This is a genomic window from Pedobacter foliorum (assembly GCF_013266735.1).
In the GTDB taxonomy this organism is placed as follows: Bacteria; Bacteroidota; Bacteroidia; order Sphingobacteriales; family Sphingobacteriaceae; genus Pedobacter; species Pedobacter foliorum.
Map to the genome: position 1 here is coordinate 57672 of NZ_JABSNU010000011.1, position 57671 is coordinate 115342.

A 57671-nucleotide genomic window follows, 5' to 3' on the forward strand; every position below is an offset into this window, starting at 1 on the left:
CCAAAAAGGAAATTTATGGTCTCGCCACTATAGGTTTGTTTTTAATCTTGACAGCCTGTATTAATTTTATTAATCTTTCTACTGCCCAGTCAGTTATGAGATCTAAGGAAGTTGGAGTACGTAAGGTGATGGGTAGTGAACGCAAACAATTAATTCTTCAGTTTTTAACTGAAACTTTTGTTGTTACCATTTTGGCCATGCTTATTGCCTGTGTATTAACCGAACTTGCACTTCCAGGTATGCAAAATCTCTTTAAGGAACATATTTCCTTCAGTTTGTTCGGACATCCTGTAATCTTTGTGTTTATGGGTGTACTGGTCATCCTGGTTAGTTTTTTAGCAGGCTTTTATCCTGCTATGGTGATGTCTGGTTTTAGTCCGGCATTGGCGATAAAAAACAAAGTTACCGCAAATGTTGGAGGATTGAATTTACGTAAGGCTTTGGTTGTATTACAATTTTCCATAACTATTATCTTGATTATAGGTACGCTAGTTATTATGCGACAAATGGAATATTTACGACAAAAGCCATTGGGATTTAATACTGATGCTGTAACTATGGTAAATATACCAGGGGGTAATCAGGACCAAAAAAAGTATAATACATTTAAAGAAAGGGCTCTACAGATTCCGGGAGTACGAATGCTTAGTTTTTGTCAAAACGCCCCACTGTCGGACGATATAACTACCTCTAGCTTTAATTATAATGATCGAAAAAACAATGATTTCGAAATCAGGATATCCAAAGCAGATGAAAACTATTTTAACCTGTTTGACTTAAAGTTTATTGCAGGTAAGGCTTTTTTAAAGAGTGATACAATTAATGGTTGGGTTGTTAATGAGACTTTTCTTAAAAAAATGAATATCTCGAATCCCCAGGATGTTTTAGGTAAAATGTTAAATGCAATAAATGGAAATGGTTCTAACATACCTATCGTAGGAGTTGTTAAAGATTTCAATGATAAATCGCTTAGGGAAGATATTTCACCATTAGCTATTTATGCCGAAAAGAGCGAATATTATAAAGCTGCTATTAAGATAGATAGGAAACATTTGATACCTGCAATGAAAAATTTGGAGCGTTTGTGGAACAACACCTTTCCTGATAATGTTTACAATGCCAGTTTTTTAAGTGATGATATTAGTAACTATTATCAGGATGAACATGTAATGAGCATATTATTCCGTGTATTTACTGGTGTAATTATCTTTATTTCTTTTATAGGTCTATTTGGTCTGATCTCATTTGTAGCTACCCAGCGTACAAAGGAAATTGCTATTAGAAAAGTACTTGGGGCTTCAACTATGGAACTGGTAAAAATGCTTAATGGATCATTTTTGTTGATGGTTTTTTTCGCCAATCTGGTAGCATGTCCATTGGCTTATATATTTGTTTCAAAATGGCTATCGGGCTTTGCCTACCGTATGGAACTTAATATTTGGCCATTTATATCGGCCATGTTAATATCTATGTTGATTACTTTAATTACAGTAAGCGTACGTTCCTATAAATCGGCAATTGCCAATATGATCGATGCATTGAAATATGAGTAATTAACATTGTTCGTTATTGTACGAATCCTGTCCGATAATGAACATATAACACTTTGTTTTTGTTAGTAATCGTTTGATTTTTAGTTGTATGTGGTGTTTTTTTAATTTGGCATACGATTAGCAATCTGAAACAAAATCACGGTGCAATGTTCAAACTGAATTTAAAAATCATCTTAAGAAGCATTTGGAAGAACAAGATATCTTCTTTTATAAATGTTATTGGATTAGCTATTGGCCTTGCAGCATGTTTAATGCTGTTGATTTACGTGATGTACGAATGGAATTTTGATAAACAGTCGAAAGATTCTGCGAATGTACATGTGGTAATGACTAACGTTCTTGACGACAAAGGGAAGGTTTTTGTAACATTTAATGGGTCGACAACTGCTTTTGCTCCACTAATTAAGCGAGAGATTCCGGAAGTGCAATACATAAGTCGAATGGACTACGGTAATATGGGTTTAATTGCAAACGGAATTAATGGTTTCAAAAAGAAGTCCAAATTTGCTGAACCTGATATTCTGAAAATGTACGATTACCATTTCATATCGGGCGATCCTAAAACTGCTTTAACAGACCCAAGGTCAGTAATCCTGACTGAAAGCACTGCTAAAACCCTATTCGGAACAACAGATGTTTTAAATAAAACTGTTAAATATCAGGAGAAGGAGAATCTGAAGATTACAGGAGTTATACAAGATCTTCCTGAGAACAGCTCTAATAGATTTGATTATTTAATGCCATGGTCTTTTTATGAAATAGTAGATGAAGGTGCAAGAGATTTAAACTGGAGTAATTATAGTTTCGTAACGTTAGTTTCTTTAAGGTCGGATGCAAATCTTGACCTGGTTAATAAGAAAATTGATGAGTTGGTTAAAAGAAATAATAAACAAGTTTCACAACCTAACTTTCTGTTCCCATTAAACAAAATGCACCTGTATGGAAAGTTTGAAGAGGGTAAAAGTGTAGGTGGTGATATTGAACAAATATGGCTTTTTACAGCATTAGCTATAGGCATACTATTGATTGCATGTATCAACTTTATGAATATGGCAACTGCAAAGTCAGAAAAACGTGCAAAGGAGGTGGGTATAAAGAAAACGATAGGGGCAAACAGGAGATCATTGATTGTGCAGTTCCTGGCCGAATCAATGATGCTTACATTAATTAGCGTAATCATTGCGATTGTATTGATAGAATCGTTCATCCCGGTTTTCAATAACCTGTTGAATATTAAAATGAGTATTCCTTATTTTAATTCTTACATCTGGTTAGGGCTTTTGTCTGTTGTGTTACTTACAGGCCTAATTGCAGGTAGTTATCCGGCATTTTATTTGTCGTCATTTAACCCTACCCAATCACTCAAAAGAAATGTAGAAGGTAAGGGCTTTTTTTCTTTTAGTTTAAGAAAGGTGTTAGTAATTGGGCAGTTTTGTTTTACGATTATTCTGATCATTTCTACTCTGGTTATATATAAACAAATTCAGTTTATAAAAAACAAACCTGTAGGGTTTGATGTAAATGCGTTGGTTGAAATGCCACAAGACGGGCAGCTTGTAGAGAAATTTGAGCTACTTAAAACCAGGCTGTTAAAATCCGGTGCTGTTACAAGTATGTATCAATCATCTGTTAACTTGTCACATCATGGTTCTAATTTTACCGGATTAGAATGGCAGGGGATGCCACAGCCTGAGAATAAGGTGATGTTCAATAGAGTTGGAACTACGTATGACTATATCAGTACAAATGGAATTAAACTGACCAGTGGTAGAGATTTTAATAAAAAGTATGCCTCCGATTCTTCCGCAGTTCTGGTTAGTGCCTCAGCTGTTAAGGTAATGGGACTAAAAAAGCCTGTTGGAGAGGTTATTAAAATGTTTGATACTAATTTTACCATCATTGGGGTTTTTGATGATTACATATGGGATTCACCATATCAATCAAACAGTCCGATGGTTGTTTATTTTAACAAAGTAGGGACTGGTGCAATTACAATGCGTTTAAATGCGAGCAATAACCTTCAGCAAAATATTGAAACCATTACAAATATTACCAAAGAGATAAATCCTTCATATCCTGTAGAAATCAAGTTTATGAATTCTATATATGCCGAAAAACTTACCAAAGAAAAGACCTTGGGAACCTTATCTAATCTGTTTGGAGGTTTAGCTATTTTTATATCTTGCTTAGGCTTATTTGGGTTAATATCTTACAGTGCTGAGCAACGTACTAAAGAGTTTGGAATAAGAAAAGTATTGGGTGCTTCGGTAGCAAGTTTAATGCAGTTATTGTCGCTGTCTTTTATAAAGATGATTCTTATAGCAACTATACTAGCGGCTCCAATAGCCTATTATATCATGATTAAATGGCTGGATAATTTCGAATTCCATACTACAATACCTTGGTGGATAATTGCCTTGGCTGCCTTTGGTACTATTGCAATATCGTTGCTTACGGTTAGTTATAAGGCTTATAGAACTGCTAAGTCGAACCCAATTAATGCACTTAAATACGAATAACCAAACGACAAATAAGAATTGAGATGTTTAAACTGAATTTAAAAATCGCCTTGCGAAATCTTTGGAAACATAAGGCTTATACATTTATAAACATTACCGGACTTGCAATTGGTATGGCTAGTTGTATTCTGATATTTATTTTTATAAGATACCAGCTTAGCTTTGATGATCAATTTGTAAATAAGGATCGTATATATCGCGTGGTAAGTAATTGGGAAAGCAAAGGAAGTGTAGATGCATCTCAGGGTGTACCTGTTCCGCTTTCAAAGGCCGTACGTAATGATATGCCTCAGTTTGAAAAGGTTGCTGCAATTCAAAGTACGGGAGGGGTAGTTTTGGTTCGTGATGAAGCAGGTAGAACTACCTTTAAGGAAGACACACGAATTTTTTATACACAACCGGAATTCTTTGATATTTTCGACTTAACATGGCTAGCTGGAACATCAAGCATAGCCCTAACACAACCTAATAGTGTTGTGCTGTCTCAAGATAAAGCGACAAAATACTTTGGCGACTGGCGAAAAGCAATGGGTAAAACCATCCGCTTTAGAAACCAAATGGATTTAAAAGTAACAGGGATATTTAAAGAGATGCCAGAAAATAGTACGCTCGCCTTAAATATTCTTGTCAGCTATGCTAACTATCCTTATAAAGATAGTGACAATTGGGGATCGGTAGGTTCAAGTTCAGAATGCTATGTGTTATTAAAAAAGGGCGTAGATATAGGCTCGCTAGATGGGGCCTTAGCTCAGTTTAATAAAAAATATTATAAGAACGATACAGATGGAAATCGTCAGTTCCATGCCTTTCAACCTTTAAAGGATATTCATCAAAATGCCCGTTATGGAAACTTCTCCGGGAAAAGAATGGAGAAGAAAGAAATTTATAGTTTGTCAATTATTGGTGCATTTTTACTCCTTACAGCTTGTATTAATTTTATAAATCTGGCAACTGCACAAGCGGTAAGCAGATCAAAAGAAGTAGGCATCAGAAAGGTAATGGGTAGTCGACGCAAGCAGTTGGTGATGCAGTTTTTAGGAGAAACGCTAACCATCAGCATCATCTCAGTATTAATTGCCTGTGTACTTACGGAATTTGCCTTGCCTTATATGCAGAATCTTTTCGATGAGCAGATCTCGTTTAGCATGTTAGAACATCCGGTAATCTTTGTTTTTCTAATTGTATTGGTGCTTGTTGTTAGTTTTCTTGCCGGCCTTTATCCATCATTAATTATGTCGGGCTTTAGCCCTGCACTTGCCATCAAGAATAAAATGACGGCAAGTAATGCCGGAGGTTTAGGTTTACGCAAAATATTGGTGGTAGTTCAGTTTACCATTACCATAATCCTCATCATTTCTACCCTGGTGGTATTAAAACAAATGAACTATATGCGCCAACAGCCACTAGGATTTAATCCTGATGCAGTAGCTGTGGTAGGTATGCCGGCTGATAGCTTAAGTCAGCTTAAGTACAGTAGTTTAAAAGAACGGTTGCTCAAAGTTCCAGGCATTAGTAATCTAACTTTTTGCGATGTACCTCCATCATCAAATAATATAGCAGAAAGTAGCTTTTCGCTTAATGGCATCAAAGTCAAAGATTTTCAAGTTAGAAAGATGTATGGGGATATTGACTACTTCAAGACTTTTGATTTAAAATTAATTGCCGGTAAACTACCCTATAAAAGTGATACGACTAATGGCTATATCGTAAATCAAACGTTTTTAAAAATGTCGAATATTAAAACTCCTGAACAGGCTTTGGGTAAACTGCTGGAGGTTAATGGCAAAAAGTTTCCAATAGTTGGCATTGTTAAGGATTTTAATGATAAATCACTTCGTCAGGCAATTTCACCAATTCTGATTTCATCTCAAAAGAATGAGTATTACAATATGGCCATCAAAATGGATAGTAAACAAATGATGACTGCGATGAAACAGGTAGATAAGATTTGGAATGAACTTTTCCCTAATGATGTTTATGGTTCTGCATTTTTAAATGATGATTTAAACAGTTATTACAATACCGAACGTGTTATGGGTGTATTGTTTAGGGTGTTTTCTGGTGTCATCATCTTCATTTCATTCATAGGTCTTTTTGGTCTGATTTCATTTGTAGCGTCTCAACGTACCAGGGAAGTGGCCATCCGAAAGGTATTGGGCGCCTCTAATTACGAATTGGTAAGGATGCTGAATGGTTCCTTTTTGTTAATGGTTTTTTTAGCCAATCTGGTAGCATGGCCTTTAGCTTATATATTTGTTAGTAAATGGTTGAGTGAGTTTGCTTACAGAATACCCCTTAGCATTTGGCCATTTGCAATAGCTATGGCTATTTCAATGACAATAACATTTATTACGGTGAGTTTGCGCTCTTACAAGGCTGCTCAAACCAATCCAATTGATGCCTTAAAATACGAGTAGAATTAAATATTTAAAAACATAATCTCATGATAGAATTAAAAAATATAGAGAAATATTACGCTAACAAAGGTGTAAAAAGTTATATCCTTCGTCACGTAACCACCAGCATAAAACAAGGTGAATTTGTTTCCATTATGGGCCCGTCTGGTGCCGGTAAATCTACTTTGCTAAATATACTTGGGATGCTGGAAGAGCCAACCTACGGACAGTATGAGTTTATGGGCGAAGATGTAGTTTCATTAAACGAACGTAAGCGCATAGAATTGTATCGCAACCATATTGGCTTTGTGTTTCAGGCTTATCATTTAATTGATGAAATGACGGTAGCTGAAAACATTGAGGCTCCATTACTCTATAAAAAGGTTCCGGGCCCTGAGCGTAGAAGTCGTATTGCTGATATGTTGGACAGGTTTAATATGGTAGCTAAAAGTGATCTTTTCCCTAATCAATTGTCAGGTGGTCAACAGCAATTGGTAGGTATTGCGCGTGCTTTGGTAGCACAGCCATCTATCATTTTAGCCGATGAGCCTACAGGAAACCTACAATCTGCACAGGCATTGCAAATTATGGATCTGTTTAAAAAACTAAACGAAGAAGAGGGGATTACTATAGTTCAGGTTACCCACTCTGAAGTTAATGCTGCCTATGGTAGTCGTATCCTGCATTTATTGGATGGGGTTATTAAGGAGGATGTAACCGTTCAGCAAACTGTTTAAATAATCTCTGATAACATATGTTCAAACTCAATCTTAAAATAGCCTTTCGTAATCTGGTTAAAAATAGGGTTTATACTGCAATTAATATTGGAGGATTGGCACTTGGACTTACCGGTTTTGTACTCTTGTTGTTATTTATTAACCATGAAAATAGTTATGACAAATGGGATCCGAAACTAGAAAATGTTTACCAGATCAGAGAATTTTACAATCTTTCCACTCCTGATAATAGGCCGCATTGGCAGGAACTTAATAATTCCCGAAATGCAGCAATGCTCAAAAAAAGCATCCCTCAGTTTAAATATGTTACTAAGATTGATAATGATTGGGGGGATGTTGTTTCCATAAAAACCGGGCTTGCCGACCCTTTAGTATTAAAGGGATTTGTTAATGCCGATTCTCTATTCTTTAAGGTATTCCCTTATCAGTTTCTGCAGGGCAACAAAAATAATGCATTGCAATCCCCTAATTCAGTAGTTCTGAAGCGTAGCACTGCAAAGTTGTTGTTTGGTACTAATGAGGCTTTAGGAAAAACCATTAAGATATTTGTTGGGAAGGGCGATGCTGGCTCAACCTATACTGTAACAGGTGTGGTTGAAGATCCCTCGGCTCCAGAAAGCCTTAAGTTTAATGCAATACTGCATGATGGAGAAAGAGAAAAAGACCCTGAGAATTTGAATGTCACGACTCCTTGTAAAATATACGGTTTAGTAAATGCAGCAATAGATACAAATGCGCTAAATAAAACAATTAACAGCGGTCATTTTGAATATAAAAGTAAACTCTATGGTGAAACACAAAATAAGGCTGGTTCTAAAAGTACACGCGTTCCGAGTTTAAAAATTATCCCTTTAAAAGATGTCCATGCTAATCCTCCTTTTGCAAAAAACTGGATTGATAAAATTAAGCCTGTAGTGGCACTATCTATATTTTTACTGTTGATATCAGTCATCAATTTTATTAATCTTGCCACAGCTCAATCTGTACAAAGAGCTAAAGAAGTTGGTGTTAAAAAGGTATTGGGGACAAGTAAGAAACAGCTTATGTGGCAGTTTCTTTTAGAGGCGGCTATTCAAAGTATGCTGGCCTTATTAGTTAGTATTGCACTTGTTGAACTGTTACTGCCCGCCTTTAGTAGTAATTTTGATGCACAGCTTAACTTTTGGCACAATACAAAACTAGTAGTTATATTGTTCCAGCTATTAGCTGTCTTTATTGTAGTTACCTTATTGGCTGGTTTGTACCCTGCAGCTGTACTGTCTAACTATAATCCCATTGCTGTATTAAAAGGAAATTATGAGCATAGTTTTAAAGGCATTGCTTTAAGAAACGGATTAGTTATTGTTCAGTTTGCAATTGCGGCAACATTTATAATCTCAATTGGTGTAATGCAATCACAAACAAATTTCTTAGTGAATAAGGATCTTGGTTTTGATCGTTCTCATCTCATCAATATATCAACCAATTATGATGACCGGTTTGCTGAAAGGATAAAAAAAATACCCGGAGTTGAATACGTAGCCACTACAACTCAGGTAATGGGTAATTCATTTAACGTTTCTGAAAAAGTAGTGTATAAAAGTAACACCTTTGATTTCAATACTGTAACAGTTACCATGGAAACATTGCCAGCTTTGGGTGTACGACTGGTTAGTGGTAGGCTGTTCTCTAAAGAGTATAAACAGGATACAATAAATACGGTCGTTTTAAATGAAGCAGCTGCAAAATTACTTGGTGGAAATATCGTTGGACAGGATTATGATGTGCCAGATGAAAAGAAAAAATATACTTTTCGCATCATCGGAGTGATCAAAGATTATAATAATGAAGGTTTTGATAAGACCGTTTTGCCTACAGTTTATAAGGTTACTCATTTGGGGGGCATGTCTAGTACCAATAATCTTTTAGTCCGTTTCAATACTGATAATTACCAACATATGCTCGAATCAGTAAGGTTGGAGTGGATGAAAATTTCCCCTGAATTTCCAATGATATATACCTCTGGAGAGGATGCTTTTCAAGCGCAGATACTTTCAGACAAACGTTTCATGAAAATGATTACAATTTTTAGTGTCTTTTCAATATTACTTTCTTTGCTTGGTTTATTTGCCTTATCAGCATTTGTTTCAAAACGAAGAACTAAGGAAATTGCTGTCCGTAAAGTGTTGGGTGCGTCTAATTTGCAAATAGTTAATATGTTGAATCGCTCTTTTATGGTGATGGTTGTAGTGGCAAACCTAATCAGCTGGCCTGTTTCTTACATCATCATGAATAAATGGCTACAAGGATTTGCCTATCGGGTTGATATGCCGTTCGCTCCATTTGTGCTTGCAACTTTAATGTCTTTAATAATAGCGGCATTTACAGTTAGTATACAGGCAAGAAAGGCTGCGGTTAGCAATCCTGTAAAGGCGCTGAAGTATGAGTAATTAAGTGCTACATAATGTTCAAACTTTAATTTTATACAATATGATAACAAAAATTATAGTATCTGTTTTAGCTGTTTCAAGTATGATGTTTTTAAACATTCAAAACCCTCATTCCAGCAAGGCGGAATCAAAATTCAAACCGGATACACTTACGCAATTCGGATTTAGTGCCAACCGGGCGAAAGAGTGTGCGGCAGTTAGTTGCAGAGAAAATTTCGTAGCAAAAGCTCAAAAATTGAGATCTCGTTTGATAGTTTACAAATCTGGGACTCATTGGATATCTACGGACAATAATGAGGCGCTTACAACCATCCTTAAAGTATATCCCTTAAAGAAGATTGCAGTGTGCACAGGAAATATCAAGGTTAATGGAAAGCGTATATCTCAACGAAATCTTGTGATACTGAGAGATAGTGATTAGGGTGATGTCTAGTAGCAAGTTTCTATATTAATGGCATGGCATGGTCGAAGGCGATAAAAGATGTTATTTGATATTATACAAACCACTTATGGCTTCCTGAAAACCAATAATGTTAAATTGGTTGCCGAACGCGACTTTAATAAAAGTTTCGCTTCTGACAGGAAAATATCAATCAGATAACCAGAATCACAAAAGAGCTAAATCCTGACTTTCCTTTAGAGATTAAATTTGTTGACAGTTTAGTAGCCGAGAAATTTGAGCATGAACTGATGCTGTCTATAATATCAAACTTATAAGTACTAGGTGCAAGCATTGGCAGTATTACCGCCCTCCTGTCAGTAAGCTTTATTAAAATAGTTATCATCGCAATGGTATTGGCTATGCCAATAGGATAACTGATTGATGCATTTTGATTGCATTGTTTTCTGTTAGTTGGCAAGGTATACAGTGCTGCAAAGACAAATCCCGTGGATGCATTGAAATACGAATAAATGCTTATTAGTGCAATGAAGCATTTATCTTTGCATCATGCAACGCAGTTTTACAGATCAGCTAAACAGGGAAATTTCAATCAACTATCCGCCAAAGCGGATTATCTCTTTAGTGCCATCTCAAACAGAGTTGCTGTTTGAGCTTGGGTTGGATAAGGAAATAATAGGGCTCACTAAATTCTGCATTCATCCTATTGAAAAGTTTGCGGAGCGAACTAAAATAGGAGGCACTAAGAAATTAAACATTGAACTGATAAGGGAGCTAAAACCAGACCTGATCATTGGCAATAAAGAAGAAAACCAGCAATCGCAGATTGAAATGCTAATGGAAGATTATCCCGTATGGATGAGCGACATTTATACTTTAGAAGATGCCAAGAAAACCATTACACAAATAGGGGAGCTGGTAGACAGGCAACCCGAAGCTTCTTACTTAAATCATTTGATAAGCGCTGGTTTCAACGATCTTCAAACTCTAGCCGTACAAAACGGAATCAATAAAAAAGTTGCTTACCTGATCTGGAAAAAGCCATATATGCTGGCTGGCAGAGACACCTTTATAGATAACATTTTAGCAATAAACGGCCTTAGCAATGTAATTAAAGAAAGAAGATATCCTGAAATTGAGCTAAGCGAACTGGCCGAATTAAAACCCGATTTGATATTCTTATCCTCAGAACCTTATCCCTTCAAAGAAGAACACCTTGAAGAAATAAGGCAGGTAATACCTGAGGCAAAAGTAATGCTGGTTGATGGAGAAATGTTCTCCTGGTATGGTAGCCGACTGGTTAAAGCAGTTCAATATCTGTTTCAGCTTCAAAAGGAACTTTATTAACCAGGCCGGCTTAGGTTGAATTATTTATCTTTAAAAGTCATTTGTTACTTTAACAAAGTAACCTCAACTCTTCTGTTTTTTAAACGTCCTTCTTTGGTTTTATTGTCAGCAATTGGCTGAGTGTCGCCTAATCCTGAAGTTTCGATTCTATTGCCATTAATGCCTAAGCTAATCAGGTATTTTTTAACAGATACTGCACGTTTCTCTGATAACCATTGGTTGTATTTTTCAGTTCCGGTTTTATCTGAGTGCCCTTCGATAAGGATTTTACGACTTGCATCTTTTTGTTTTAAAACTGTTGCAACATCCGAAATGCTCTTTTTTGAACCTTCATTTAAATACGAAGAGTTGGTAGGAAACAAAATCTCTGAGCTAAATGTGAATTTAATTCCGGCATTTGTGCGCTCTACCTGACTTTCAGGAAGATTTTTTCTAATTTTGTCAAGCTCAGTGTCGCCTGCTGGTTTCTCTACAGCAGTTGGAGTGGTTTGTACGATTTTCTTTTTTGTCTTACACGAGAGTGTTACGCTAACTGCGAGCGCTAAAAATAAGATGGTTCTCTTTGTCATTTGTATATTTAGTTTGTGTGTTAATTCAAATTGTTGGTTGTTATCTCAATTCATTAATTGCACTGTCAATATAACTTAAACTAGCCGAGTCACTTTGTTTTTGCTTTTTAAGTTGAACCAGATAGTTAGTTACATATTCGTTATAACCGTAACTTTTATATTTTAATCCTACACCTTTAACAAGGTCGATTCCCTTTTTTAGCGCATTAATGTCGCTAACCTTACCTAGTATGTTTACATAAGCAGGAACAAGTTCTATTTGATCCTGGCCAGACATTGTAGCAAATTTCTCGGTAATAAAAGGAAACTCTTTCTCTGTTCCAAATTTAGAATAAATAATTACTATTGCTTGGGTAAGGGCAGCTTTGTTGTCTTTCTCAAGTACTCTTGCAGTAGCTAAAGCCTCTTCAGGTTGCTGTAATGCAAGTGCCAGTAACGACGCCCCCTGAACTGCATACGATTTACTTTCCAATCCTTTCTTAAACAATGGCAGATCGGCAGCATTTTTATTGCCGCCTATAATAGAAATTGCCTGAGCCTGTACAGTTGTATTCGGATCAGCGGCAGCAAGTTTTTGAATGGCAGGCATAGCAGATCTAAGAAGCTCTGAATCATCAGAAGCAATTGAATCAAGCGCCTGTATTCTTAAAGAGTAATACTTGTCATTTAATGCCGAAAGCAAAACTTTTGCACCTTCAGCATTTTTTTTGTTTTTTCCGGCAGCATCTATAGCTTCAAGTCTATCCATAAACAATGGAGCATGAGCATACTGAAAAGCAAATTCAGCTAAAGATTTATGATCTTCTTTTTCAGCCAATAGAACTTTGTCGGCATCAACGTTTACAAGGTCAGGCTTAGTTGTACTAGCGAATGTGAAAGTCTGTACCGCATCTTTAAATGTTACCTGATAGCGTTTTTTACTGCCGCCACTGTACACATCTATAGCCATAGGTAAGGTAAATGGATCACCGGGTTGAGTTTGCTTAAGTGTAACTTTCTGTGTTTTTGTACTTTCATCCCAGGCGTAATCAATAGTTATTTTAGGATGACCGGAACTAAAATACCACTGATTAAAGAACCAGTTCATATCCTGTCCGCTTGCTTCCTCCATGGCTAAACGCAATTGATGCGCTTCTCCATTTTTAAAGGCATTCTGTTTCAGATAGATATTTAAGCCTTTAAAGAAAACTTTATCTCCCAAATAATTGCGCATCATGTTCAAAATGCGACCTCCTTTTTGATACGATACCGCATCAAAAACTTCTTCTTTATCTACATAATGGAAACGTACAAGGTTCTTTAAATCATCTTTTTTAGAACCCAAATACTGACTCATATCTTCATAGTTATGCGCGTCAGCAGCATCCTTTCCGTATTTGTGCTCCGCCCATAAACACTCGCTGTAATTGGCAAAAGATTCATTTACAGTTAAGTTGCTCCAGCTTTCGGCTGTTACATAATCACCAAACCACTGATGAAACAGTTCGTGTGCTATAGTGCTTTCTGCCTGTCCGAAATTTTCATCGAGCATTTCTCTTGGTGTACGTTGTACATAAGCACCATGTAAGGTTGCTGTGGTGTTTTCCATCGCACCACTCACATAATCGCGAACTACAATCTGACTATATTTATTCCATGGATAATCGATTCCCAGTGTTTTAGAATAGAAGTCTATCATTTCTGGGGTAAGCCCAAAAATTTGTTTCGCATAAGGAGCATAAGCGGGCTCCAGATAGTAGTTTACCTCTTTAGTTTTCCATTTATCGCGATAGATCTTGAAATCGCCAACAGCCATCATAAATAGATAAGGAGAGTGGGGTAAATCCATTTTCCAGGTATCTGTACGGGTTCCATTGGGGTTCTTTAGCTGACTTACCAGTTTTCCGTTCGATAAGGTTACATATTTTGCAGGTGCGGTAATGCTAATTTCGGCTGTGGTCTTCTGATTTGGTTTATCTATTGTAGGGAACCAGGCCGAAGAAGCTTCTGTTTCTCCTTGAGTCCAAATCTGTACAGGTTTTCCTTTAACTGCGCTATCAGGGTTAATAAAATATAGGCCTTTTGCATCAGTTATGGCGGCACTACCCTTTACTTTTAATTCATCAGGTTTTGCCGTGTAATCAATAAAGATGGTGTAAGCCTCGCCGGGTAAGAATTTCTTTCCCAACTGTATTTTTAGCTGATCTTCATCGTAAGTGTACTTTAGCGTTTGCAGATTTTTTCCATTTACCAGAGCAATGGTTCTGATATCCATGCCTTTTGCATCCAGTGTTAGCGAATCTGTGGCATAGGCATAAGGCTTTAAGGTAACCCATTCCTTGCCAATCAGATGGCGCTTTGAGTAATCGAACTTTACATCTAATTTAGTATGTATCAGTGCATTTATTTTGGTTGCCGAAGCACGGTAAGGAGAGGTTTTACTAATGTCGTCTGTTTTTTCTACCTGAGCCCAAACACAGTTAGAAGTTAAAACAAGTGCCAGCCCAACACAGGCCGATTTGTAGAATAAGTTCTTCATAGAAGCAAATTAAAGCGCCCAAGTTACGTATTCATAGTAATAAAGAAAAGTAACAGTGTTGTGTGCGTATTTTTTGTTTATTTTTATAAGTAGAAATGCAATAATAGACTTTAGGTAAAACAATTTTGACTATGAAAATAACATTTAAAAGCAGTCTGCTAGCACTTGTCATTATGTTCCCTACTTTTGCTCAGGCTCAAAAAAACAATACACTGCAAAAAATGACGATAACTTATCCGGAAACGAAAAAAGAAAATATAAAAGATACCTATTTTGGAACTGTAGTAGAAGATCCGTACCGTTGGCTGGAAGATGATCGTGCAGAAGACACTAAAGCATGGGTAAAAGCAGAAAATGCAGTAACCCAGAAGTACCTTGCTCAAATTCCTTACCGAAAAAACATAAAGGAGCGACTAACAAAGTTGATGAACTACGAGAAGTATTCTCAGCCATTTAAAGAAGGCGATTATACTTATTTCTATAAAAACACAGGATTACAAAACCAAAGTGTTCTGTATCGCCAAAAAGAAGGAGGGGAGCCCGAAGTGTTTCTCGATCCTAATTCTTTCTCTAAAGATGCAACCACTTCATTGGCAGATATCAGCTTTTCTAAAGATGGCAGTTTAGTGGCTTATCAGTTGTCGGCAGGTGGTTCAGACTGGACTAGCGTTGTCGTAATGCACGCCGCCGATAAATCAATTATTGGTGATACACTGACAGATGTGAAATTCTCCGGGATCGCATGGCAAGGCAATACCGGCTTTTACTATAGCAGTTATGATAAACCAAAAGAGGGTAGTCAGCTATCAGGCTTAACGGAGCAGCATAAATTGTATTTCCATACCCTGGGAACTTCGCAAAAAGACGATCAACTAGTGTTTGGTGGAGCAAAAACTCCTCGCAGGTATATTGGCGCAGGTTTAACCGAGGATGAGCACTACCTGATTATCTCAGCTGCCAATTCTACATCGGGCAATGAATTGTATATTAAAGATCTTTCTGTAGCCAACGCTGCAATCATCCCAGTGGTTGATAATTTTGAGCAAAACCATAGCATTATTGATAATATTGGCAGCAAGCTATACATATATACTAACCTGAACGCGCCAAACGGACGCATCGTTACTGTTGATGCTGCCGACCCTAAACCGGCAAACTGGAAAGACCTGATTAAAGAAACGGATAATGTATTAAGTCCATCAACCGGAGGAGGTAAGTTATTTGCCAACTACATAAAGGATGCAGTTTCGATGGTATTGCAGTACGATATGGATGGTAAAATGGAGCATGAAATTAAATTGCCCGGAATAGGTACCGCTGTTGGTTTTGGAAGTAAAAAGAAGGAACCTGAGCTGTTTTATACCTTTACATCATATGTTTACCCTACTACCATTTTTAAATATTCGGTAACTACGGGTAAATCGGAGGTGTATAAAAAGCCGGGTATCGATTTCGACCCTTCAAAGTATGAGTCTAAGCAGATATTCTATACTTCTAAAGACGGCACTAAAGTACCAATGATTATCACCTATAAAAAAGGAATCTCGTTAAACGGCAAAAATCCTACTGTGTTATATGGTTACGGAGGTTTTAACATCAGTTTAACTCCTGCATTTAGTACTTCGATAGTCGTTTTGTTAGAGCAAGGCGGAGTTTACGCTGTTCCTAACCTTCGTGGTGGTGGCGAGTATGGCGAGAAATGGCACCTCGCAGGAACCAAACTGCAAAAGCAAAATGTATTTGATGATTTTATTGCTGCGGCTGAGTATCTGATTTCGAATAAGTATACTTCTAAAGATTACCTGGCAATAATGGGCGGTTCAAATGGTGGCTTGCTTGTGGGTGCTACCATGGCGCAGCGACCAGAGTTATTTAAGGTGGCATTTCCGGCTGTAGGCGTAATGGATATGTTGCGTTACCATAAATTTACAGCAGGAGCAGGCTGGAGCTATGACTATGGAACATCAGAAGATTCAAAAGAAATGTTCGAATACTTACATAAGTATTCGCCGGTACATGCTTTAAAAGCAGGCGTGAAATATCCGGCAACACTAGTTACTACCGCAGATCATGACGATAGGGTGGTACCTGCGCACTCTTTTAAGTTTGCAGCAACATTGCAAGCTATGCAAGGAGGTGATGCACCGGTACTGATCAGCATACAGACCAACGCCGGGCATGGCGCCGGTAAACCGACAGATAAAGCTATTGAAGAGATTGCCGACAAGTGGGCGTTTCTATTTTACAATATGGGGTTGGGGTATAAGTAACATTTTTTAAAGAAATATAAGAAAGTGGTAATGACAAATTTCATTATCACTTTTTTTTACCATTTTTTTTGGTTCGGAAGGTAGGTCGGGTCTTGAACGTGGCATGTTCGGACTTTGTTCGGCTGTGGTCGAACGAGGTCCGAACAAGGTCCCTTTAAACGTGGTGTAAGGGACGACTGTATTTTTGTTTTTTTGTCGGACCTAATTCCGATTCAAAACTTAATCAATAGGAATTTAGATTGGTATAAATTCCAATTTAATTACATCCTTATTTGGATTCTATTGATTCGAGTAAATAAAAATATAAATACATAGAACTCCAAATAAATGATGAATTCATTTTATTTCAGGCTTTCCATCATTTTTTTTCAAAAAAAACAGAAATAAATTGATTTTTTAGCGGCTGTCTAAAAATTTTTAGTCCTTAAAAACATTTGAAAAAAGGAATATTTGAGTGGTTTTTGGGCGAAAATTAGAAATCGATCTATTGAAATGCAGTTAAATGAAAAAATATTTTAATTTTTTTTTCACCTTGAAAATTTTTTCTGTCTTAAAGTTTTTGAATGTATTTTGCTGGTTATCAGAAGCGTGAAATTTTTATCGTGATTAAATAATAAAGGAGGGGAATAGGCGCGCTGAATATTTATTGAAAATATTTTGAAAAGGGTTTTGTGAATTAAAAACTATCCCTATATTTGCAGTCCTAAAACAATCCTAACTGCGGAAGTGGCGTAATTGGTAGCCGCACCAGACTTAGGATCTGGCGCTTCACGGCGTGGGGGTTCGAGTCCCTTCTTCCGCACACAAAAATTCCCCCGCAACACGGGGGAATTTTTATATAAAGACGGTTATAAAAATATTGATTCAGAAAGATGAACATTACACAGGAAAAAATTAACGACTTAAACGCAGTTGTAAAAATTAAAATTGCACCTGAAGATTATACTGAAAAAGTTGATAAAACTATAAAAGATCAAGCTAAAAAAGCAACCCTTCCTGGTTTCCGTAAAGGAATGGTTCCTGCTGCTCACATCAAAAAAATGTATGGCAGAAGTATTCTTGTAGAAGAGATCAACAACCTGTTAAGCGAAACTTTAAGCAAACACTTAACTGATAATAAAGTAGAAATTCTTGGTCAACCTTTGCCTGTGATGGATGATTCAAAAGAATTCAAATGGGATTATACAGATGAGTTTGAATTTGATTATGAATTAGGATTAGCTCCAGCTGTTGAAGTAAACCTTTCGTCGAAAGATAAATTTACTCAATATGTTGTTAAAGCTGACGAAGAAACTCTAGCTGCGCGTATCAAAAACATCCGCAAAAGCTATGGCAAAATGTCAAACCCTGAAGTTTCGGCAGAAGAAGACGTACTTTATGCCGAATTAGCACAACTTTCTCCTGATGGTTCAGTTTTTGAAGGTGGCATTACTCAAACAGGATCTATTCGTTTAGATCAGGTTACTGATAAAAAGATTTTAAAATCTTTAATTGGTTTAAAAAAGGATGACGTAGTTGAATTAGATGTTCAAAAAGCTTTTGATAAAAACGAGGTTATTATAGCTAAGTTATTAAACATCAGCGAAGAAGAAGCTAAAGGATTACAGTCTAAATTCCAGGTAACGGTTAAAAATGTAAACCGTTTAGAGGAAGCTGATTTAAATCAAGAGTTCTTTGATAAATTATTTGGTGCAGGTGAAGTAACTGATGAGGCTGGTTTTACTGCCAGAATTACAGAAGAAATCGAAAGCATGTTTAAGCAAGATGCAGATCGTAAATTACAAAACGATATGTATACTAAACTTACTGACAGCATTAAAATTGATTTGCCAGATGAGTTTTTACGTAAATGGTTAAAAGCTACTAACGAAAAACTAACTGACGAAGAATTAGCTGAAGGTTATGAAGATTTCGCTAAAAACTTGAAGTGGACTTTAATCGAAAACAAATTGATTAAAGACAATAACATCGAGATTAAATACGAAGATGTTTTCCAGACAGCAAAACAACGTTTAGACGCACAATTTAGAATGTACAGTCCAGCTCCGATGCCGGAAGATCAATTGGCTCAGTACACTGCTACTTTCCTTAAAGAGAAAGACAATGCTAACCGTATTTTTGATGAAGTAAAAGCGATTAAAGTTTTCGAACACATTCAATCAGTTGCTACCATCGAACAAAAAGAAATAGCTTATAACAAATTTGTAGAGTTAAAATAAGTAGGATCTGGTAACAGAAAACTTAATTAATTATATAGTATTACGGATAAGGCGGCTTTATTAAGGCCGCCTTATTTATATAAAAGATATTCAAATTTTACAATGCCACAATAAATTACCAATTTAGTTTATCTACTTTGGTTGTTATTATTAAAAAATAAGAATAGATTTCAGAAAAATAAAAATGATGAAACCTCCGAAGGAAGCTTCATAATAAATAAAAAGAAAATAAGAACTTATGAAACCTCCGAAGGAAGCTTCATAACAGATAAAAATAAAATAGGAACTTATGAAAATAGATAAAGACGAGTTTAGAAAATATGCAGTTAAACATCACCGTATAAACGGTTTAAATGTTGATCGTTTTATTGGAGCAACAAACAACTCTCCAAAAAGCATGACACCTTATATCATTGAAGAACGTCAGCTTAATGTTGCGCAAATGGACGTTTTTTCACGTTTAATGATGGATAGGATCATCTTTTTAGGTGATGCTATTTATGACGGAAATGCAAACATTATACAGGCTCAATTGTTGTTTTTACAGTCAACAGATAACAATAGAGATATTCAAATTTATATCAATTCACCAGGTGGTTCAGTTTATGCCGGTTTAGGTATTTACGACACCATGCAGTACATCACACCTGATGTGGCTACAATTTGTACCGGTATGGCAGCTTCGATGGGAGCAGTTTTATTGGTTGCAGGTGCTAAAGGAAAACGTGCTGCATTACCTCACTCACGTGTAATGATTCACCAACCATCAGGTGGTGCTCAGGGTGTGGCTTCTGATATGGAGATTAACCTTAGGGAAATGCTTAAATTAAAAAAGGAACTGTACGACATCATTTCTAACCATTCTGGCCAGTCTTATGAGTGGGTAGAAAAAGCTTCAGACCGTGATTACTGGATGAAAGCTGAAGAAGCTAAAGGTTTTGGGATGATTGATGAAGTACTAGTTGCTAGTAAGAAAGATTAAAAATGGCTAAACAAAATAAAGAATCGCGTTGCTCTTTTTGTGGCTCAGGTAAGCAGGATACTTTAATGCTTATTGAAGGGCTTGATGCATTCATTTGTGATAAATGTGTCGCGCAGGCTAATCAGCTTCTGGTTCAGGAGTTAGGTAGCAAAAAGGGTAAAGCTTTAGATCCTTCGATTACCTTATTAAAACCACAGGAAATTAAAGCGCATATTGATCAGTATGTTATTGGTCAGGATGATGCTAAAAAAGTGCTTTCTGTGGCAGTGTATAACCACTATAAAAGGTTGAGTCAGAAGGTTGATAAAGCCGACGAGATTGAGATTGAAAAATCTAACATCATGTTGGTAGGTGAAACTGGTACAGGTAAAACTTTACTGGCTAAAACCATTGCAAAGATATTGCATGTACCTTTCTGTATATGTGATGCAACGGTGCTTACCGAAGCGGGTTATGTAGGAGAGGATGTTGAAAGTATATTGACACGCTTATTGCAGGCTGCTGATTATGATGTGGCTTCGGCAGAACGTGGTATCGTTTATATTGATGAGGTTGATAAGGTTGCACGTAAAAGTGATAATCCTTCAATCACCAGAGATGTATCAGGAGAAGGTGTTCAACAGGCTCTATTAAAGATATTGGAGGGTACTGTAGTAAATGTTCCACCTCAGGGTGGTCGTAAGCACCCGGATCAGAAAATGATACCCGTAAACACAAACAACATCCTGTTTATTTGTGGTGGTGCATTTGATGGTATCGAACGTAAAATAGCAAACAGATTGCGTACGCAGGCTGTTGGTTATAAGGTTAAAAAGGACGAAGAAGAGTTGGATCTTAAAAACCTGTACAAGTATATTACTCCTCAGGATTTAAAATCGTTTGGTTTAATACCTGAACTTATTGGTCGTGTGCCGGTTTTAACACACCTTAATCCGTTAGACAAACAAGCTTTGCGTAACATCCTTACTGAGCCTAAGAATTCATTATTGCGCCAGTACGTGAAATTGTTTGAATACGAGAATGTGAAGCTTGTGTTTGAAGATGAGGTTTTAGATTTTATTGTTGACAAGGCTATGGAATATAAGCTTGGGGCTAGGGGTTTACGCTCTATCTGCGAAGCGATTATGCTTGATGCAATGTTTGACGTGCCGTCTGACGATAGTGTCCAGGAATTGAGCATTACGCTCGACTACGCCGTGGAGAAATTTGAGAAAGCCGACTTTAAAAAGTTAAAAGCTGCTTAGAAATTTAAATCCCCGGTTTTACCGGGGATTTTTTTTTAACTTGTTATTTGAGCAATAGCAGTTTAAAAAAAGAATAATAAAGAAAGGATAAATATATGAACGAAGAAAAAGACGTAAAAAAAGATGAAAAAACAGTAGCTAAGGCTAAGAAAAACAAAGAAGTAGAAACTGCCGTAAAGAAAGGCTTAAAGTCTAAAGCGGAGATTGTTAAGAACTGGTTGCCAAGGTATACCGGAAGACCGTTAGAAGAGTTTGGTCAGTATATTTTGCTTACTAACTTTAGTAAATATGTGCAAATGTTCTCTGAGTGGAACGGGAATGCACCTATTTTAGGTTTAGACAAACCAATGCAAAGTGTAACGGCAAATGGCATTACCATTATTAACTTTGGTATGGGAAGCCCGATGGCTGCCACAATGATGGATTTGCTAACGGCCATTTCACCAAAGGCAGTTTTGTTTTTAGGTAAATGCGGAGGTTTAAAAAAGAAGAACCAACTGGGTGATTTGATTTTGCCTATTGCTGCTATAAGAGGCGAGGGGACATCTAACGATTACTTACCAGCAGAAGTACCGGCACTACCGGCATTTGCTTTGCAGAAAGCAATATCAACAACCATAAGAGATCACTCAAGAGATTATTGGACTGGAACATGCTACACAACCAACCGCAGGGTTTGGGAGCACGACAAGGACTTTAAAAAGTACCTGAAAGGCTTGCGCGCAATGGCAGTTGATATGGAAACGGCAACTATCTTTACCACAGGCTTTGCCAATAAAATACCTACCGGAGCTTTGCTACTGGTTTCTGATCAGCCAATGATTCCTGAAGGAGTAAAAACTGCCGAAAGTGATAGTAGTGTAACCACCAATTATGTGGAAACTCACTTAAGAATAGGGGTAGATTCGCTTATGCAACTAATTAATAACGGGCTTACAGTTAAGCACCTTCATTTTTAGTCCTCATCAGCACTTTTTGGGGAATCAAATTCAATTATCGTTCCGCCAAAGTGACTTACTTCAGCCCAATCATCTGTAGGGAATTCAATAATTGCAATTCCACAGGTGGGGATATTATAGATACTTGCATCACTTAAATAGTTTGCAAAATCTGTAAATCCCGGGTTGTGCCCAAATATGGCCACTCTGTTGTATTTATTATTAAGCTTATTAACCACCTTTAAAAGGGAGGTTACATCCGCTTCATAAATAGAAGTTTCTTCCTTAATCTGCTCAAGAGATTTGTGCCATACCTGAGAGAAATGCCTCGCGGTAGTAATAGCTCTCAAAGCAGGACTGCTTACCAATAATTGCGGAACAAGGTCTTTTTGAAGTATCCTTGAAGCCATTTCTGGTGCATTTCTGTGTCCCCTTGGATTTAAAGGCCTGTCGAAATCTGAAAGATGTGAATTTCCCCAATCTGATTTGCCGTGTCTTACTAGTAATAGCTGTTTGCTCATCGTTAAATCCCCTTTTGATTATTAAGTTTATATAATACTTTATCAACAACAATTGATTCGGCTAAATTGTTCATGCAGGCAAAATCGCCTCTGTAGCATGAAACATTGCCATAAACAGAACATGGTCGGCAATACAAATCTAGTTGTACGGCGTCGTTTATGGATTGGCCATAACCTAAAAAACCTGCGTAAGGATGCGTAGCTCCCCATACGGAAACCACGGGTATATTCATTAGAGATGCCAGGTGCATACCGGACGAGTCCATGCTTAGCATTACATCTAAATTGGAGATGAGTTTTAGCTCCTCATCGAGCTTTATTTTTCTTACTACTGAAGTAATGTTTTCATGTTTAGCAGCCCAGCCTTCGGCAATTTCCTGTTCTTCTGCAGAACCTCCAAAGATAAAAAGGTGATGACCTGAAGTGGCAAGACTTAACACTACAGCCTCCATTTTATGTAAAGGATAAACCTTTTGCAGATGCTGTGCAAAGGGGCTTACCCCAATCCATTTTTGTGTTTTACTGGCAATTGAAGGAGCGGATTTTAATGCTTCCGAAATTATTGCAAGGGTTTCTTTATTGGGTGTTTCTGCTGGGATTTGGTGCAGGGTATTTTTTATGGCAAAGGGAAAACCTAGTTTCTTAAATACATCAGCATAACGCTGTACGGTAAGTTCAAGAGGGGATAAAATCTTGTTGGTTTTGCGCGTAAGCTCCTTTTTCTCTTTTCTACCCTTATCTACAGAGACTGTTTTTATCCCGATAAGGGAGAAAAGTGAAGTGAGCACTTTACTCCTGAGGTTACTATGTAAATCGGCTACTGCCGTAATTTTATGCGCTTTAAGTTCTTTAAAAAGCTTTAGTAATCCTGCAAATCCTTTATGGTTTTGCTTAGGGTCGAAAGCATGAAAGCTTAGGTTTTTAATTCCCGAAAAGAAAGGCTTAAATAAACTACGACTAACTACAAGTAGTTCTGCTTCAGGGTAGTTTTGAGTAAACTCTTTTAAAATAGGAGCGGTCATTGCAACATCCCCCATGGCGGAGAAACGGATCACTAATATTTTAGGTGTTCCCGCCATTAATTATTTAGGGTTGTAAAGTACCGGGTTTAAACTCGGATCGTTATACATTTTCATTTGCTTGTAAACCTTCATGTATTTTGTGCCGTTTTCTATATCTGTAATCAGTTCGTCTAAGCTAGTAGAAAGATCGGTTCTTTGGTTTAACAAAATGTTAAGTTTAACACCACAGTTCGCTTTGTGTTCTTCAGACGCATCTGAACGCAAGGTTTCTTCTGTCATATGATAGATTTTTAGGGCAAGAATAGATAACCTGTCTACCACCCAGGCAGGGCTCTCAGAATTGATTTTAGCATCAGGTTTTGCCTGTATGTCTTTATATTCTTCTAAGAAATAACTGTCAATATATTCAACAACATCAGTACGCTCCTGATTAGAAGCATCTATACGTCTTTTCCACTGTAAAGCCTCTACAGGATCAATCTCCGGATTACGGATTACATCTTCCATATGCCATTGAACCGTATCTATCCAGCATTTCATGTATAATAAATGCTCTAAGGTACTTATGCGATAAGGATTGTTTATAGGTTGATCTATATTGTTATAAACGTGATAATCGTTAATGGCGTCCTGAAATATTTTATTACAAAGCTTACTAATCATGATACAAAGGTAAGGAATACTATTTTTTATTGTTGAAGTATTGGGAGATATCTTGTGCTGATAGCGCATTTAAGCACTGCTTCGCTTCGAGGCCTCCTTTTCTGCCAATAAGTACACCGTACTTCATGTCGTGGAAACCTTCTGTTCTGTGCGCATCCGGATTAATGGATAGGAGTACTCCTTTTTCAAGAGCATAGCGATGCCAGCGCCAGTCTAAATCTAAGCGTAATGGGTTTGCATTGATTTCTATAACCACATTATTTGCTGCACAGGCATCAATTACTTTAGCATAATCTATCGGGTAACCTTTTCTGCTAAGTAATAGTCGGCCGGTAGGGTGCCCTAAAATTGTAGTGTAAGGGTTTTCTATAGCTTTAACTAATCTTGCAGTAGCTTTTTCTTCATCCATGCGCAAGTTGCTGTGTACGGATGCTACTACGAAGTCAAAAGTTTTAAGGATATCATCACTATAATCTAATGAACCATCATTTAAGATATCGCTTTCTATTCCTTTAAATATTTTAAATGGGGCAAGCTTAGCATTTAATGCGTCAATTTCCTGATGTTGTGCATAAACACGTTGCTCGTTCAAGCCATTTGCATAAAATGCAGATTTTGAGTGATCGCAAATTCCCAGATATTCCAGTTGAAGATTGTCTTTGCAATAAAGCGCCATCTGTTCAAGGGTGTGAACACCATCACTCCATGTAGAGTGGTTGTGCAAACTTCCTTTTAAATCTTTATAGGTAATTAGCTCAGGTAGTTTATTTGCTTTTGCTAATTCTAATTCATTTAAGCCTTCTCTAAGTTCAGGTTCTACGTAGGCCAATCCTGCCTTTTGATAGATAGCTTGCTCATCTTCAAAAGGTCCGTTTCCGGCTAAGGCTAAGACTTCGGTAACATGTTTTTCATTACCTGTTAATTTAAACCAGTTGAGGTAGAAATCTTGTTTGGCTACTACGTAAAGCTTTATTTTGAGGCCTGATGGGCTTTGAGCTGTAAGTACATCATCGCCTTGCAGTTCAAACTGTAAAGGTTTAAAATCTGATATTCTTGAAAGGATTTCGTCAGTGTTTTCGGCACCTATTACGAGTTCTATTTCTTCGATAATTTCGAGGCAACGACGGTATGCTCCGGCAACGCCTAAAAGTGGCTCTCCACTGGTAGTTCTAAGCCAAACAGCAAGATCTTCAAATAGTTTGTTAACAAATCCTTCGGTTTGCGCATATAGGAATTTGCCATGCGCTGCCATTTGAAACTCAATAACCTTTTTGATTTCTTCTTGTGTTTTTAAACCGAAGCCTTTAGCTTCAATAAGTCGGTTTTCGTTGCAGGCGTAGTATAGCTCACCAATATTCTCAATACCCAGATCTTTCCAGATAACGACAATTTTTTTAGGACCAATACCTTTAATGCCAAGCATTTCTACTATGCCTTCTGGTGTTTCGGCAAGGATAGCTTGGAGCTCAGCCATGGTGCCTGTTTGTAGTAACTCCCATACTTTTGCCGAGATACTTTTACCAAGACCATCTATCTGGGCAATTTCTTCTAGTGTTTTATCCTTTATGGCATATGGTAGTTTATCTACTTTAAAAGCGGCATTAGCCACTGATTTTATTTTAAACGGGTTCTCATTATGCAGTTCCATCAGTTGAGATAGAAGACGCAGGGTACGAGCGATGGTCTTGTTTTCCATTGAGCTATTTTTTGCTTTAACAGTAATAAGGGTTTCCAAAAGTAAAGCCCTCATCGTTGCTAAATTAAGTAAAAACGCCCGATTTTTTGATGAAACTATTATTGGTATGGTTTTTTTATCTTTATGTTGCTATGAGACAATTCAATATTTTAAGTGTTTTGTTGCTGGCCCTGGTAATGGGCTGCAATGAACCGAAAAAAAAGACAGTTGAGGAGGAAACGGAGGCTCGTCTTCCTGCCGGTGCGTTTCCAGAATATTCCGGTGATCTGATGATTGTTCCGGGAAAGTCGATTGATAAGGTGTTTCTGGGACAGGACATGTCAGAGGTTTTTAAGATTCTAGGTAATCCCAGTGATGGCGATGCAGCAATGGGAAAATCTTGGGGGATATGGTATTTAAGAGATTCAACGGATACAAAAAAAGGGGAGTTGTCTGTTTATTCTTCTTATAAGAATAATAGCATGTCTACTAAGGATGTGAAACAGATAGTAGTGAGTGCTACGAATTATCGAACAGATAAGGGTTTGAGGATTGGAGTATCTCTCGATGAGATAAAGGCAGTTTTTCCTGATGTTAAAAAAGCTGCTGTTTATTTGAATACGGCAAAAAAGGATTCTTTGGTTGTTTATGATGCAGAGAATGAGGGGATAGCATTTGATGTTAGAAACAAGGGAGATCACTTTTTTACAACAGCTATTACTGTGCATCCTAAAAATGTTTCTGTAAATAGTACTTATTTAACGATACACCCTGGTTGGGATAAAATACAGTAATTCGGGATTTTGAATATAAGTCGATCGTTATCCTGAATTTATTTCAGGACCCCTCAAGAGAAAAAAAAACTTGCTAGTGCGGGGTCCTGAAATAAATTCAGGATGACGATCGACGTTTTTACTTACTTTACTGTAATTTCAAATGGCATACGAGTTTGTACACCTGATTTTGAAATAGCAGATTTTATCTGCTGATAAATTGGATAGTTATCACCAAGTTCTTGCTTAGCATAATAAGTTTTTACTTTATCAGCGCTGTTTTCCATGAATGATTTGAATGGACTTATCATTTCTGGATACTCTACTACTTTGTAATCTGTAACTTTTGCTTTTTTGGCTGCCGAAGTAATTGCATCATTAAAGCTTCCGGTTCTATCTGCTAATCCTATTTTCACTGCATCAGTACCTATCCAAACGCGACCACCTCCGATACTATCAATATAAGCCTTAGATTTTTTACGTCCTTCAGATACATGAGTAATAAAAGTATCATAAACTCTGTTTACATCCGTTTGGATAATCAATCTTTCGCCGTCAGTTAAAGGACGGTTTGTGCTCATAATATCAGCGTATTTTCCGGTTTTAACACCATCAAATGTGATTCCTAATTTAGAATTTAATAATTTTTGGAAGTTAGGGATAACGCCAAATACACCGATTGAACCTGTGATGGTGTTTGGCTGTACAAAAATTGAATCGGCTGCACATGCAATATAATAACCTCCTGAGGCTGCCACGTCACCAAATGAAGCGATTACAGGTTTAACTTTTTTAGTAAGAATAATTTCTCTCCAGATTACATCTGACGCAAGGGCACTACCACCAGGTGAGTTTACTCTTAATACTATTGCTTTGATGCTTGAATCTAGTCTGGCCTTTCTGATTGTTCTTGAAAGGCGTTCAGATCCAATCTGTACATTAGAACCTTCTCCACCAACAATATCTCCATCAGCATAAATTACGGCAACTTTATTTGAGCTACTCCCACTTTGATCTGCTTTTAGATTTTTTGCATAATCGTTAATAGTTATACTGCTGATATTGCTTTTTTTGTCTTTACCACTTAGTGATTTAAGTTCATCAAGAATTTCATCTTTATATTTAAGACCATCAATCAGCTTATAAGTGATTGCGTCTTTTGGTTGCTGGATTTTATAGTCATCCGCAATTTGATGCAACGTTGGCGTACTGATGTGTCTGCTTTCCGCTATTCCTTCAAGAAAGGTATTGTACATTCCATTTAAATAAGCGGTAACCTGCTCACGGTTTTTATCACTCATTTTATCCAAAATGAATGGTTCAATTGCACTTTTATAAGAACCCACTCTAATTATTTGAGCTTCGACACCCAGTTTTTCTAATGCACCTTTAAAGAACATGATCTGTGAGCTTAAGCCTTTAAATTCAAGAGTACCTTCAGGATTCAGATAGACTTTGTCGGCCACAGAGGCAAGATAATAAGCACCTTGTGTATAGACCTCACTATATGCAATGATTTTCTTTTTGCTGGTTTTGAAGTCAATTAAAGCATTTCTAACCTCACGTAATGTTGCAAAGCCTGCATTTGGAGAAGTTACATTCAAATAAATACATTTAATATCATCATCCGTTTTTGCTTTTTTAAGCGATTTCAGGATGTCATTAAATCCTATACTTTTTTCGCCATCACCACCTACTATTGGTAAATTTGAAAAAGTATCATCTGCAGTTCGTTCCGTAATTGCTTGATCCATATTTAGATAAAGAACAGAATTGCTGCTTACACTGACAGTTTTATCACTGTCGAGAGATGAGACAACACCTACAATAATTACGACAAACAACAGGGTAAAAAGGACAAGTGAAATCACGACTCCTACGATGGTTGCAAAAACATACTTGAAAAATTCTCTCATGTGGTGGTTTAATATTTATTTTGTAAATATAACTAAAAAAATAGCCTGAGGCTTTTATATGGTATTTGATAATAAAAAAGTTTATTTGTTACTTGGAAGCAACCTGGGAGATAGGGAACAGTTAATTGATGAGGCGATTGCGCTAATTAATAATGAAATAGGAGCGGTAACTGAAAAATCATCGGTTTATGAAACGGCTGCATGGGGTAAGGAAGATCAGCCTTCTTTTTTAAATATAGCGTTAGGCGTGAATACTAAACTTACACCAATTGAAGTGCTAAATAAAGCTTTAACAATAGAATTAGAGCTTGGAAGAGTGAGGCATGAAAAATGGGGATCTCGTTTAATTGATATAGATGTCATTTTTTATGATGATATTGTAGTTGATATGGGAGCCGAACTGCAAATACCTCATCCGCAGATGCAGTATAGGAAGTTTGTTTTAGAACCATTGGCTGAAATAGCGGCCGATTATGTGCATCCGGTTTTAAAAATAACTGTTCGTGAGGTATTAGAAAGGTTACAGGATAATTTATCCGTATCTAGAATTTAATTTTATTTTTGTTGCAATGATTAACGTAAATAAAAATGATGAACCTTTAGATCTTTCTTATTTAAGAGAGATGTCGGATGATAATGCAGAATTTATCATAGAAATGATTGATCTTTTTAAAGTTCAAACACCAGTATATCTTTCTGAACTTGAAAGCGCTGTTGCCGATAAGAATTGGCCATTGGTATCAACATGTGCGCATAAAATGAAACCTACATTCTCATACGTAGGAAGGGAAGATGCAAAATTGCATATGCAAATGATAGAACATAATGCTCGTGAACTGATAAATGTAGATGACTTACCAAAGGCATGTACTGAAGTTGCTGAGTTTGTGCAGGTTCTATACAAGCAGTTAGATCTTGCAAAAGCAAGTCTTGAAAAAAGACTTTAAGCCGTAGGAATTTTCCGAAAATGTAAAATTGATAATCCGATATACAATATCAGGATAAAGGGAACTGCTGCGAATTTTAGAAAGGGTATTAATAGCGCTGATATAATCAGAAATATGTACTTTATTTTGTTGTGGGCCCAACTTTTTGAGCTGAACTTAAGAGAGAATATTTTTATCTCACTTATTAACAACCAGCTTAATAAGGCAGTTAATCCAATAAGAAGTACGGTAGAATTGATTACTGAAGGATAGTCTTTTTGAATAAACGGTAAGGATACGATAAACAAGGTGTTCATTGGGGTGTTTAAACCGATGAAGTCCTCTGTTTGTCTGGTGTCGTTATTAAATTTGGCTAACCTTAATGCAGAAAATACTGTGATAATAAATGCCAGATAAGGCAGGTAAGGTGATGTATAGTCACTTTGAGAAAGCAATTGATACATTACTACTCCCGGAAGGAAACCAAAGCTTACCATATCAGCCAAAGAATCCAGATCTTTTCCGATGTTAGATTTTACGTTTAGTAATCTGGCAGCAAAGCCATCAAAGAAATCAAAGATTCCGGACAGCAGCACAAAATATGCTGCTGTTTCCAGAGCTCCGTTAAAAGCATAAACTATTCCGATACAACCTGAAAACAGGTTTGCACAGGTGATTGCATTAGGGATATGCTTTTTTATCATTTATTAGCTATTCATCGAGATTAAAAACTCTTCATTAGATTTTGTACCTTTTATTTGTGCTTGTACAAATTCCATAGCTTCCTGAGCATTCATATCTGCAAGGTGGTTACGTAAGATCCAAACACGTTGCAATGTATCTCTGTCATGTAACAGATCGTCTCTACGTGTGCTTGAAGCAGTAATGTCGATAGCAGGGAAGATACGTTTGTTAGATAATTTACGATCTAATTGTAGCTCCATGTTACCTGTACCTTTAAATTCTTCGAAGATAACCTCATCCATTTTAGAACCGGTATCAGTTAAGGCAGTAGCAAGGATGGTTAATGATCCACCTTTTTCTATGTTACGTGCAGCACCAAAGAAACGTTTAGGTTTGTGTAATGCATTAGCATCAACACCACCCGAAAGGATTTTACCTGATGCAGGAGCAGTAGTATTGTAAGCTCTTGCTAATCTGGTGATAGAGTCTAGTAAGATTACTACATCATGACCACATTCTACAAGGCGTTTTGCTTTCTCTAAAACGATGTTAGCAATTTTAACATGACGTTCTGCAGGCTCATCAAAAGTTGAAGCAATAACTTCAGCTCTTACACTTCTAGCCATATCAGTTACCTCTTCCGGACGCTCATCAATCAATAGAATGATCAAATAAACTTCAGGGTGGTTTTTAGCAATTGCATTAGCTACCTCTTTCAGTAAGTTTGTTTTACCGGTTTTAGGTTGTGCAACAATTAAACCGCGTTGTCCTTTACCTATTGGAGTAAATAGATCAATAATCCTGGTTGAGTAGTTGTTGGTTTCAGTGAAAAGATTTAACCTTTCAGTAGGGAATAAAGGGGTAAGGTAGTCAAATGGAACACGATCCCTAACATCAGCTGGTAGACGGCCGTTGATAGTTTCTACTCTTACTAAAGGGAAATATTTTTCGCCTTCTTTTGGAGGACGGATACTTCCTTTTACAGTATCACCTGTTTTTAAACCAAATAATTTGATTTGTGACTGAGATACATAAATATCATCAGGAGACGACAGGTAATTGTAGTCAGCAGATCTAAGGAAACCATAGCCATCAGGCATGATTTCAAGAACACCTTCGTTGGTAATCGTGTTATCAAAATCAAGGTTTGAATAGCTATTCTCATTTTGTTTTTGATGACCACCAGTATTAGGACCTTTAGGTCTGTTGTCGTCTCTTTGAGGCTTGTGAATCTTTTTATTTTCGGCTGAAGGAACGTTTTGTGCCGGAGCAACTACTGGAGCAGCTGGAGCAATTTCTGCTGGAGCCTCTGATGGTGTTTCAGAAGTTTCAGGCTGAGGCTCAGCATCCGGTACAGTTACTTCTTGAGCTGCTTCTTCTGCATATCTTTGTTCTGAACCTGGAAGTGGATCAAACAATGAAGCCCTGTTGAAAGGTTTCGTTGTTGGGCCTTCTTCTTCCTTTGCAGGGATTCGGATTCTTTTACGAGTTGGTTTTTCAGTAGAGCCAGTATCTTTTACGGTTTTAGTTTTACTGACTTTAGCTGGTGCTGTTACCTCAGCTATCTCAGTCACCTCTGCAACAGGAGCGCCAGTTTCTTGTTCCGTTATTTGTGCAATAATTTCAACCAATTCAGCCTTACGTAACTCATCAGCATTTAGTATGCCCTGAGTTTTTGCAATCTCACGCAATTCGGCTGTGAGTTTTTCATTTAATTCTGTTTTATTAAACATTATATGGGTGTAGAGAAATTTTTAAAAAAAGCATTTATCACTTGAACAAAGCAGAAAAAACGGCTATAAAAGATAGTGGAAGACAAAATTTTATTGGATTTTCTGGAATGAGCAGATAAACTTTTAGAGAATTATGTTGCAATTGTATGTATTTGTAAACTAATCTCCAAGAAAAACTTGAAATTGTTTAAAATAAATTCATTCAAAAGTTTTTAAATACACGTTAAATCACTGTTAAATTTGGCATCTTTGCACTCAAAATTTACCCTCTGATGAATAAGAAGCAGTTATTTGAACAAATCAAAAGTAAGAAATCTTTTTTATGTGTTGGCCTTGATCCGGTTCTGGAAAATGTTCCAAAGCACTTATTAAAATATGAAAACCCTGTATTAGAATTTAATAAGCAAATAATTGATGCTACTAAAGACCTGTGCGTTGCTTATAAACCTAACACTGCATTTTATGAGTCGATGGGATTAAAAGGTTGGGAAACTTTAATTAAAACCTGGCAATATATTCCTAAAGATATTTTTACAATTGCTGATGCAAAAAGAGGGGATATCGGAAACACTTCGGCCATGTATGCAGATGCTTTTTTCAATGAAGCTAAGTCTGATATGAGCTTTGATTCTATAACTGTTGCTCCTTATATGGGTAAGGATTCTGTAGGTCCGTTTCTGGAGCATAAAGATAAGTGGGTAATCTTATTGGCTTTAACTTCGAATGCCGGGCATAGTGATTTTCAACTGCACGAAACGCCTGAAGGTAAATTGTACGAAGAAGTAATCAGAATTTCATCGCAGTGGGCTAACAGTGATCAATTGATGTATGTTGTAGGTGCCACGCGAGGTTCGGAGTTTGAAAATATAAGAAGATTGGCTCCTGATAATTTCTTATTGGTGCCTGGCATTGGTGCGCAGGGTGGTAGTCTTGCTGACGTTTGTAACTATGGCTTAAATAAAGAATGCGGCTTGCTGGTAAACTCTGCAAGAGCTATTATTTACGCAAGTAAAGGTGAGGATTTTGCTGAGAAAGCAAGGGAAGAGGCTTTAAAAGTACAAACAGAGATGGAGCAGATATTACTGTCTGCGAAATTGATATGACCGCCAAAACAGATTTTAAATTAATATTTGCTTTAATAGGTGTTGCCGTAGTTTGGGGAACAACTTATCTGGGAATCCGTGTGGCTGTTGAAACCATTCCTGCGTGGTTTGTAGCTGCGATCAGACAAGGAATGGCATCCTTAATTTTGCTTGTAATATTATTAAGCAAAAATGAATTTAAATGGAAAAACTGGCCTTATTTAAGAAGGCAATTATTGGTGTCCGTTTTAATGATAGTGGTTGCGAATGGTATGACAACCGTAGCGGAAGAGACCATACCTAGCGGCTTAACGTCATTGATAAATGCACTGAACCCTTTGATTGTGTTTTTAGGGAGTGTATTGGTCGGTTTACAGAAACCTACTTTAAAAGGATTCCTGGGAGTGATAATAGGTTTCTTTGGGGTCGCTTTTATTTTTAGAGCTGGCCTGGGTGATCTGTTAGATCCTAATTATAAAACAGGGATTATGTTTTTGTGCTTTGCAATTACAGGCTGGGCTTCAGGAACAATCTATACTAAAAAATACACCCTTAAAACCGATAATATTTTTCTTGATCTGTTCTATCAGTTTGTCTTCTCTGCAATCATACAACTTGGACTTGCTTTTGTTTTCTCTGGAGATACCCAGGTGGCATCCTGGAGTATTAAGAGTTTAATGGCTGTTGGCTATCTGGCAATTTTTGGATCTGTGGTTGGTTATTTCTGTTATCATTATGCTTTAAAAAAGGTTACGGCTACTGAGGTGTCTGTCCTTTCTTATTTCAATACTGTTATTGCACTGTTTTTAGGTTGGTTGATTCTTGATGAAATTGTGACGTTTGATATCATCATTGCAACGGTTCTGATTATCCTTGGTGTGTTCATCACAAATTATAAAAAACAAAAAATATAGGCTCCTACTTGTTTAAGTGAGTCTTTTTGGATTATGTTCGTTGGGATGCATTTCTCAGAGAACTTCTTGTACTTTATTTGGCAATTCAGACTCTTTAACACAAATGAGCTTTATTGCGTTGGTGGCGAAAAACTTCAGGTGTTAAATCCTGGTGTGCTGAATACACATGCAGGTCCTGATTTTAATCAGGCAAAGCTTGTTATAGATCAGACAACATGGGCCGGTAATGTGGAGATTCATACGAAGTCTTCCGATTGGATTTTACATAACCATGGAAAGGATAAATCCTATGAATCGGTAATACTTCATGTAGTTTATGAGCAGGATAAGCCAATTTATAGAATGAATGGGACGGTGGTTCCCGTTTTGGCATTAAAAGGTTTGTTTAAAGAAGAGTTGTTGCTGAATTATAATGCAATAATGATGTCGCTGAATAAGTTTCCATGTGCTAAACAAATAGGACAGGTGGATAAGATATGTATTAAGGGCATGATGTCGCGATTAATCGTTGAACGATTTGAAGAAAAGTCCGGTGCAGTTCTTGAAAAACTAGATAAGCTAAAAGGGGATTGGGATGAGACATTTTATGGCTTTATGGCTGGTAATTTTGGTTTTAAAGTAAATGCAATTCCGTTTGAGTTGCTTGCTGATTCATTGCCTCAGCATATCCTTGCGAAGAATAAAGATAACAACCTGGCGATTGAGGCGCTTGTTTTTGGACAGGCCGGATTCTTGGAGGAAGAGCTAGTGGATGAATATCCTACTCGGTTGAAAAGTGAGTATAGTTTTTTAAAGAAGAAATACGGATTGAAGCCTATTGATAAATCATTGTGGAAATTCTTAAGGATGAGGCCCCAGAGTTTTCCGACAATAAGGCTTGCACAGTTTTCGGCATTGATTATTAAGTCAAACCATCTTTTCTCAAAAATTTTAGAGGTTGATGATCTGGCTCAATTGTATCAGCTGTTTGAAAATTTACCGGTTAACGATTATTGGCTTACACATTTTCATTTTAACAAATGCACTAAGCAAGTAAGTGTACAGGTTGGAAGAAAATCTATTCAAAATGTACTGATAAATACAGTTTGCACATTTTTATTTGCTTATGGTAAGTATACTGATCAGCCACAATTTATGGATAGAGCGTTTGATTTTCTAGACTTAATTCCGTCTGAAGACAATATAATAATTGAACAATATTTAGATTCGGGGATAAAAGCACACAATGCTTTTATGTCTCAAGCGTTATTACAATTAAATAAATATTACTGTACTCAAAAAAAATGTTTAAATTGTGGTATAGGAATTAAAATATTAAAGAAATAAGATGTTCCAACGCATTGTTACATTTTTTGAAAAGCAGAGTTTTGGGGTTTGTACCTATCTCGCCGAGCGTTTAAATATGTCGATTAGTAAAATCAGGCTGTTTTTTATTTATTCTTCTTTTTTAGCCGTAGGTTTTCCTATTGTGTTCTATATTCTTGCTGCGCTTGTTCTTGATGTAAGACATTACATTAAGAAAATACGTTTGCGCGTTTGGGATGTATAGACTGATTTTAAACTCTAAGAATTTCTGCTATTTCTGCAAAACCCTTTTCTTCGGCCAGATCAGCAGGGAGTTTTCCGCCTTCCATTCGGATATCTACTTCAGCATTATGCTCAAGTAATAGAATAATCATTTCAATATCGCCTTGTTGTGCTGCAGCGTGTAAAGGTGTAAAACCTGCCTGTTGTTTTACATTTATTATTGCACCGGCATCGATTAATATCTTTGTAATGTTATAGCTTTTAATAGCGACGGCAGAATGTATTGGATATACATTAAAGCCATTGTTGGCCGGGGTATTTACATCAGCACCGTTTCTTATCAGTAGTTTGCAGATTTCTTCGTTTCCAAAATAGGTAGCTAAACCCAGTGGAGTAAAGCCATCAATTGAATATAAGTTTACTAATTCCGGATTTTGGGCAATCAATTTGGCAGTAAGTTCGTACTTCCCTAATGCGCATGACTCAAATATGGTGATGTTGGAAACAAAGCTTGCAATTAGTAATGCTATTCCCGGTTTTCTGTAGTAGCACGCCAATAATACGGGAGATATTCCATGACTTGTTTTTTGATTGGCAAGTTGAGGCTGTCTTGTTAAAAGATCTGAAATCTCCTGTTTCCTATCGGTTTCTATTAAATTTTCAAGATGAGCAATGTCCATTGTTAAATTTAAATTAAAAATGCTTAATTAAATCAACAAACTTAGGGAAAAATGTTTTATCAAAAAAAGAATCCCGCCTAGTGGAATACTAAGCGGGATTACCCTAAAACAAAACTATATTTAAAAAATCAAAACTTAAACGCTTTGTACATATGACTTTAATTGTGTGGAAAGGTTTAAAATATTAACAGGATTTATTTTGAAAATGTTGATTTTGTTTAAAAGTTTTTGAAAAAATAGCCGTTTATAGCTTGAATAAAGTTGTTGAATTAAACGTTGTTTAGCGGTATTTGTAATATCTTAGCATAGATGGCAATAATATTATTTAAGTTTGTTGATTATTAATATTCGTAACAAAAATGTCGGTAAGGGGAAACCAATTTAAATCCAATTCTTTTAAAAATGATCAAGCTGATAAGCAAGGCTCCAGATCGCAAGACCCAAAGAAATTCAGGGAGAGATCAGATTTATTTCCCCGCCTGGATTTTCAGAATGGGAGAGCGATTAAGATCATAGGCTTGTTTTTTGTCATTCTTTCACTTTACTTTCTTATTGCTTTTACTTCCTATTTATTTACCTGGCAAGAAGATTACAGTTATGTAATAGATGCAAATGGTGGATGGAGCAATTTGTTTAAAACTTATGAAGAACTGCAGCAGGTAAATATTCCTCCGGTAGTACAAAACTGGCTCGGAAAAATAGGTGCATTATTATCTCATCAATTCATTTATGAATGGTTTGGTGTAGCTTCTTTTCTTTTCATTTTTGTATTCTTTGTTATTGGTTACCGACTGTTATTTAAGGTGAAAATATTTGCACTCGAAAAAACGCTTGGTTATAGCCTTTTCTTTTTGCTGTTTACTTCTTTAACCCTTGGGTTTTGTCATTCTTTCTTTTCAAATGCCCCTCATTTTTTAGAAGGTGAATTTGGTTATTGGACAAATAAATTACTAGCTGCGCAAATTGGGGCAGCAGGCGTAGGTGGGTTGATTGCTTTTTTAGGATTAACCATTTTAATTATTGCTTATAACATAGATTTTAAATTACCGGAACGTAAACGTGATCAGACGATTGTACCTGAAACACCAGATAATATTGAGCTGGAGAATGAAGTTGCCTCTGAACCTGTTGAGTTTACATTGAATGATAAACTTGGTAATCAGCGTAAAAGAGAGCAAAATATAGTAGTTACTCCATCAAGGTTCGAAGAGAAGGTTGTTGAAGAAGAGAAAGCCCCAGCATTTACTCAGGCTGTAAATGTGATGCATACTCCAGCTGCACATACTCCGATTATACTTTCGCCAACAATTGACGAAAGGCCTAAATCACCTATTCTAGAAGTTCCGGTTAAGGCTGAACCTGAATTGACGATTGAAAAAACAGACGAGGATAAGAAATCTGAAGAACTTGTAGAGCAATTTGGTACTTATGATCCTACGCTGGATCTTGCCAGTTATAAATACCCTCATTTGGATTTGTTGGAGAATTATGGCTCTAACAAAATATCTGTTAACGCGGATGAGCTGGAGGCCAATAAGAATAAAATTGTTGAAACCTTAAATCATTACAATATAGAGATTGATAAGATTAAGGCTACAATTGGGCCAACGGTTACGCTTTATGAAATTATCCCGGCGCCTGGCGTTCGTATTTCGAAGATCAAGAACCTGGAAGATGATATTGCGTTAAGCTTAGCCGCTTTAGGTATTCGTATTATCGCCCCAATGCCTGGTAAAGGTACTATTGGTATTGAGGTGCCTAATTTGCATCCTGAAATGGTTTCGATGAGAAGTATCCTGGCAACAGAGAAATTCCAGCAAACTACAATGGATTTGCCTATTGCACTTGGTAAAACCATCTCTAATGAGGTTTATATTGCCGACCTTTCAAAAATGCCTCACTTACTTGTTGCAGGAGCTACTGGTCAGGGTAAATCGGTAGGTATTAATGCTATTTTAGTATCGTTGCTTTACAAAAAGCACCCTTCGCAACTTAAGTTTGTGTTGGTCGATCCTAAAAAGGTGGAGTTAACCTTGTTTAATAAAATTGAACGTCACTTTTTGGCAAAACTACCAGGTGAGGCTGATGCAATCATAACTGATACCAAAAAGGTAATTAATACTTTAAATTCACTTTGTATAGAAATGGATCAGCGTTATGATCTATTAAAAGATGCACAGGTAAGGAATTTGAAAGAATACAATGAGAAGTTCATTAAACGGAAATTAAATCCGAATAATTCACATAGATTTTTGCCTTATATAGTGCTTATAGTGGATGAGTTTGCAGATTTGATGATGACTGCGGGTAAGGAAGTGGAGACGCCTATCGCCCGATTGGCACAACTGGCGCGTGCAGTAGGTATTCACCTTGTGTTGGCAACTCAGCGTCCTTCGGTAAATATTATTACGGGTACTATTAAAGCTAACTTCCCTGCACGTTTGGCATTTAGGGTATTGTCTAAAATAGATTCAAGAACTATTTTGGATAGTGGTGGTGCCGACCAGTTAATTGGTAGAGGGGATATGCTCTTATCTACAGGAAATGACTTGATCAGGTTGCAGTGTGCGTTTGTTGATACACCTGAGGTTGATAGAATCTCTGAGTTTATTGGTGTTCAACGTGGTTATCCTGAAGCTTATCAGCTACCAGAATATATTGATGAGGCTGCGGAATCGGCTAAATTGGAGTTTGATCCGAATGACAGGGATTCTATGTTTGAGGAAGCAGCAAGATTAATTGTTATGCATCAACAGGGATCTACATCTTTAATACAAAGAAAATTGAAGCTTGGTTATAACAGGGCAGGCCGTATTATAGATCAATTGGAGGCTGCCGGGGTTGTTGGTCCGTTTGAAGGAAGCAAGGCACGGGAGGTTTTAATACCCGACGATTATGCTTTGGAACAGTTCTTGAATGAGCTAGGTAAATAATTAAAGAACATGATGAAAAAGATAACGTTGTTGATGTTTGTGTTGGGATTAACCTTTTCCACCTATGCTCAAACTGATGCAAAAGCAAAAGCCATATTAGCAGAAGTAAGTAAGAAGTACCGCTCGTACGATGTTGTTAAAGCTGATTTTACTTTTACTTTAGATAATCAACAGGCAAAAATTAAAGAAACACAACAAGGTACTTTGTTTGCAAAAGCAAGCGCTAATAAGTATAAGGTTGTTATGACGGATCAGGACTTAATTAGCGATGGTAAAAGCCAATGGACTTATTTAAAAGATGACAAAGAGGTGCAGCTTACCAGTGTTGATAATAGCGATGATGTATTAAATCCTGCAAGGATTTTTACAGTATATGAAAAAGGTTACAAGTATCTGTATACCGGTGATAGTAAGGTTGGTGGTAAGGTTTATCACATGATTGATTTGTCGCCAATAGATACCAAGAAGTCCTTTTTTAAGATTCGTTTGAGCATTGATAAAGCAGCTAAGCAAATTGCTAATGTGTTGATATTTGATAAGAATGGCAACAAATATGCTTATTCCATAAAGAGTTTTGTACCTAATGTAAAGGTTCCCGAATCTACTTTTGCTTTTGATGCTATGAAGTATCCCGGGGTAGAAGTAGTTGATTTGAGATAAGCTTTTTTTAACAATTTTTTCTAAGTTTGGCGGTATGACAGTAATTCCTCTATTTTGAAGATCACGATTTTAGGAACAGGTACTTCGCAGGGTATTCCTGTAATCGCATGCAATTGTATTGTTTGTCGCTCTACCGATTATAAAGATAAGCGTTTAAGGGTATCTGTATTGATTGAGACAGGCGATAAAACTATTGTTATTGACAGTGGACCGGACTTCAGATACCAAATGCTTAGGGCAAATGTTAAGGATCTGGATGCGATTTTGTTTACTCATGAGCACAAAGATCATGTTGCCGGTCTAGATGACATCAGACCGTTTAATTACCTCCTTAAGAAGGATATTGAGATTTACGCAACAGAACGGGTTCAGCATGCTTTAAAAAGAGAGTTTTCTTACATTTTTGCTGAGGCACATTACCCGGGTTTACCGCAAATTGATTTAAATACAATTAGCGATGAGCCGTTTTCTGTAGGTGAGACTGTAATAGTCCCTCTGGACATAATGCATTATAAACTTCCAATTTTAGGCTTCAGAATAAATGATTTCGTTTATATAACTGATGCAAAAACCGTTTCTGAAGAGACTATAGCTAAAATTAAAGGTGCTAAAATATTGATAGTAAATTCGTTGCAAAAGGAGCAGCACATTTCTCATTTTACATTAGATGAAGCTATTGAATTTGCTCAGAAGATAGGAGCAGAACAAACTTATTTAACACATATAAGCCATAATATGGGCCTTCATGAGGTTGTTGAAAAAGAATTGCCTGATAATATCAAATTAGCTTATGATGGCTTGACTTTATATTGCGAATAAATATATATTTGCAGCCAAGATACCCAGGTGGCGAAATTGGTAGACGCGCCAGCTTGAGGGGCTGGTGCTGGCAACGGCGTGGCAGTTCGAATCTGCTCCTGGGTACATATTTTTAATACTGTGTTAGTATGGTGTTAAAATTTCTTCTGAGAATTATTAAAGGGGGCTGCAGATTATGTCTGCAGCCCCCTTGTTAATGACAAGCATTTTATGTAAATTTGATACAGTTGTAAGGTCAATATTTCATGGACAAAAGGAAACAAGCATTTGATCAGGCCGAATTGGAACTTTTAAAAGAAGGTCTAAAAAGAAGCTATAAAGAACGTTTTGAAATGGCTACGCGTTTGTATAAAATACAACAGACCATGAGTAAGGCCTCTATATCACATAAACCATTTATCAGTAAGTAATTTGTGGACATCTTTGATGAAGAGATACTAAATTTTTGGAGAGCACTTCAAGAGTATAATGTGCAATATATTATGGTCGGTGGTTACGCCACCAATTTACACGGCTACCAACGTTTTACAGGTGACTTAGATATTTGGTTAAAAGACACCTTAGAAAATAGAAAGCAGTTGAGAAAAGCATTTGTAAAATGTGATATGGGAGATTATCCACTAATCGAAACTATGCAATTTATACTTGGCTGGACCGATTTTCACCTTAACAATGGTCTCCGTTTGGATATACTCATTGAAATGAAGGGGCTTGAGGGATATACCTTTGACGAATGTTTGGAAATGGCCTCTATTGCGGATATTGACAACGTAAATGTTCCTTTTTTGCATATTAATCAACTAATTGAGAATAAGAAGATTGTTAATCGCCCAAAAGATCAGATTGACGTAGCAGCACTTGAACAAATACGAAAGTTGCGAGATGATTTTTAGTTCGATATAATCCGTTTTTGATTTTAAAAATCGGTCGGGAAATCATAAATATTGGTACTTTTTTTCATGTCCTTTTTGAAAATCTTCGTTAACGATATACTTTGGAGTACAGTTCTAAGTATTCCTGCTGAAGGCTTTTATGATTACGGGGGACTAGCAGATTAAGTTAGAACAAATTTTATCAAATTCGCTCCCGATACTCCTTCGGAGTAACGCCTAAAAGTTTTTTTACATAGCGGGTAAAGAATGAACGGCTCGAAAAATCCATTTCATCGGCTATTTCGGAGATATTAAGGTTCTTATTTTGCAACAGTATAATGATCCGCTCTTTTGCGTTACGCTGTATCCATTCAGATGCGGTTATTCCGGTATTGACCTTGCAGATGTAATTAAGATATTTGGGTGTAATATTCAGCTTATCACTGTAAAATCGTACTTCCCGCAGTGTCATGCAATGTTCCTGTACCAATTGTATAAACTGTTCGTATAAGGTTCCGCTTTGCAAGCTTCGTTTTTTTCTGTCGAGCTCGTCTTCAAAAATGTGCCACATTTCCAAAAGAAAAAGTTGCATTTGGAGTTTAAGTGCTTCCTCATAAAACCGATGGTTTGTTTCCTGTGACATATCGTACAGCAACTTAAAATTTTTCAGGATTTTCTCTTTGTCTTTTTTATCCGGATGCAAAATCGGATATTCTTTGGAATGTATAATGCTGTCGATACTCGCCGTGGCACTCGGCAAACTTGCGGTAAGTAAATCGCTGTCGACAAACAAAATTGTGGCATTAAAATTTTTTGAAAAAGACAAGTCTGAAACATTAATACCCGCCAACCAAAAGATAAACTCGCCTTTTTTACTTTGATATTGCTGGCCATTAAAGACAAATTTCACACTCCCACTTTGACAATAGATATGTGTATGAAACCGGATATTAAAATCTTCTGGAAATTGACTTGCCGATACCGCTTTGCAGAGCATAATTTTTTGATTTTCTGCCATATTAAGTAAAAATAGAACAATTAATTAATAATAGGTAATATTTGATATTACTTGCGAAATAAATGTAACAAAACACCTTTTAAATGGTTTTACCTTTGTTCCTATAAAAAATATGGGGATGAACACAGAAGATATTTTCGAGAGGTTACGCAATGGTGAAATCATTTCACCAAAGGATCCGGATGCTTATCAAATGATGGAAGCGTCTTTTGCGACAAAAGGGCTTTTGGTCCAAATGAATGTTGCAACTGAACCGGAAGAGATTAGAGGCTTTTTAAGCCAAATTATAGGTTCAGAAATTGACGGAACTGTTAACGTATTTACGCCTTTGTACATCAATTATGGAAAGCATACGAAAATTGGTAAAAATGTATTCATCAATTTCGATTGTGTGTTTTTGGATTTGGGTGGAATTACCATTGAGGACTATGTGTTTATTGCTCCGAAAGTAAGTTTATTATCGGAAGGACATCCAACCTCAAGGGAAGACCGACATTCGTTAATTCCTAAAGCTATCCACATCAAAAAAAATGCCTGGATTGGTGCAGGAGCAACCATACTTCCAGGGGTAACCATAGGAGAAAATGCTGTGATTGCAGCTGGAGCAGTTGTCTCAAAGAACGTCGCTCCAAATACAGTTGTCGGAGGGGTTCCGGCAAAATTCATTAAAAACATTTAAAAATGGAAAATCAATATGGAGCATAACAATCATTCATCAAGAAGAAAGTTTATTCAGCAATCGGCAGTAGTGGGTGCAGGCTTAGTACTTGGTAACCCATTGCAGGTTCTTTCGCAAGTAAATAAACAAAAAATTATGGCTAGCAATATCAAATCAAAAGGCTTTGCAGGAAAAGACGAGCATGGCAAACTAACTTCTTGGACCTTTGAGCGCAGACCAGTAGGCGACAGCGATATTTTAATTGAAATCAAATATTCAGGAATCTGCCACTCTGATATCCATACTATCAAGGGTCACTGGGGAAAGCAGGTATACCCACAGGTTCCTGGCCACGAAATAGCGGGCATCGTTACCGCAGTAGGTAAAAACGTTACCAAGTTCAAAGTTGGCGAGAAGGCAGGTGTAGGTTGCATGGTCAACAGCTGCATGCAGTGCAAAAGCTGCAAGAACGGAGAAGAACATCACTGCGAAACGACAGGAATGGTAGGTACTTATGGTACTCCCGAAAAATCATCACCAACTGGTATAACACAAGGGGGTTATGCCAATAATATCGTGGTTACCGAACATTTCGCTATTAAAATCCCGACTAATATTGACCTTCAATATGCAGCGCCTTTGCTCTGTGCAGGTATTACCACCTATTCACCAATGATGCAATATAAGATGAAAAAAGGCGATAAGGTAGGTGTAGTTGGAATCGGTGGGCTTGGACACATGGCGATCAAAATAGCTGTTTCCAAAGGTGCCGAAGTCTACGCATTTACTACGTCTGCATCAAAAACCGATGATATAAAATCATTTGGCGCGAAAGAAGCGATCGTTGTGAATTCGGGGGAAGACTTAAAACCTTGGAGGGGCAAGCTGGACTACATGATCTCCACGGTCCCATATGCCTATGAAATGTCTCCATACATAGATTGTGTAAAGCCGTATGGCTATTTTACGCAGGTTGGACAACCTATCAATGGGGCGCTCCCGATCAACAACTTCAACATGATCTTCAATCGCGTAAATTTTAATGGTTCTCTGATTGGTGGTATCCCAGAAACACAGGAGGTGATGGACTACTGCGCAGAAAATAAGATCTATCCGCAAGTGCAGCTCATCAAAGCAGATGAGATAAATGATGCCTGGGACAAGATTGTGGACAAACGGGCGAGATACAGATACGTAATCGATGCATCGACATTCTAGAATTTAAAGCCAATTATATGAAATATCTATTAGCAACTGTTATGATGTTCGTTTCCTTATCTTTAAGTATTTCAAGCTGTGGTAAGGATAATGATCCGGGAATAACATCTGATAATGCGAAGAATAACAATGAAAACACTAATGATCCAGCGGGAAGTAAAATGAAGATTACAATAGGCACTGCTGTGTTTACAGGTACGCTAAGCAACAATGCGACGGGAAGTGCCTTTAAAGCAAGATTACCGCTTACCCTAAATTTGACCGAGCTGAACAGCAATGAAAAGTATTTCGATTTTAAGACCGCATTGCCGTCTAATGCAGCCAACCCCGGAACAATCCAAACGGGAGATCTCTTGCTGTACGGCTCCAATACGTTAGTGCTTTTCTATAAAACATTTTCAACGTCATATCGTTATACGAGTATCGCACGGATCGATAATCCTTCCGGTCTTGCCGCTGCGCTGGGAAACGAAAACGTAACGGTGAAGTTTGAACTTATCGAAACAATCAGGAGTAATTAACAAAATCATAAGCTTATTGTTGTTTTTACTGATGTAATTATGTTTCAATGGAAATTCATTATCTTAGGTTTACTGAAGTAACAACTATGCTCAATATCAAATTATCTGATTTATCTGAATCGAAGATTTCATAAAATAAGCGGTCTTAATATTTAGGAGTTGTGCGATATTTAATAACAGTAAATCATCCTTCGACAATGAAAAAAATAATTCTTTCAGTTCTTACAACATTTTTTTCATTGTGTGCCTTGGCTCAAAAGGACAATAAAGTGACTATCGGCACAATTGATAGTATCCAATCGAAAATTCTGAATGAGCAAAGAAAAATCTGGATTTATGTGCCAAGTAGCTGGAACGCTGATTCTAAACAGCGATATCCTGTATTATATTTATTGGATGGTGATGCCCATTTTTATTCAGTAGTAGGTATGATTCAGCAACTCAGCCAGGTAAATGGCAATACTATTTGCCCCGAAATGATTGTAGTTGGCATTCCAAACACCGACAGAACAAGAGACCTAACTCCAACACATGTTGATGCAGACCCGCCTTTTATCGACAGTGCATTTTCAAAAACATCAGGGGGTGGCGAACGCTTTGTTTCATTTATTGAAAAGGAATTGATGCCGCGTATTGATTCGTTATACCCAACGCAACCCTACAAAATATTAACCGGACATTCACTTGGAGGCTTAACAGTAATGAACGTCGCAATAAACCATACAAAATTGTTCAACTCTTACATTTGCATAGACCCAAGCATGTGGTGGGATAAAATGAATTTTTTAAATACAACTAAGAAATATCTGAAAGAAAAGAATTTTTCAGGTACTACTTTGTATTTAGGAATTGCAAATACTATGGATGAGCGCATGGATATAACTAAAGTTCGGAGTGACACATCTAGTGGTACCAGGCATATCCGTTCAATTCTTGATTTGGATAAATATATTAAAACGCAAAAGCAAAACGGGTTAAGGTATGAAAGTAAATATTATAGTAATGATGACCACGGATCTGTACCCTTAATCACAGAATATGATGCTTTACGCTTCATTTTTAACAAGTATCGTTTTAAGTTTTCCTTTAAAGATTTGACAGATCCTAAGGTAGATATAGTAAATAAATTCGAGAAACATTATCAGGAAGTTTCAAAACTGTTTGGTTATAAGGTTTCCCCACCTGAAAATATGATAAACGGCTTGGGCTATGAACTATTGCAGCAAAAGCAATATGCCAAAGCCGGAAGGTTATTTAAACTAAATGTTGACAATTATCCTGAAAGTGATAATGTCTACGATTCTTATGGCGACTATTTCCTGGCAATTGGCGATAAATCAAAAGCGATTGAATGTTTTAAAAAGTGTTTGTCCATAAAAGAAAATCCAGAGTCTCGGAAAAAATTAAATAAATTATTGTAGTAAAATAACCCTTAAAGCCGCTATTAAATAGTTCGGTGAAATCTGTTTTTGATTTTAAAAATCAGTCTGGAAATTATAAATACAGACACTTTTTTTCATATCCTCTTTGAAAACATTTGTTAATAGTATATTTGCGAGTACCATGAAAAACTTCCCATACGGGAAGTTTTTTTATTTTGAGATAAAGATTATGACTGAAACGGAATATCTGGAGTTTTGTAAAAATCAAATTACAGGTCCATTAAAAGAAGAAGATATTATCACCATGTTAACCGCATGGGGTGCCATTAATTATTCACTTGGCTATAAAAATGCTTTAGTTGATAATGACATTGAAGTTAAAGAGTAAATCACATACAGCTTATACCTAATATCAGGATTTTCAATTCAGGCTATTCGTAGACACGGAATAATCTTTACCTGGCTGGCCTTTCAGTATAACCATATCAGCGGTGCCAAGGTATTTTAGCTCGGTTTGAATTTGCCAGGCATTGTTACTGATGATCTTTAAAGCAGCCTGTTTCACCTCATCGAAAGTATTTTTAGCTAAATCGGCATCCACTTTTGAAATTACATTGAACCGTTTGCTTCCCGATTTACATTGTGACTGAAATAAGTAGGTTTGTCTACCATTGGCAATTGGTGTAGCTACTGTGCCATTTTCTTTCGTTGAGGTATAAGGAACCCTAGCTGTTAAACTTTCATCATTTAATTTAGTAAACATATAACTGTCTTTAGGGTAAGCTTTGATGTGATAAAAATTGCCTTCACCTAAAGGTTTGGCGTAATCTGTTATCTTACTATTGCTTAAAGCTACGTAACCTTGATCAGCGAGATCAGCTTTGAATTTTGCTTTTTCATCTTTGCTTATTGCTGTGTAGCTGATGATGTTCACCTTTTCATCGGTTAAAAAGAAACTGATTTTAAAATTATCATTGTTATAGAATAAATTCCCATCAGAGTCGCTCTTAAATTGCAGCTTAGCAAAGGCTATTTTAATGTCAGCTGCGGGTGTGCCTATTAATTGCTGCAGTCCACCTAGTCCATTGGCTTCCTGTACAGGTAAATTTTGTGCTTTGATGGTAAAAGCTACCATTAGTAAGAGCACAAGCAGGTGTAGTTTTGGTGTTTTCATGTCTAAGTATTGTTTAATTATTGATGCTGTATAAATAGATTACTGAATTTTTCCGGAGAAAGCACCCTGCTCAACAAATGATTCTTTACCTGTGTTATTATAAGCGATCGCATAAAATGTACCTTCAATGGTATTACCATCCAGTTTGGTAATGTTAATCTCTCCGCCTCCTTTTCCTGTAGCAGAGAAGCGTTCGGTAGAGTAATTAAGGCTCATGTCGCCTGGTTTTGTATAATCTTTGCTTAATACAATTCCACCAGTACCACCATTATAAGTTAAAGTAATTGTACCTGTAGCTGTGATTTTTTGCAACAATACAATGCTGATAGATTCATTGCTGCCATCTTTAATCGCCGATAGGGTAAAAGTAGTTAACCCATTAACTGTTATTTGTGTAATACCCACTTTGGTAGATGAAAATTTACCTAAGCTGGCAGTTCCATCGAAACCGTAATTGCCCGCTGTGAGCGTTGCATTGCCTGAGGTAGTTTCAGGTTGGTCGCTTTTGTTCTTTTTACAAGCTGTTATTATCAGCATTGCCAACACAAGTTGGCTAAAAAGTATTTTTTTCATGTTTTATAATTTAAGAGATATTAGGATAGAATAGTTTTTATGGCAATTGTGCTTGATCAAAATTCTGCCAAAATTTAGAACCCTACAATAAGGATTGGTGCTAATAATGATGGGTATAAATACCTATTGTGGTTAAAATAGGTACTTATACCTATGAGATTTAGGATTACACCCTATTGAAGCCAGATTGATTTCAATGTACCTTCGATAAACAATTAACTCATACTAAAATGAAAGTACTTATTGCAACATTATTTTGTGCTTTATCAATACAAGCTTTTGCACAAAAACCAGATTATGTTGGTGTCTACAAAGACATTATGGCCAGCGGTGCCGAGAATTTCAAAGGATTTGTTGGAGAAAAATTCTTGGAAAATGATAAGGGTATCTATTATAAAGCATCAATAAATCAGGTTGATGCAGACACAGTGTATTTTGCAAATTTGAAGCTTGTTGGTGAATTAGGGTATTATGCTGTTTATCACAATTATAACCTTAAACAAATTGAGGTACAAAAACAGATGAATGAATTTATGAACGACTATAACTATCAAGGATTGGCAAAGGTTTCACTTTTACCCCAGGGAAAGGTTGATTATATGTTAATGACTAATATAAAGAATGGTAAATGGATGGCCGCGTTGGTAAGTGATCATGATAAGAATGAGCTACAAGTCTGGGTTTTTGCTGGATGGTATGAAGATAAAAAATAAGTATGAAAACGATATTTTTAAACCTATTTCTTAATTTTGCTGCAGTTGCTTTGTTCGCTCAATCTGTAGAAGAACAACAGGCCTTTAAACTTTTCGAAAGTGGTAAAAAGGCCGAAGCTGTAGCGGCGTTCGAAAAAATAATTACTGGTAATCCAAACAACCTCGATGCAATTAAAGCCCTTGGTTTTATTTATTTGGAATTGGGTAAAAATCAGGAAGCTTATCAAGTATCTTCAAAAGGTTTGTCGCTCAATAAAAACGACGATAACCTGAGCATCAACAAAGCCAGAGCAGCGGTGAAAATTGGTAAGGCCGATGAGGCAATTATGCTTATGGATGCCTGCATTGCCAGAGATGCCAATTTTTTTATGCCTTATGTTGTTAAAGGGAATGCCTTGGATGCACAGGATAAAATTCAACAGGCCATTGGTATGTATAGCAAAGCTATTCAACTCAATCCTAATTTCCCCAATGTCTATTTAGACCGTGGAAATGATTTTGTGGCTATTAGTCGTTATACTCAAGGTATTGCTGATTATGACAAGGTTATTTCTTTAGCTCCTGAAAGCAATGAAGCCTTCAATATGCGGGGTGTGGCGAATTATCGTTTAGAAAAGTATGATGAGGCTCTTACGGATTATACAAAAGCGATAGCACTAGGTAATTTTTATGCAATTATTAATAGAGGAGTTGTTTACAAGGAGCAAGGGAAGAATGATTTGGCCAAGTCTGACTTTAATAAAGCCATTGGTTTGCAACCTAATAATGCAGGTGATGCATATTTTAATCTTGCAGATGTATTGCTTCATGAACAAAACTATGATGGGGCCTTATTGAATATTGAAAAAGCTGTAGCAGTAAGGCCAAACAGTGCACTCTATCAATCTCTGTATGCAAGCACTTTGCTCAGCCTGAAAAGAGATAACGATGGACTGGCTGCTGCCGAAAAGGTTTTGGCTTTGGATGCTAAAAGTAGAGACGGCTTTATATATAAAGCAACTGCTTTAAGTAACCTGAAGCGTATTGATGAAGCCATAAAAACCATCACACAGGGGATAAGTGTATATCCAGACTTCTATTTGATGTACAAGTTGAGAAGTTTTATTTATAAGCAGAATGGTAAAGCTGATTTAGCAGAAATGGATGAAGCCAAAGCGAAGCAGTTGGGTATAAAAGATTAATGAAATGAATACCATAAAATATATACTGCTTTTCTTTATAGTGATGACATCAAAAGCCTATTCGCAATGTAAAAGCGGGGATTGCAAGAACGGAACAGGTACTTATGATTTTGGGTGGTGCATTTATACCGGCCAGTTTAAAAATGAAAAGCCGGATGGTAATGGCCTGATGAAATATGATGATTACACTTTTGAGGGGAGCTTTAAAGATGGCTTAGAGGATGGGAAAGGTACTATCACTTATAAAAATGGTAAAAAGGAAAACGTGTTCTATAACAAAGGCACAAAAATAAAAGCAGATGAAAAAGTTGCTGCTTCAGATTGGAAAGAGTTAGAAGGCCAAAGTGATGATTGTATAAAAGGAAATTGTATTACAGGTTTCGGAACGGTGTTGTTCGCTAGTGGCAATAAATATGTGGGCAACTTTGTTAACCGAAAAAAACATGGAAACGGTGTGTTTTATTTCACTAATGGAGACAAATTTGAAGGTGTTTTTAAGAATGATTTAAAAGACAACGGAACTTATACATTTAATAATGGCTATACCTACACTGGTGAATTTTTAAATGATGATTTTTATAATGGAATGTTCAAAGCCCCATCTGGTAATAGTGTTGCTATGAATAATGGAAAAGTTGTTACTCCGCTAGCTACAATTACCTCTGATGAGAAGGGTACAGGCTGTCAAAACAAAGTTTCTTGTCCACGTTGTCATGGAAAGGCCATAGAATCCAAACCTATTGAACAAAAACTGTCCTGGTCTACAAAAGATACCTATTCTGTTGATAGGTATGGTAATAAAACAACCAATTATGTTGGTCAATCCGGCGGTGGCACATACCAAATTCCCAATTATGTGGCTTGTTCTCGGTGTGGGGGTAAAGGTTTCATCTGTAAATAAAATTAGCTATCTTGTAAAGATATATTTGCTACTTTATAAATACGCTTGATGAAGTATTTGACTTGCCTGCTCTATTTTTTATTGCTCTCTGGCCAGGCTGATGCCCAAAGACAAAATGCTGCTACTAAATTGCAAGTAGCAATTGATTCAATGAATAAGGGCAATACGGATACTGCAGAAGTATTGTTTAATCAGGTTATTGTAGAGGCTAGTAAAAGTAATAATTTTGATTTGATCGCCCGGGCTAAAATGAATGTTGGCCGGATTTACGCAGATAAGGGAAGAAATGTTATTGCGCTGGGGCTATATCAAGAAGCGCTTACGCAAGCAGAAAGTGTTCAGAATCGAAAATTACAAGCTGCTATCCTCAAACACATTGGTGCTTTATACATCAGTTGGAAAAAATTCAATGAAGCATTAACCTATTATAACAAAGCAGAACAGTTAGCTGTGGCTGTTGGTGATGAGGAATTAATCGCCGATTGCCAGAATAACAAGGGTACGGTATATGAACAGCAAAAGAAGTTTGACGAGGCAATAAAGGTCTACAAAAATGCGCTGGATATTTACACCAGAAAAAATATTACAGCAAAAATTTCTATGGCCTTGAGCAACGTAGCCATTGTTTATAAATTTCAGAAAAACTATCAGGAATCGCTTAAGTACAATTTTAAAGCCATTTCATTGTCCGAAAAAACAGGGGATGAGTGGATGATGGCAGCGACCTATAACAATATAGGAAACCTCTACGGCGAGATCGGAGATTATAAGAATGCCATTCTATATTGTGAGCGAGCACTTTCCATTGCAAAAAAAATAGACGCATTAGAGATAGTGGAATCTATATACGACAGTATGGCTGAGGCAGCTGCCAAAGCAGGGGATTACAAAAATGCCTATGCTTATAGAAAGCAGTTTTCAGCAGCGATGGATCAATTCATTAACATCGAAAATGCCAAACAACTGTCTGAATTGAATGTCAAATATGAGACAGAAAAAAAGCATAAAATCATTCAGCAGCAGCAATTTGAAATCACTAAAAGAAATTACTGGCTGTTGGTTGCTACCCTGATATTTATACTGGTTTTACTTGCCCTTTATTTTAGTTATCGGGTTTATAGACATAAACAGGAGCAGAAGTTGCAGCAAGAAGTATTCAGACAAAAGGAGGTTTCGGCTAAGGCTTTGTTTGAAGGAGAGCAGAATGAACGAATCCGTATTGCCCGGGATTTGCACGATGGGCTGGGCCAAATGCTTTCTTTGGTTAAGATGAATTTGTCTTCTGTAGAAAAGCCAGTTCCGTCTTTAGAGCAATCAATGAAACTGGTTGATCAAACCATTGATGAACTGCGGAGAATTTCACATAATTTAATACCGGAAGCACTTAATTTTGGGATATTCCAAGCGTTGGAAGACCTTGCTGAAAAGATCAATGCATCTGGCAGTACCCATATGGAAATAGACATTGAACAGGGCTTAATTGAGCGGAAGTTTGAAATGTTAAAAGAGTTGTCCATTTACAGGGTGGTACAGGAAATTGTAAACAATATGATCAAACATGCCAGAGCCAGCCAGATTCATTTGACCATTGGTACTAATGATATCGGGATTGTATTGCGGATAAGTGACAATGGATGTGGACTGGACGAAGATGCAATTGGGCGTTCAAAAGGTATTGGCTGGAATAATATCCATACCAGAGTACACCTTTTAGATGGAAAAATCAAAATACATTCAGAAAAATTATCGGGTACGCAAATAGAAATATTTTTACCACTCTAGCTATTCCTGCCCTTTTCAATAGGGATAATCTGAAAATACAATCAATTCACATTTGGTAAGAATATGCTATTCTTCCTATTCTCCTGCATTAGAAAGTTTTTTATTTTTTTTTGAATCATTTGGGTTGCTTGGGGTACTTGTTAGTAAATAACCAATTACTAATCACAAATCCTTAAAGCAAGAAACAGACAGAGAAACTGATGAACTAATCAAGCAAAAAATCAACAAATCAAGAACAAACAAACCAAATGTATGAAACTTAAAAATTTACTTTTTAGTAGGGCATCTATTTTTATGCTCGCATTACTGGGGGGGAGTTTAGCATCGGCAGCAACCGAATTAAGCCATCCAGTAATTGTAAAAGCAAGGCCAAATAGCACCAAAAAATATGTCGCCCCTAGAACAATTAGTCTAAACGAACCGTTGGGCCAATTGTTAAATAATACTGCTTTTGCCAGCGTTAAAGGTAAAGTAGTTGATAATAAAGGGGAAGGATTACCTGGAATTAGCGTTAAGGTTGAACGCACAGGTGTTTCCTCGCAAACAGATGGAAGTGGTAATTTTCAAATTATAGCAGAGGCCGGCGATGTAATATCTTTTAGCGCCATTGGTTATATGCCAAAAAAAATTACTATTTCAAATGAGAAAACAGTATTGTCTATTACACTTGAGGAGGACAATAAAAAATTAGAGGAAATAGTTGTAGTGGGGTATGGGGCGCAAAAAAAGGTAAGCGTAACCGGAGCCATTAGTACTATAAAAACAGCTGACATTGCAAGCATTCCAGTTAGTAATTTATCAAATGCATTAGCCGGACGATTACCTGGGGCTACAATTGTAGGTTCGTCGGGTTTGTCTGGTGCCGCATCAAGCATTCGTATACGTGGTAGTTTTGTTGAACCGCTTTATGTAATTAATGGAATCATTAAGTCGAAAGCTGATTTTGATGCCTTGAATGCAAATGAGGTAGAAAGTATTAGTATCCTAAAAGATGCAGCTACTGCATCTATTTATGGTTCAAAAGCCGGTGACGGGGTTGTTTTAGTTACCACTAAAAAAGGCGTCGTTCAAAAGCCAACTTTTGATTATTCGAACTCTTTTTCAGTTTCCAATACAACTCAACCACAGCAAGATTATACCGCTACTGAAGAGTTGAGGTATGATAATAATGTGGCGAGAGGAAAGGGGCAACCTGAACAGTATGGCAAGGATATTTTTGATTATTTTAAAGATAAAAGCTATAGCATTAACGATTACATATGGCGGAATCCTACTGTTCAGGAACACAATATAGGTTTACGTGGTGGATCAGAAATCATACAATATAATATGAACTTATCCTATCATACAGAAAATGGTTCATATAATAATTTAGATTTTAATCGTTATAATTTCCGTTCTGATATTACAGCAAATGTATCAAAAAGAATAAAGATTAACTTAAACCTTAGTGGTAACCAACGCAATTATAACAGATGGTATTGGCCTTATGATGATCCAGCAAGTAACACTGTTGGAGATTTTTATCGTGCTACTTTTAACTGGACCCGTCTTTATCCGTTTTATGTAGATGGTTCTGGAAATCCATCTTATAATAGCAACGATTTACCGGTAATTGCAGGCTCCTGGAGCCCTGTTTGGGCCGTTAATAATAGCCCGGCTTATATACATAATAAATTACGTAATCTAGATGGGATTTTGCGATTTGATTTAGATTTAGGCGAATATATACCTGGCTTATCTACTGCTCTTCAGGCTCAATACAATGCTAATGATAATAATATTAAATCATTTGTTGTTTTTAATCAGGTTTATAAATTTCAAACGAACACAAATAGCCTAAATAATAAATTTGTTCCGGGACCTATTGACCCCAAACTAATCAATATTCATACAATGAGTAATGATTATCCAAATATTAAAGAAGGATTTGGATTGGGTGATTCCAATACTTTAAATTGGTTTTTAAACTACAATAGAACTTTTGGTAAGCATGCAATAACCGCTATGGCTGTTTATGAGCAAGCGAGAACAAATTTTAAGAGTTTGTCTGGCATGCGACAAAAACTGCTTGTTAATAATATTGATCAACTTTTTAACGCATCAGATGATGCGGTTAATAGTACTTTTTCTGGTCGTGAAAGTATAGAAACACGTTCTTCTGTTATTGGACGTTTAAATTACAGTTATGCAGATAAGTATATAGCAGAATTCTCATTTCGGGAAGATGGTAATTTCAGGTTTGCACCAGGTAAACGATGGGGATTTTTCCCTTCTGTGTCCGCAGCTTGGCGTTTAGGTCAAGAGAATTTTATGAAAGATATAGAGTGGTTGTCTGAATTAAAATTACGTGGATCCTATGGTACTTCTGGCAACGACTTATTTGGTACAACATCAGACCCTATTGCTCCGTTTCAATGGAGCCAGAATTTCGTTAAAGCTAGTGGTACCGTTTTTGGATCAAGCCTGGCTGATGGACTTGCACCAGGTACATTGCCTAATCCAGATATCACCTGGTCGACTACGAAAATGCTTAACATTGGGTTAGATTTTGGCTTTCTAAATAATCGGTTAACCGGTTCCGCGGAGTATTTTACAAAAAAAACTTCTGATATTTTAGGTAGAAGGCTCGCTTCTACTCCTAATACTTTAGGCGCAATTTTGCCAGCTGTAAATTATGCTGCAAGGTCTTGGAAAGGTTATGAACTCTCACTTGGCTGGAACGATACTAAAGGAGAAATTAACTATTCAGTTTTTGCAAACATGGGTTACTCTAAAGATCAATGGGATGTTTTTGATCAAGCTGCTGCACTAACGGATGGCACTTATTTAAACAACTGGCAGAGCATGATTGGTCATCCCAATAACAGAATAAGAGGTCTTCAGTCATTGGGTATAATTCGTACCCAAGAGCAATTAGATGCATTACCGTCAACTTATATGCAATATGGTTCTAAACCAAAGTTGGGCTATATTTTGTATAAAGATATTAGAGGAGCGGGTTTCTCTGAGGGGCCTGACGGTAAAATTGATGATAACGATATGACTTACTTGTCTGACAATGCAATTCCACGTATTAATTTTGGCTTTGGCTTTCGCATAGCCTGGAAAGGTATTTCATTATCTAGTCTTTTTCAGGGTGTAAGCGCATATGATAAAATAGTGAACACAGGGAATACTTCATCTGGTGGTGTATTCCAGACAGGTGACCGACCATATTTTGCAATTTGGGCTAGAGATTACTGGACCCCTGAAACACCTAATGCCAAATATCCAATGGCTTCTGATATGTTTGGCGATCAGAATGTTGGTGGTGGCCCTTCAACTTTTTGGATTCGAAATGGGGCCTATATTCGTTTAAAGAACATTGATTTGGGGTATGAGTTGCCTGATAAATGGATTAAACACCTTGGTTTACAAAAAGTAAGGGTTTTTGCTAATGGTACCAATCTATTTGTAATCTCTGGCTTTAAAGAACATGACCCTGAACAAGAACGTTTAGATTCTTACCCCTTAATGAAAACATATACTGCGGGTTTAAATGTTACATTTTAGTCTATAAAAATTATGAAAAATTTAAAGTTTAGTTTATATATATTGCTATGTACATTTATTATAGCAATTGGTTTTAGTAGTTGTTCAAAAGTTTTGGATAAAGCTGAAAACTTAAGCCAATACCCACCTGATGGTGTTTTTAACGATCTAGCCCAGTCCAATGCTTACTTGGCTAATTTATATGGTAGTTCATTGCCTAATTCCTGGCCATTAAACGACGGTAATTCTGCAGATGAAAGCGGTGGTATTACAGGACCTGATGCTATTACAGTAAATAGTTCCAGGATTTTTTGGCCATATGACGTCATTAGAAAGCTTAATATATTTATAAATACAATACCTACTGGGACATTAGCCGATGCAAATAAAAGTAATTTAGTTGCGCAAGCCAAATTTTTGAGGGCATTTTTGTACTTTAAAACGTTAGTTTACTATGGTGGCGTACCGATTATTAAGGAAGCTCAAGGTATAAATGACGAATTAAAAGTACCTAGAAATTCAACGGCTGAATGTTTTACTTTTATCGAAGGTGACTTGAATGAGGCAGAAGCGGCCTTACCTCCAAAATATAGTGGGAATGATAGAGGACGCATAGATCAAGCTACGGTTAAAGCATTTAGAGGCAGGGTTTTGTTGTATAAAGCATCTCCTCAATTTAATTCTGCTAACCCGTATGACAATCAGTACTGGGCTGCTGCATATCAGGCTAATAGTGACGCAAAAACCTTTTTGGATGCAAACGGTTATGGTTTGTTGGATAACTATAGTAATGTTTTTACTGTAAAAGGCAATCAAGAATGTATTATGTCCGTAATCGGCCTTAATCCAGGCAAAGTGAATTTGCGTGGAGACGATGCTGTTCGTCCACTTTCAGAATCGAAAAATGCTACAGGAGGTGATCAACCAATTTGGGCCTTAGTACAAGCTTATCCAATGTTAGATGGGAAAAAAATAACCGATCCTACTTCTGCTTATACTTATAATGAGCAAAGCTTTTGGCTAAATAGGGATCCGCGTTTTGCCCAAACGATAGTTTATAATGGTGCTCCTTTCGCGCTTAGCGGTAAAGCTGGACGTCGTCAATATACCATGAAGAATGTAGCATCTTCACTTGATGCCTTTGGTTTTGCAATTCAGGGAGAGAGTGCTTATCGTACCGGATTTTTTACAAGTAAAGGTCTAAATTTAGCTTTACCTGCGCCACCAACTACCAGTGATTATGATTGGAACGAAATTAGGTATGCGGAGGTTTTGTTTAACCTTGCTGAAAGCGCAAATGAGACCGGACACAGTAATGAATCGCAAGCTGTTTTAATAGCAATTAGAAAGCGGGCTGGTATTTTACCTGGATCAGATGGCCTTTATGGTTTAAAAGGAGGGATGAGTCGTGCGGAGATGCGTACCGCTATTTTAGATGAAAAGTATGTGGAGTTTGCTTTTGAAGGAAAACGTTATTGGGATTTGCGCCGCCACC

Annotated in this window: 48 protein-coding genes and 2 tRNA genes (2 of these 50 cut by a window edge); 37 read left to right on the forward strand and 13 right to left on the reverse strand. The window is 36.9% G+C overall.

What is annotated here, in order from left to right:
- From HQN83_RS19075 to HQN83_RS19105, 7 genes are all read left to right on the forward strand, one after another.
- A protein-coding gene (locus HQN83_RS19075; protein ID WP_173092360.1) for an ABC transporter permease crosses the window boundary here: on the forward strand, positions 1-1553 show its 3' portion. The gene continues 847 nt to the left of window position 1, outside the view; only the last 1553 of its 2400 coding nucleotides appear in the window; its start codon lies off the left edge, out of view; it ends in the stop codon at positions 1551-1553.
- A gap of 146 nt (positions 1554-1699) precedes the next feature.
- Positions 1700-4072, forward strand: coding sequence for an ABC transporter permease (locus HQN83_RS19080; RefSeq protein WP_173092362.1), 2373 nt, complete (start codon positions 1700-1702; stop codon positions 4070-4072).
- A 23-nt stretch (positions 4073-4095) separates the two neighbouring features.
- Positions 4096-6489, forward strand: coding sequence for an ABC transporter permease (locus HQN83_RS19085; RefSeq protein ID WP_173092364.1), 2394 nt, complete (start codon positions 4096-4098; stop codon positions 6487-6489).
- A gap of 26 nt (positions 6490-6515) precedes the next feature.
- Positions 6516-7205: an ABC transporter ATP-binding protein gene (locus HQN83_RS19090; protein ID WP_173092366.1), complete on the forward strand. Its 690-nt coding sequence runs from the start codon at positions 6516-6518 to the stop codon at positions 7203-7205.
- Between the two features lie 17 nt (positions 7206-7222).
- Entirely contained in the window at positions 7223-9634 is a 2412-nt protein-coding gene (locus tag HQN83_RS19095; RefSeq protein ID WP_173092368.1) for an ABC transporter permease, read from the forward strand.
- Positions 9635-9674: 40 nt separating this feature from the next.
- Positions 9675-10055 carry a hypothetical protein gene (locus tag HQN83_RS19100; RefSeq protein ID WP_173092370.1) on the forward strand — a complete coding sequence of 127 codons (381 nt, stop codon included), beginning with the start codon at positions 9675-9677 and terminating at the stop codon, positions 10053-10055.
- A gap of 528 nt (positions 10056-10583) precedes the next feature.
- Positions 10584-11381: an ABC transporter substrate-binding protein gene (locus HQN83_RS19105; protein ID WP_173092372.1), complete on the forward strand. Its 798-nt coding sequence runs from the start codon at positions 10584-10586 to the stop codon at positions 11379-11381.
- 44 nt (positions 11382-11425) lie between these two features.
- On the opposite strand, the gene HQN83_RS19110 is transcribed toward HQN83_RS19105, so the two are convergent.
- Positions 11426-11950, reverse strand: coding sequence for an OmpA family protein (locus HQN83_RS19110; RefSeq protein WP_173092374.1), 525 nt, complete (start codon positions 11948-11950; stop codon positions 11426-11428).
- A gap of 40 nt (positions 11951-11990) precedes the next feature.
- Positions 11991-14468, reverse strand: a complete 2478-nt coding sequence (locus HQN83_RS19115; RefSeq protein ID WP_173092377.1) for a M1 family aminopeptidase — start codon at positions 14466-14468, stop codon at positions 11991-11993.
- 131 nt (positions 14469-14599) lie between these two features.
- On the opposite strand from HQN83_RS19115, the gene HQN83_RS19120 reads away from it, so the two are divergent.
- The 6 genes from HQN83_RS19120 (at position 14600) to HQN83_RS19145 (ending at position 22142) form a co-directional block, all read left to right on the forward strand.
- Positions 14600-16738: a prolyl oligopeptidase family serine peptidase gene (locus HQN83_RS19120; protein WP_173092379.1), complete on the forward strand. Its 2139-nt coding sequence runs from the start codon at positions 14600-14602 to the stop codon at positions 16736-16738.
- 720 nt (positions 16739-17458) lie between these two features.
- Positions 17459-17540 (forward strand) — tRNA-Leu (locus HQN83_RS19125).
- Between the two features lie 70 nt (positions 17541-17610).
- On the forward strand, positions 17611-18957 hold the full coding sequence (gene tig / locus HQN83_RS19130) for a trigger factor (protein ID WP_173092381.1): 1347 nt from the start codon (positions 17611-17613) through the stop codon (positions 18955-18957).
- A gap of 289 nt (positions 18958-19246) precedes the next feature.
- The gene (gene clpP, locus HQN83_RS19135; protein WP_108203614.1) at positions 19247-19939 is read left to right on the forward strand and encodes an ATP-dependent Clp endopeptidase proteolytic subunit ClpP; all 693 of its coding nucleotides are present in this window, start codon (positions 19247-19249) and stop codon (positions 19937-19939) included.
- A 2-nt stretch (positions 19940-19941) separates the two neighbouring features.
- Positions 19942-21183 (forward strand): ATP-dependent Clp protease ATP-binding subunit ClpX, encoded by a 1242-nt coding sequence (gene clpX, locus HQN83_RS19140; RefSeq protein ID WP_173092383.1) that lies wholly within the window; start codon positions 19942-19944, stop codon positions 21181-21183.
- Positions 21184-21278: 95 nt separating this feature from the next.
- Positions 21279-22142, forward strand: a complete 864-nt coding sequence (locus HQN83_RS19145; protein WP_173092385.1) for an AMP nucleosidase — start codon at positions 21279-21281, stop codon at positions 22140-22142.
- Here the strand turns inward: HQN83_RS19145 and HQN83_RS19150 are convergent.
- Genes HQN83_RS19150 through HQN83_RS19165 form a run of 4 tightly spaced genes read right to left on the reverse strand, consistent with a single transcriptional unit; the run spans position 22139 to position 26023 of the window.
- Complete coding sequence (locus HQN83_RS19150; RefSeq protein WP_173092387.1) at positions 22139-22642, reverse strand: SixA phosphatase family protein; 504 nt, start codon at positions 22640-22642, stop codon at positions 22139-22141. The two genes, HQN83_RS19145 and HQN83_RS19150, sit on opposite strands and share 4 nt — an antisense overlap.
- Positions 22643-22644: 2 nt before the next feature.
- Entirely contained in the window at positions 22645-23721 is a 1077-nt protein-coding gene (locus HQN83_RS19155) for a glycosyltransferase family 9 protein (protein WP_173092389.1), read from the reverse strand.
- Positions 23722-23724: 3 nt separating this feature from the next.
- Positions 23725-24327, reverse strand: coding sequence for a DUF4254 domain-containing protein (locus HQN83_RS19160; RefSeq protein WP_173092391.1), 603 nt, complete (start codon positions 24325-24327; stop codon positions 23725-23727).
- Between the two features lie 19 nt (positions 24328-24346).
- Positions 24347-26023 carry a DNA polymerase/3'-5' exonuclease PolX gene (locus HQN83_RS19165; protein ID WP_173092393.1) on the reverse strand — a complete coding sequence of 559 codons (1677 nt, stop codon included), beginning with the start codon at positions 26021-26023 and terminating at the stop codon, positions 24347-24349.
- A gap of 131 nt (positions 26024-26154) precedes the next feature.
- On the opposite strand from HQN83_RS19165, the gene HQN83_RS19170 reads away from it, so the two are divergent.
- A complete protein-coding gene (locus HQN83_RS19170) occupies positions 26155-26796 on the forward strand; it encodes a hypothetical protein (RefSeq protein WP_173092395.1) in 642 nt (213 codons plus the stop codon).
- Positions 26797-26918: 122 nt separating this feature from the next.
- On the opposite strand, the gene sppA is transcribed toward HQN83_RS19170, so the two are convergent.
- The gene (gene sppA / locus HQN83_RS19175) at positions 26919-28691 is read right to left on the reverse strand and encodes a signal peptide peptidase SppA (protein ID WP_173092397.1); all 1773 of its coding nucleotides are present in this window, start codon (positions 28689-28691) and stop codon (positions 26919-26921) included.
- Between the two features lie 58 nt (positions 28692-28749).
- Between sppA and folK the strand changes: the two genes are divergently transcribed.
- Positions 28750-29244: a 2-amino-4-hydroxy-6-hydroxymethyldihydropteridine diphosphokinase gene (gene folK / locus HQN83_RS19180; RefSeq protein ID WP_173092399.1), complete on the forward strand. Its 495-nt coding sequence runs from the start codon at positions 28750-28752 to the stop codon at positions 29242-29244.
- A 16-nt stretch (positions 29245-29260) separates the two neighbouring features.
- Positions 29261-29638, forward strand: coding sequence for an Hpt domain-containing protein (locus HQN83_RS19185; protein WP_173092401.1), 378 nt, complete (start codon positions 29261-29263; stop codon positions 29636-29638).
- On the opposite strand, the gene pssA is transcribed toward HQN83_RS19185, so the two are convergent.
- The gene (pssA, locus tag HQN83_RS19190; protein WP_173092403.1) at positions 29635-30321 is read right to left on the reverse strand and encodes a CDP-diacylglycerol--serine O-phosphatidyltransferase; all 687 of its coding nucleotides are present in this window, start codon (positions 30319-30321) and stop codon (positions 29635-29637) included. The two genes, HQN83_RS19185 and pssA, sit on opposite strands and share 4 nt — an antisense overlap.
- Before the next feature lie 3 nt (positions 30322-30324).
- A complete protein-coding gene (rho, locus tag HQN83_RS19195; RefSeq protein ID WP_173092405.1) occupies positions 30325-32034 on the reverse strand; it encodes a transcription termination factor Rho in 1710 nt (569 codons plus the stop codon).
- A gap of 272 nt (positions 32035-32306) precedes the next feature.
- On the opposite strand from rho, the gene pyrF reads away from it, so the two are divergent.
- From pyrF to HQN83_RS19215, 4 genes are read left to right on the forward strand one after another with little or no spacing between them, the layout of a single operon-like run.
- Positions 32307-33137: an orotidine-5'-phosphate decarboxylase gene (gene pyrF, locus HQN83_RS19200; RefSeq protein WP_173092407.1), complete on the forward strand. Its 831-nt coding sequence runs from the start codon at positions 32307-32309 to the stop codon at positions 33135-33137.
- The gene (locus HQN83_RS19205) at positions 33134-34030 is read left to right on the forward strand and encodes a DMT family transporter (protein ID WP_173092409.1); all 897 of its coding nucleotides are present in this window, start codon (positions 33134-33136) and stop codon (positions 34028-34030) included. Before pyrF ends, HQN83_RS19205 begins: the two co-directional genes overlap by 4 nt.
- A 45-nt stretch (positions 34031-34075) precedes the next feature.
- Entirely contained in the window at positions 34076-35356 is a 1281-nt protein-coding gene (locus HQN83_RS19210) for a DUF2851 family protein (protein ID WP_173092411.1), read from the forward strand.
- A 1-nt stretch (position 35357) separates the two neighbouring features.
- Positions 35358-35579 (forward strand): PspC domain-containing protein, encoded by a 222-nt coding sequence (locus HQN83_RS19215; RefSeq protein ID WP_173092413.1) that lies wholly within the window; start codon positions 35358-35360, stop codon positions 35577-35579.
- Between the two features lie 7 nt (positions 35580-35586).
- Here the strand turns inward: HQN83_RS19215 and HQN83_RS19220 are convergent, their stop codons facing one another.
- Positions 35587-36237 (reverse strand): ankyrin repeat domain-containing protein, encoded by a 651-nt coding sequence (locus HQN83_RS19220; RefSeq protein WP_173092415.1) that lies wholly within the window; start codon positions 36235-36237, stop codon positions 35587-35589.
- A gap of 359 nt (positions 36238-36596) precedes the next feature.
- Here HQN83_RS19220 and HQN83_RS19225 point away from each other — a divergent pair, with 359 nt between their 5' ends.
- The 6 genes from HQN83_RS19225 to HQN83_RS19250 all read left to right on the forward strand — a co-directional run bounded on the left by HQN83_RS19225 (position 36597) and on the right by HQN83_RS19250 (position 41542).
- Entirely contained in the window at positions 36597-39170 is a 2574-nt protein-coding gene (locus HQN83_RS19225; protein WP_173092417.1) for an FtsK/SpoIIIE family DNA translocase, read from the forward strand.
- Between the two features lie 9 nt (positions 39171-39179).
- Positions 39180-39830, forward strand: a complete 651-nt coding sequence (locus tag HQN83_RS19230) for a LolA family protein (RefSeq protein WP_246254548.1) — start codon at positions 39180-39182, stop codon at positions 39828-39830.
- A 54-nt stretch (positions 39831-39884) separates the two neighbouring features.
- Positions 39885-40649 carry an MBL fold metallo-hydrolase gene (locus HQN83_RS19235; RefSeq protein WP_173092419.1) on the forward strand — a complete coding sequence of 255 codons (765 nt, stop codon included), beginning with the start codon at positions 39885-39887 and terminating at the stop codon, positions 40647-40649.
- Positions 40650-40670: 21 nt separating this feature from the next.
- Positions 40671-40754: transfer RNA gene (locus HQN83_RS19240), tRNA-Leu, on the forward strand.
- A gap of 140 nt (positions 40755-40894) precedes the next feature.
- Positions 40895-41059, forward strand: a complete 165-nt coding sequence (locus tag HQN83_RS19245; protein WP_173092421.1) for a hypothetical protein — start codon at positions 40895-40897, stop codon at positions 41057-41059.
- A gap of 3 nt (positions 41060-41062) precedes the next feature.
- Positions 41063-41542 carry a hypothetical protein gene (locus HQN83_RS19250; protein ID WP_172660563.1) on the forward strand — a complete coding sequence of 160 codons (480 nt, stop codon included), beginning with the start codon at positions 41063-41065 and terminating at the stop codon, positions 41540-41542.
- Between the two features lie 181 nt (positions 41543-41723).
- On the opposite strand, the gene HQN83_RS19255 is transcribed toward HQN83_RS19250, so the two are convergent.
- A complete protein-coding gene (locus HQN83_RS19255) occupies positions 41724-42539 on the reverse strand; it encodes a helix-turn-helix domain-containing protein (protein WP_173092423.1) in 816 nt (271 codons plus the stop codon).
- A 112-nt stretch (positions 42540-42651) separates the two neighbouring features.
- Between HQN83_RS19255 and HQN83_RS19260 the strand changes: the two genes are divergently transcribed.
- From HQN83_RS19260 to HQN83_RS19280, 5 genes are all read left to right on the forward strand, one after another.
- Positions 42652-43218, forward strand: a complete 567-nt coding sequence (locus HQN83_RS19260) for a DapH/DapD/GlmU-related protein (RefSeq protein WP_173092425.1) — start codon at positions 42652-42654, stop codon at positions 43216-43218.
- A gap of 15 nt (positions 43219-43233) precedes the next feature.
- Positions 43234-44415, forward strand: coding sequence for an NAD(P)-dependent alcohol dehydrogenase (locus tag HQN83_RS19265; RefSeq protein ID WP_173092427.1), 1182 nt, complete (start codon positions 43234-43236; stop codon positions 44413-44415).
- A gap of 17 nt (positions 44416-44432) precedes the next feature.
- A complete protein-coding gene (locus HQN83_RS19270; RefSeq protein WP_173092429.1) occupies positions 44433-44936 on the forward strand; it encodes a cyclophilin-like fold protein in 504 nt (167 codons plus the stop codon).
- A 197-nt stretch (positions 44937-45133) separates the two neighbouring features.
- The gene (locus HQN83_RS19275; protein WP_173092431.1) at positions 45134-46357 is read left to right on the forward strand and encodes an alpha/beta hydrolase-fold protein; all 1224 of its coding nucleotides are present in this window, start codon (positions 45134-45136) and stop codon (positions 46355-46357) included.
- Between the two features lie 142 nt (positions 46358-46499).
- Positions 46500-46706 carry a hypothetical protein gene (locus HQN83_RS19280; RefSeq protein ID WP_173092433.1) on the forward strand — a complete coding sequence of 69 codons (207 nt, stop codon included), beginning with the start codon at positions 46500-46502 and terminating at the stop codon, positions 46704-46706.
- A 33-nt stretch (positions 46707-46739) separates the two neighbouring features.
- Here the strand turns inward: HQN83_RS19280 and HQN83_RS19285 are convergent, their stop codons facing one another.
- A complete protein-coding gene (locus HQN83_RS19285; protein WP_173092435.1) occupies positions 46740-47492 on the reverse strand; it encodes a hypothetical protein in 753 nt (250 codons plus the stop codon).
- Between the two features lie 39 nt (positions 47493-47531).
- Positions 47532-48065 (reverse strand): hypothetical protein, encoded by a 534-nt coding sequence (locus tag HQN83_RS19290; RefSeq protein ID WP_173092437.1) that lies wholly within the window; start codon positions 48063-48065, stop codon positions 47532-47534.
- A gap of 230 nt (positions 48066-48295) precedes the next feature.
- Between HQN83_RS19290 and HQN83_RS19295 the strand changes: the two genes are divergently transcribed.
- From HQN83_RS19295 to HQN83_RS19320, 6 genes are all read left to right on the forward strand, one after another.
- A complete protein-coding gene (locus tag HQN83_RS19295; RefSeq protein WP_173092439.1) occupies positions 48296-48778 on the forward strand; it encodes a hypothetical protein in 483 nt (160 codons plus the stop codon).
- Positions 48779-48780: 2 nt separating this feature from the next.
- Positions 48781-49959, forward strand: coding sequence for a tetratricopeptide repeat protein (locus tag HQN83_RS19300; RefSeq protein ID WP_173092441.1), 1179 nt, complete (start codon positions 48781-48783; stop codon positions 49957-49959).
- A gap of 4 nt (positions 49960-49963) precedes the next feature.
- Positions 49964-50860, forward strand: coding sequence for an MORN repeat-containing protein (locus tag HQN83_RS19305; RefSeq protein ID WP_173092443.1), 897 nt, complete (start codon positions 49964-49966; stop codon positions 50858-50860).
- A 48-nt stretch (positions 50861-50908) separates the two neighbouring features.
- Positions 50909-52642, forward strand: coding sequence for a tetratricopeptide repeat-containing sensor histidine kinase (locus tag HQN83_RS19310; protein ID WP_173092445.1), 1734 nt, complete (start codon positions 50909-50911; stop codon positions 52640-52642).
- Between the two features lie 252 nt (positions 52643-52894).
- Positions 52895-56197 (forward strand): SusC/RagA family TonB-linked outer membrane protein, encoded by a 3303-nt coding sequence (locus HQN83_RS19315; protein WP_173092447.1) that lies wholly within the window; start codon positions 52895-52897, stop codon positions 56195-56197.
- A 12-nt stretch (positions 56198-56209) separates the two neighbouring features.
- A protein-coding gene (locus HQN83_RS19320) for a RagB/SusD family nutrient uptake outer membrane protein (protein ID WP_173092449.1) crosses the window boundary here: on the forward strand, positions 56210-57671 show its 5' portion. The gene runs 293 nt beyond the window's last position; the window shows 1462 of its 1755 coding nt (coding positions 1-1462); it begins with the start codon at positions 56210-56212; the stop codon falls past the right edge of the window.

Bases quoted from the DNA above. Each gene is read 5' to 3' on its own strand.
- HQN83_RS19185 (WP_173092401.1), top strand. From the start codon at position 29,261: ATGATTAACGTAAATAAAAATGATGAACCTTTAGATCTTTCTTATTTA.
- HQN83_RS19245 (WP_173092421.1), top strand. From the start codon at position 40,895: ATGGACAAAAGGAAACAAGCATTTGATCAGGCCGAATTGGAACTTTTA.
- HQN83_RS19215 (WP_173092413.1), top strand. From the start codon at position 35,358: ATGTTCCAACGCATTGTTACATTTTTTGAAAAGCAGAGTTTTGGGGTT.
- HQN83_RS19265 (WP_173092427.1), top strand. From the start codon at position 43,234: ATGGAGCATAACAATCATTCATCAAGAAGAAAGTTTATTCAGCAATCG.
- HQN83_RS19315 (WP_173092447.1), top strand. From the start codon at position 52,895: ATGAAACTTAAAAATTTACTTTTTAGTAGGGCATCTATTTTTATGCTC.
- clpP (WP_108203614.1), top strand. From the start codon at position 19,247: ATGAAAATAGATAAAGACGAGTTTAGAAAATATGCAGTTAAACATCAC.
- HQN83_RS19280 (WP_173092433.1), top strand. From the start codon at position 46,500: ATGAAAAACTTCCCATACGGGAAGTTTTTTTATTTTGAGATAAAGATT.
- HQN83_RS19305 (WP_173092443.1), top strand. From the start codon at position 49,964: ATGAATACCATAAAATATATACTGCTTTTCTTTATAGTGATGACATCA.
- HQN83_RS19210 (WP_173092411.1), top strand. From the start codon at position 34,076: ATGCATTTCTCAGAGAACTTCTTGTACTTTATTTGGCAATTCAGACTC.
- HQN83_RS19150 (WP_173092387.1), bottom strand. From the start codon at position 22,642: ATGAGCAAACAGCTATTACTAGTAAGACACGGCAAATCAGATTGGGGA.
- HQN83_RS19090 (WP_173092366.1), top strand. From the start codon at position 6,516: ATGATAGAATTAAAAAATATAGAGAAATATTACGCTAACAAAGGTGTA.
- HQN83_RS19085 (WP_173092364.1), top strand. From the start codon at position 4,096: ATGTTTAAACTGAATTTAAAAATCGCCTTGCGAAATCTTTGGAAACAT.
- HQN83_RS19220 (WP_173092415.1), bottom strand. From the start codon at position 36,237: ATGGACATTGCTCATCTTGAAAATTTAATAGAAACCGATAGGAAACAG.
- pssA (WP_173092403.1), bottom strand. From the start codon at position 30,321: ATGATAAAAAAGCATATCCCTAATGCAATCACCTGTGCAAACCTGTTT.
- HQN83_RS19160 (WP_173092391.1), bottom strand. From the start codon at position 24,327: ATGATTAGTAAGCTTTGTAATAAAATATTTCAGGACGCCATTAACGAT.
- HQN83_RS19080 (WP_173092362.1), top strand. From the start codon at position 1,700: ATGTTCAAACTGAATTTAAAAATCATCTTAAGAAGCATTTGGAAGAAC.
- HQN83_RS19230 (WP_246254548.1), top strand. From the start codon at position 39,180: ATGATGAAAAAGATAACGTTGTTGATGTTTGTGTTGGGATTAACCTTT.
- HQN83_RS19270 (WP_173092429.1), top strand. From the start codon at position 44,433: ATGAAATATCTATTAGCAACTGTTATGATGTTCGTTTCCTTATCTTTA.
- HQN83_RS19145 (WP_173092385.1), top strand. From the start codon at position 21,279: ATGAACGAAGAAAAAGACGTAAAAAAAGATGAAAAAACAGTAGCTAAG.
- HQN83_RS19275 (WP_173092431.1), top strand. From the start codon at position 45,134: ATGAAAAAAATAATTCTTTCAGTTCTTACAACATTTTTTTCATTGTGT.
- HQN83_RS19255 (WP_173092423.1), bottom strand. From the start codon at position 42,539: ATGGCAGAAAATCAAAAAATTATGCTCTGCAAAGCGGTATCGGCAAGT.
- HQN83_RS19225 (WP_173092417.1), top strand. From the start codon at position 36,597: ATGTCGGTAAGGGGAAACCAATTTAAATCCAATTCTTTTAAAAATGAT.
- HQN83_RS19165 (WP_173092393.1), bottom strand. From the start codon at position 26,023: ATGGAAAACAAGACCATCGCTCGTACCCTGCGTCTTCTATCTCAACTG.
- HQN83_RS19120 (WP_173092379.1), top strand. From the start codon at position 14,600: ATGAAAATAACATTTAAAAGCAGTCTGCTAGCACTTGTCATTATGTTC.
- HQN83_RS19300 (WP_173092441.1), top strand. From the start codon at position 48,781: ATGAAAACGATATTTTTAAACCTATTTCTTAATTTTGCTGCAGTTGCT.
- HQN83_RS19290 (WP_173092437.1), bottom strand. From the start codon at position 48,065: ATGAAAAAAATACTTTTTAGCCAACTTGTGTTGGCAATGCTGATAATA.
- HQN83_RS19170 (WP_173092395.1), top strand. From the start codon at position 26,155: ATGAGACAATTCAATATTTTAAGTGTTTTGTTGCTGGCCCTGGTAATG.
- tig (WP_173092381.1), top strand. From the start codon at position 17,611: ATGAACATTACACAGGAAAAAATTAACGACTTAAACGCAGTTGTAAAA.
- HQN83_RS19110 (WP_173092374.1), bottom strand. From the start codon at position 11,950: ATGACAAAGAGAACCATCTTATTTTTAGCGCTCGCAGTTAGCGTAACA.
- rho (WP_173092405.1), bottom strand. From the start codon at position 32,034: ATGTTTAATAAAACAGAATTAAATGAAAAACTCACAGCCGAATTGCGT.
- HQN83_RS19115 (WP_173092377.1), bottom strand. From the start codon at position 14,468: ATGAAGAACTTATTCTACAAATCGGCCTGTGTTGGGCTGGCACTTGTT.
- folK (WP_173092399.1), top strand. From the start codon at position 28,750: ATGGTATTTGATAATAAAAAAGTTTATTTGTTACTTGGAAGCAACCTG.
- HQN83_RS19105 (WP_173092372.1), top strand. From the start codon at position 10,584: ATGCAACGCAGTTTTACAGATCAGCTAAACAGGGAAATTTCAATCAAC.
- clpX (WP_173092383.1), top strand. From the start codon at position 19,942: ATGGCTAAACAAAATAAAGAATCGCGTTGCTCTTTTTGTGGCTCAGGT.
- sppA (WP_173092397.1), bottom strand. From the start codon at position 28,691: ATGAGAGAATTTTTCAAGTATGTTTTTGCAACCATCGTAGGAGTCGTG.
- HQN83_RS19100 (WP_173092370.1), top strand. From the start codon at position 9,675: ATGATAACAAAAATTATAGTATCTGTTTTAGCTGTTTCAAGTATGATG.
- HQN83_RS19260 (WP_173092425.1), top strand. From the start codon at position 42,652: ATGGGGATGAACACAGAAGATATTTTCGAGAGGTTACGCAATGGTGAA.
- HQN83_RS19205 (WP_173092409.1), top strand. From the start codon at position 33,134: ATGACCGCCAAAACAGATTTTAAATTAATATTTGCTTTAATAGGTGTT.
- HQN83_RS19155 (WP_173092389.1), bottom strand. From the start codon at position 23,721: ATGGCGGGAACACCTAAAATATTAGTGATCCGTTTCTCCGCCATGGGG.
- pyrF (WP_173092407.1), top strand. From the start codon at position 32,307: ATGAATAAGAAGCAGTTATTTGAACAAATCAAAAGTAAGAAATCTTTT.
- HQN83_RS19285 (WP_173092435.1), bottom strand. From the start codon at position 47,492: ATGAAAACACCAAAACTACACCTGCTTGTGCTCTTACTAATGGTAGCT.
- HQN83_RS19095 (WP_173092368.1), top strand. From the start codon at position 7,223: ATGTTCAAACTCAATCTTAAAATAGCCTTTCGTAATCTGGTTAAAAAT.
- HQN83_RS19310 (WP_173092445.1), top strand. From the start codon at position 50,909: ATGAAGTATTTGACTTGCCTGCTCTATTTTTTATTGCTCTCTGGCCAG.
- HQN83_RS19295 (WP_173092439.1), top strand. From the start codon at position 48,296: ATGAAAGTACTTATTGCAACATTATTTTGTGCTTTATCAATACAAGCT.